General features: G+C 31.1%; 55 protein-coding genes (1 of these 55 running past the window's edge). 40 read left to right on the plus strand and 15 right to left on the minus strand.

Annotation, left to right across the window (positions count from 1 at the left end; all coding sequences use genetic code 11):
- From CC87_RS03460 to rlmB, 5 genes are all read left to right on the plus strand, one after another.
- Window positions 1-130: the 3' end of a phosphatidylserine decarboxylase gene (locus tag CC87_RS03460; RefSeq protein WP_038056168.1), read on the plus strand. The gene continues 515 nt to the left of window position 1, outside the view; only the last 130 of its 645 coding nucleotides appear in the window; its start codon lies beyond the left edge, outside the window; its stop codon occupies window positions 128-130.
- Entirely contained in the window at window positions 127-840 is a 714-nt protein-coding gene (pssA, locus tag CC87_RS03465; RefSeq protein ID WP_051920500.1) for a CDP-diacylglycerol--serine O-phosphatidyltransferase, read from the plus strand. The genes CC87_RS03460 and pssA overlap by 4 nt, the downstream gene beginning before the upstream one ends.
- 95 nt (window positions 841-935) lie before the next feature.
- Window positions 936-1217, plus strand: coding sequence for a DUF370 domain-containing protein (locus CC87_RS03470; RefSeq protein WP_038056169.1), 282 nt, complete (start codon window positions 936-938; stop codon window positions 1215-1217).
- Window positions 1207-1821: a guanylate kinase gene (gene gmk / locus CC87_RS03475; protein ID WP_038056172.1), complete on the plus strand. Its 615-nt coding sequence runs from the start codon at window positions 1207-1209 to the stop codon at window positions 1819-1821. The genes CC87_RS03470 and gmk overlap by 11 nt, the downstream gene beginning before the upstream one ends.
- Complete coding sequence (gene rlmB / locus CC87_RS03480) at window positions 1822-2568, plus strand: 23S rRNA (guanosine(2251)-2'-O)-methyltransferase RlmB (RefSeq protein ID WP_038056174.1); 747 nt, start codon at window positions 1822-1824, stop codon at window positions 2566-2568.
- A gap of 29 nt (window positions 2569-2597) precedes the next feature.
- On the opposite strand, the gene CC87_RS03485 is transcribed toward rlmB, so the two are convergent.
- Genes CC87_RS03485 through CC87_RS03495 form a run of 3 tightly spaced genes read right to left on the minus strand, consistent with a single transcriptional unit; the run spans window position 2598 to window position 4188 of the window.
- A complete protein-coding gene (locus tag CC87_RS03485) occupies window positions 2598-3059 on the minus strand; it encodes a hypothetical protein (RefSeq protein WP_038056176.1) in 462 nt (153 codons plus the stop codon).
- Window positions 3029-3664, minus strand: coding sequence for a histidinol phosphate phosphatase domain-containing protein (locus CC87_RS03490; RefSeq protein WP_038056178.1), 636 nt, complete (start codon window positions 3662-3664; stop codon window positions 3029-3031). The genes CC87_RS03485 and CC87_RS03490 overlap by 31 nt, the downstream gene beginning before the upstream one ends.
- 11 nt (window positions 3665-3675) lie before the next feature.
- Entirely contained in the window at window positions 3676-4188 is a 513-nt protein-coding gene (locus tag CC87_RS03495) for a bifunctional nuclease family protein (protein WP_038056180.1), read from the minus strand.
- A gap of 236 nt (window positions 4189-4424) precedes the next feature.
- Between CC87_RS03495 and CC87_RS03500 the strand changes: the two genes are divergently transcribed.
- The 11 genes from CC87_RS03500 to CC87_RS03550 all read left to right on the plus strand — a co-directional run bounded on the left by CC87_RS03500 (window position 4425) and on the right by CC87_RS03550 (window position 14511).
- Window positions 4425-5072, plus strand: a complete 648-nt coding sequence (locus CC87_RS03500; RefSeq protein WP_051920502.1) for a 4Fe-4S binding protein — start codon at window positions 4425-4427, stop codon at window positions 5070-5072.
- A 13-nt stretch (window positions 5073-5085) separates the two neighbouring features.
- Complete coding sequence (locus CC87_RS03505; protein ID WP_051920505.1) at window positions 5086-6636, plus strand: bifunctional aminoglycoside phosphotransferase/ATP-binding protein; 1551 nt, start codon at window positions 5086-5088, stop codon at window positions 6634-6636.
- A 101-nt stretch (window positions 6637-6737) separates the two neighbouring features.
- A complete protein-coding gene (gene groES, locus CC87_RS03510) occupies window positions 6738-7028 on the plus strand; it encodes a co-chaperone GroES (protein ID WP_038056181.1) in 291 nt (96 codons plus the stop codon).
- Window positions 7029-7081: 53 nt separating this feature from the next.
- Window positions 7082-8698, plus strand: a complete 1617-nt coding sequence (gene groL, locus CC87_RS03515; RefSeq protein ID WP_038056182.1) for a chaperonin GroEL — start codon at window positions 7082-7084, stop codon at window positions 8696-8698.
- Window positions 8699-8914: 216 nt separating this feature from the next.
- Window positions 8915-9373 (plus strand): lipopolysaccharide transport periplasmic protein LptA, encoded by a 459-nt coding sequence (lptA, locus tag CC87_RS03520; RefSeq protein ID WP_038056183.1) that lies wholly within the window; start codon window positions 8915-8917, stop codon window positions 9371-9373.
- A 2-nt stretch (window positions 9374-9375) separates the two neighbouring features.
- The gene (lptB, locus tag CC87_RS03525; RefSeq protein ID WP_211248389.1) at window positions 9376-10092 is read left to right on the plus strand and encodes an LPS export ABC transporter ATP-binding protein; all 717 of its coding nucleotides are present in this window, start codon (window positions 9376-9378) and stop codon (window positions 10090-10092) included.
- Between the two features lie 12 nt (window positions 10093-10104).
- Window positions 10105-11511: an RNA polymerase factor sigma-54 gene (gene rpoN, locus CC87_RS03530; RefSeq protein WP_038056185.1), complete on the plus strand. Its 1407-nt coding sequence runs from the start codon at window positions 10105-10107 to the stop codon at window positions 11509-11511.
- Between the two features lie 9 nt (window positions 11512-11520).
- Window positions 11521-12531 (plus strand): hypothetical protein, encoded by a 1011-nt coding sequence (locus tag CC87_RS03535; protein WP_038056187.1) that lies wholly within the window; start codon window positions 11521-11523, stop codon window positions 12529-12531.
- Window positions 12528-13274 carry a rhomboid family intramembrane serine protease gene (locus CC87_RS03540; protein WP_038056189.1) on the plus strand — a complete coding sequence of 249 codons (747 nt, stop codon included), beginning with the start codon at window positions 12528-12530 and terminating at the stop codon, window positions 13272-13274. The genes CC87_RS03535 and CC87_RS03540 overlap by 4 nt, the downstream gene beginning before the upstream one ends.
- Window positions 13275-13300: 26 nt before the next feature.
- Window positions 13301-14125 (plus strand): SDH family Clp fold serine proteinase, encoded by an 825-nt coding sequence (locus CC87_RS03545; protein ID WP_211248390.1) that lies wholly within the window; start codon window positions 13301-13303, stop codon window positions 14123-14125.
- Window positions 14126-14262: 137 nt separating this feature from the next.
- On the plus strand, window positions 14263-14511 hold the full coding sequence (locus CC87_RS03550; protein WP_038056191.1) for an FmdB family zinc ribbon protein: 249 nt from the start codon (window positions 14263-14265) through the stop codon (window positions 14509-14511).
- Between the two features lie 2 nt (window positions 14512-14513).
- Here CC87_RS03550 and CC87_RS03555 read toward each other — a convergent pair whose 3' ends face one another.
- Genes CC87_RS03555 through CC87_RS03565 form a run of 3 tightly spaced genes read right to left on the minus strand, consistent with a single transcriptional unit; the run spans window position 14514 to window position 16800 of the window.
- On the minus strand, window positions 14514-15140 hold the full coding sequence (locus tag CC87_RS03555; RefSeq protein ID WP_038056193.1) for a tetratricopeptide repeat protein: 627 nt from the start codon (window positions 15138-15140) through the stop codon (window positions 14514-14516).
- 15 nt (window positions 15141-15155) lie between these two features.
- Window positions 15156-16205: a DVU0298 family protein gene (locus CC87_RS03560; RefSeq protein WP_038056195.1), complete on the minus strand. Its 1050-nt coding sequence runs from the start codon at window positions 16203-16205 to the stop codon at window positions 15156-15158.
- Window positions 16192-16800, minus strand: coding sequence for a tetratricopeptide repeat protein (locus CC87_RS03565; RefSeq protein WP_038056197.1), 609 nt, complete (start codon window positions 16798-16800; stop codon window positions 16192-16194). Before CC87_RS03565 ends, CC87_RS03560 begins: the two co-directional genes overlap by 14 nt.
- A 41-nt stretch (window positions 16801-16841) precedes the next feature.
- On the opposite strand from CC87_RS03565, the gene mltG reads away from it, so the two are divergent.
- Window positions 16842-17966, plus strand: coding sequence for an endolytic transglycosylase MltG (gene mltG, locus CC87_RS03570; RefSeq protein ID WP_051920507.1), 1125 nt, complete (start codon window positions 16842-16844; stop codon window positions 17964-17966).
- On the opposite strand, the gene rsmA is transcribed toward mltG, so the two are convergent.
- Entirely contained in the window at window positions 17914-18657 is a 744-nt protein-coding gene (gene rsmA, locus CC87_RS03575) for a 16S rRNA (adenine(1518)-N(6)/adenine(1519)-N(6))-dimethyltransferase RsmA (RefSeq protein WP_038056199.1), read from the minus strand. The two genes, mltG and rsmA, sit on opposite strands and share 53 nt — an antisense overlap.
- A 115-nt stretch (window positions 18658-18772) precedes the next feature.
- Between rsmA and CC87_RS03580 the strand changes: the two genes are divergently transcribed.
- From CC87_RS03580 to hemL, 5 genes are read left to right on the plus strand one after another with little or no spacing between them, the layout of a single operon-like run.
- Window positions 18773-20023 carry a DUF1015 family protein gene (locus CC87_RS03580; protein WP_038056200.1) on the plus strand — a complete coding sequence of 417 codons (1251 nt, stop codon included), beginning with the start codon at window positions 18773-18775 and terminating at the stop codon, window positions 20021-20023.
- On the plus strand, window positions 20024-20554 hold the full coding sequence (locus tag CC87_RS03585; RefSeq protein ID WP_038056201.1) for a hypothetical protein: 531 nt from the start codon (window positions 20024-20026) through the stop codon (window positions 20552-20554). It begins immediately after the preceding gene.
- The gene (locus CC87_RS03590) at window positions 20551-21522 is read left to right on the plus strand and encodes an NAD-dependent epimerase/dehydratase family protein (protein WP_038056202.1); all 972 of its coding nucleotides are present in this window, start codon (window positions 20551-20553) and stop codon (window positions 21520-21522) included. Before CC87_RS03585 ends, CC87_RS03590 begins: the two co-directional genes overlap by 4 nt.
- Window positions 21523-22083, plus strand: a complete 561-nt coding sequence (locus tag CC87_RS03595; RefSeq protein WP_038056204.1) for a class II aldolase/adducin family protein — start codon at window positions 21523-21525, stop codon at window positions 22081-22083.
- Window positions 22080-23369 (plus strand): glutamate-1-semialdehyde 2,1-aminomutase, encoded by a 1290-nt coding sequence (gene hemL, locus CC87_RS03600; protein ID WP_038056207.1) that lies wholly within the window; start codon window positions 22080-22082, stop codon window positions 23367-23369. The genes CC87_RS03595 and hemL overlap by 4 nt, the downstream gene beginning before the upstream one ends.
- On the opposite strand, the gene queA is transcribed toward hemL, so the two are convergent.
- Together queA and lysA are read right to left on the minus strand one after the other, a co-directional pair.
- Entirely contained in the window at window positions 23366-24415 is a 1050-nt protein-coding gene (queA, locus tag CC87_RS03605; protein ID WP_051920509.1) for a tRNA preQ1(34) S-adenosylmethionine ribosyltransferase-isomerase QueA, read from the minus strand. The two genes, hemL and queA, sit on opposite strands and share 4 nt — an antisense overlap.
- Window positions 24416-24418: 3 nt before the next feature.
- Window positions 24419-25675 carry a diaminopimelate decarboxylase gene (gene lysA / locus CC87_RS03610; RefSeq protein WP_038056209.1) on the minus strand — a complete coding sequence of 419 codons (1257 nt, stop codon included), beginning with the start codon at window positions 25673-25675 and terminating at the stop codon, window positions 24419-24421.
- Window positions 25676-25825: 150 nt separating this feature from the next.
- Between lysA and CC87_RS03615 the strand changes: the two genes are divergently transcribed.
- From CC87_RS03615 to hypF, 8 genes are all read left to right on the plus strand, one after another.
- Entirely contained in the window at window positions 25826-26797 is a 972-nt protein-coding gene (locus CC87_RS03615; RefSeq protein ID WP_038056212.1) for a hypothetical protein, read from the plus strand.
- 33 nt (window positions 26798-26830) lie between these two features.
- Entirely contained in the window at window positions 26831-27829 is a 999-nt protein-coding gene (gene ilvC / locus CC87_RS03620; protein ID WP_038056214.1) for a ketol-acid reductoisomerase, read from the plus strand.
- A 187-nt stretch (window positions 27830-28016) separates the two neighbouring features.
- Window positions 28017-28889: a glucose-1-phosphate thymidylyltransferase RfbA gene (gene rfbA / locus CC87_RS03625; RefSeq protein ID WP_038056216.1), complete on the plus strand. Its 873-nt coding sequence runs from the start codon at window positions 28017-28019 to the stop codon at window positions 28887-28889.
- Window positions 28886-30085 (plus strand): L-2-hydroxyglutarate oxidase, encoded by a 1200-nt coding sequence (lhgO, locus tag CC87_RS03630; protein WP_038056218.1) that lies wholly within the window; start codon window positions 28886-28888, stop codon window positions 30083-30085. Before rfbA ends, lhgO begins: the two co-directional genes overlap by 4 nt.
- A gap of 16 nt (window positions 30086-30101) precedes the next feature.
- The gene (gene rfbC / locus CC87_RS03635; protein ID WP_038056328.1) at window positions 30102-30680 is read left to right on the plus strand and encodes a dTDP-4-dehydrorhamnose 3,5-epimerase; all 579 of its coding nucleotides are present in this window, start codon (window positions 30102-30104) and stop codon (window positions 30678-30680) included.
- On the plus strand, window positions 30680-31735 hold the full coding sequence (locus tag CC87_RS03640; protein WP_038056220.1) for an NAD-dependent epimerase/dehydratase family protein: 1056 nt from the start codon (window positions 30680-30682) through the stop codon (window positions 31733-31735). The genes rfbC and CC87_RS03640 overlap by 1 nt, the downstream gene beginning before the upstream one ends.
- Window position 31736: 1 nt before the next feature.
- Window positions 31737-32591: a dTDP-4-dehydrorhamnose reductase gene (gene rfbD, locus CC87_RS03645; protein ID WP_038056222.1), complete on the plus strand. Its 855-nt coding sequence runs from the start codon at window positions 31737-31739 to the stop codon at window positions 32589-32591.
- Window positions 32592-32623: 32 nt separating this feature from the next.
- Entirely contained in the window at window positions 32624-34897 is a 2274-nt protein-coding gene (gene hypF / locus CC87_RS03650) for a carbamoyltransferase HypF (protein ID WP_038056224.1), read from the plus strand.
- Window positions 34898-34928: 31 nt separating this feature from the next.
- On the opposite strand, the gene CC87_RS03655 is transcribed toward hypF, so the two are convergent.
- The 4 genes from CC87_RS03655 to CC87_RS03670 are packed head-to-tail and all read right to left on the minus strand — an operon-like array spanning window position 34929 to window position 39371.
- Window positions 34929-36476 (minus strand): hydantoinase B/oxoprolinase family protein, encoded by a 1548-nt coding sequence (locus CC87_RS03655; protein WP_038056226.1) that lies wholly within the window; start codon window positions 36474-36476, stop codon window positions 34929-34931.
- Window positions 36473-38422 carry a hydantoinase/oxoprolinase family protein gene (locus tag CC87_RS03660; protein ID WP_038056227.1) on the minus strand — a complete coding sequence of 650 codons (1950 nt, stop codon included), beginning with the start codon at window positions 38420-38422 and terminating at the stop codon, window positions 36473-36475. Before CC87_RS03660 ends, CC87_RS03655 begins: the two co-directional genes overlap by 4 nt.
- On the minus strand, window positions 38380-38850 hold the full coding sequence (locus CC87_RS03665; protein WP_038056229.1) for a DUF488 domain-containing protein: 471 nt from the start codon (window positions 38848-38850) through the stop codon (window positions 38380-38382). Before CC87_RS03665 ends, CC87_RS03660 begins: the two co-directional genes overlap by 43 nt.
- A gap of 5 nt (window positions 38851-38855) precedes the next feature.
- Entirely contained in the window at window positions 38856-39371 is a 516-nt protein-coding gene (locus tag CC87_RS03670; protein ID WP_051920511.1) for a flavin reductase family protein, read from the minus strand.
- Window positions 39372-39682: 311 nt separating this feature from the next.
- On the opposite strand from CC87_RS03670, the gene CC87_RS03675 reads away from it, so the two are divergent.
- The 4 genes from CC87_RS03675 to CC87_RS03690 are packed head-to-tail and all read left to right on the plus strand — an operon-like array spanning window position 39683 to window position 43741.
- The gene (locus CC87_RS03675) at window positions 39683-40972 is read left to right on the plus strand and encodes an ABC transporter substrate-binding protein (RefSeq protein WP_051920513.1); all 1290 of its coding nucleotides are present in this window, start codon (window positions 39683-39685) and stop codon (window positions 40970-40972) included.
- Window positions 40969-41850, plus strand: a complete 882-nt coding sequence (locus CC87_RS03680) for a carbohydrate ABC transporter permease (protein WP_038056231.1) — start codon at window positions 40969-40971, stop codon at window positions 41848-41850. The genes CC87_RS03675 and CC87_RS03680 overlap by 4 nt, the downstream gene beginning before the upstream one ends.
- Complete coding sequence (locus CC87_RS03685) at window positions 41847-42674, plus strand: carbohydrate ABC transporter permease (RefSeq protein WP_038056233.1); 828 nt, start codon at window positions 41847-41849, stop codon at window positions 42672-42674. The genes CC87_RS03680 and CC87_RS03685 overlap by 4 nt, the downstream gene beginning before the upstream one ends.
- Window positions 42671-43741, plus strand: coding sequence for an ABC transporter ATP-binding protein (locus CC87_RS03690; RefSeq protein ID WP_038056235.1), 1071 nt, complete (start codon window positions 42671-42673; stop codon window positions 43739-43741). The genes CC87_RS03685 and CC87_RS03690 overlap by 4 nt, the downstream gene beginning before the upstream one ends.
- Here CC87_RS03690 and CC87_RS03695 read toward each other — a convergent pair.
- Complete coding sequence (locus CC87_RS03695; RefSeq protein WP_038056237.1) at window positions 43738-44205, minus strand: putative metalloprotease CJM1_0395 family protein; 468 nt, start codon at window positions 44203-44205, stop codon at window positions 43738-43740. The two genes, CC87_RS03690 and CC87_RS03695, sit on opposite strands and share 4 nt — an antisense overlap.
- A 107-nt stretch (window positions 44206-44312) precedes the next feature.
- Here CC87_RS03695 and CC87_RS09000 point away from each other — a divergent pair, with 107 nt between their 5' ends.
- Entirely contained in the window at window positions 44313-44468 is a 156-nt protein-coding gene (locus tag CC87_RS09000; protein ID WP_156955571.1) for a hypothetical protein, read from the plus strand.
- Window positions 44469-44545: 77 nt separating this feature from the next.
- Here the strand turns inward: CC87_RS09000 and CC87_RS03700 are convergent, their stop codons facing one another.
- On the minus strand, window positions 44546-45745 hold the full coding sequence (locus CC87_RS03700) for a dicarboxylate/amino acid:cation symporter (protein ID WP_051920515.1): 1200 nt from the start codon (window positions 45743-45745) through the stop codon (window positions 44546-44548).
- Window positions 45746-45989: 244 nt separating this feature from the next.
- Here CC87_RS03700 and CC87_RS03705 point away from each other — a divergent pair, with 244 nt between their 5' ends.
- The 5 genes from CC87_RS03705 to CC87_RS03725 all read left to right on the plus strand — a co-directional run bounded on the left by CC87_RS03705 (window position 45990) and on the right by CC87_RS03725 (window position 50925).
- Window positions 45990-47705 (plus strand): carbon starvation CstA family protein, encoded by a 1716-nt coding sequence (locus CC87_RS03705; protein ID WP_038056239.1) that lies wholly within the window; start codon window positions 45990-45992, stop codon window positions 47703-47705.
- Window positions 47695-47976: a DUF7990 family protein gene (locus CC87_RS03710; RefSeq protein WP_038056241.1), complete on the plus strand. Its 282-nt coding sequence runs from the start codon at window positions 47695-47697 to the stop codon at window positions 47974-47976. Before CC87_RS03705 ends, CC87_RS03710 begins: the two co-directional genes overlap by 11 nt.
- Window positions 47976-48869, plus strand: coding sequence for an ArsA family ATPase (locus tag CC87_RS03715; RefSeq protein ID WP_051920517.1), 894 nt, complete (start codon window positions 47976-47978; stop codon window positions 48867-48869). The genes CC87_RS03710 and CC87_RS03715 overlap by 1 nt, the downstream gene beginning before the upstream one ends.
- Window positions 48870-49514 carry a hypothetical protein gene (locus CC87_RS03720; protein ID WP_038056243.1) on the plus strand — a complete coding sequence of 215 codons (645 nt, stop codon included), beginning with the start codon at window positions 48870-48872 and terminating at the stop codon, window positions 49512-49514. It begins immediately after the preceding gene.
- Window positions 49515-49932: 418 nt separating this feature from the next.
- Window positions 49933-50925, plus strand: a complete 993-nt coding sequence (locus tag CC87_RS03725; RefSeq protein ID WP_038056245.1) for a hypothetical protein — start codon at window positions 49933-49935, stop codon at window positions 50923-50925.
- The last annotated feature ends 60 nt before the right edge of the window (window positions 50926-50985 follow it).

Below are 50985 nucleotides of genomic sequence, written 5' to 3' on the forward strand. Positions count from 1 at the left end.
TATAAAATTCAGCTCAAGAGTAGAATTATTCTTCCCTGTAAAAGGTGCAGAAATTTATGTTAAAGAAGGGCACAAAGTTTTTGCAGGAGAAACTGTTTTAGGAAGATTACCTTTAAAGAAAAATCCATGATTTATCTTTTACCTAATATTTTTACTACTCTAAACATATTCTGTGGATATTTTTCTATTATTTCTACAATTAATGGAGATTTAGAAAAAGCAAGCTGGGCTATATTTTTGGCTATGGTTTTTGATATTTTTGATGGTCGTATTGCAAGATTTATTAAAAGAACTTCCAATTTTGGTTTGGAATATGATTCTCTATGTGATCTTGTATCTTTTGGGATAGCTCCATCTTTACTTATTTATCAATTTATTTTAAAGGATTTTGGGAAAGCAGGATGGTTAGCCTGCTTTCTTTATACAACCTGTGTAGCCTTAAGGTTAGCAAGATTTAATGTGAGGGCTTCCTCAGGATTAAGTTATTTTGAAGGGCTTCCTTCTCCAGCTGGTGCAGCTATTTTAGCTTCAGTAGTATTATTTTTTACTAAAACTTTTACAACCTTTTCTTATATTAATTGGATTGTTTTAATTTTAGTATATGTAGTTTCATATTTATTGGTTTCTCCGATACAGTATCCCAGTTTTAAAGAAATAAAAATAAAAAAGGCTCAAACTTTTTATTTTTTGGTGTTTTTTGTTATAGGATTTACTATAGTGGCTTCCCATCCTTCCACTACATTGTTAGTGATAATAACTTTTTATATTTTGTTAGGACCTTTTCTTTTTTTTAAAAATACAGGACTTAAGATTATTAAAAAGTTTAATAGAAAAAGTTAGAATTTTTGAGAAAAATTGACAAAATAAAAAATTGCTTTAAAATATTTATATTAAATTGGTTATAATTTGTTAAATTTCTTTAAAGGAGGAATAAAATGTCTTGCAGTTGTAAATTATTAAATATTGGTTTTGGTAATTTTGTAGTAGCAGACAGAATTATAGCTATTGTAAACCCCAATTCAGCTCCTATGAAGAGGCTTAAAGAAGAAGCTAAAGAAACAAAAAGATTAATTGATGCCACTCAAGGGCGTAAAACCAGATCTATTATAATAACAGATAGTAATCATGTTATTCTTTCTGCTATCCAGGCTGAAACTGTAGCTCAGAGATTAATGAGTGATACTTTAGAAAAGTTTGAAAAAGGTGATGAAGAATAATAATTTAATTATAATTGTTACAGGGCCTTCTGGAGTCGGTAAAAGCACACTTTTAAAAAATTTACCATCAGATAGGTTTTATTTTTCTGTTTCTCATACTACTCGTCCTCCAAGACCGGGGGAGGAACATGGGAAGCATTATTATTTTATAAGTAGAAAGGAATTTTTAGAAATGATAGAAAGAGATGAATTTTTAGAATGGGTAGAAGTTTTTGGCACATTTTATGGTACAGCCAAAAGTGAAATAGAAAGAGCTTTTTCTCAAAATAAACATTTAGTTTTAGATATAGAAGTCATAGGTGCTACAAGGCTTCGTTCTTATTTTGGTTCTCAAGCTATATTTATTTTTATTGCTCCTCCAGACTTAGAAGAACTTAAAGAACGTCTTATTAAAAGAGGAACAGAAACAGAAGAAACTCTTAAAGAACGTATAAAAAGAGCTAAAGAAGAACTTAAATTTGCCACTTGGTTTGATTATGTAATTATAAATGACGATTTAGAAAAAACTAAAAGGCAGTTTTTTTCTATTGTGGATTCAGAGCTTTGCAAACCATTTAGAAATGCTCAATGGAAAAATCTTTTAAATTCTTTTAACTTTATATAAATGGCTCGAATTATTTATGGTATAAATCCTGTCTTAGAAGCACTTAAATCACATCCTGAACTTATTGAAGAAATTTGGCTGGATAAAAAAACTTTATTAGGTAAAAAATATCAGATTTTAGAAAAGGCTAAAAAATTGGGTATTTCTGTAAAAATTATCTCCAAATCAGAATTTCGTCCTCCTAAATTAGGTCCTCATATCAATACCCAAGGGGTGGTAGCTTATTTGACTCATTTTAAATATGTAGATTTAGAGGATATTGTAAGAAATTGGGAAAAAAAGAAAGAAATACCTTTAATTTTGATTTTAGATGAGATAGAAGATCCTCAAAATGTAGGTTCTATTATAAGAAGTGCAGATGCCGGAGGAGTTCATGGTATTGTTATACCCAAAATAAGGAGTTGTGAAATAAATGAAACAGTTATAAAAGTTTCTTCAGGTTCTGCATTTAATATTCCTATAGCAAAGGTTACCAATCTTAAACATGCTATTTCATTTTTTAAAGAAAAAAATTTATGGATTTTAGGTCTCACTCATAAAACAGATCAAGTTTTATATCAATTAGATTTAAAAATTCCTTTAGCTTTAATTGTAGGCAATGAAAACAGGGGAATAAGAAAGACCATCTTAGAAAGCTGTGATTTTTTAGCAAAAATTCCTATGAAAGGGAAAATAGAAAGTCTAAATGTATCTATAGCTACTGCTGTTGCTATTTTTGAAGTTATTAGACAAAGAGAATTTTTTTAGCAGATTTACAATCTGCAGGTTTTTCCTTTTCAGCCCCCACTTAAATAAATAACAAGAATCTTTTTTTCTAAATCAGGTTTAAATTCTTTAGAAAATCCTGGACTGTAAGAAAGTATAACATCGTAAGTTGGTATAATGTCTTTTTCACCTTTTGTAATGTTAAAATTATAGAGATCTATAAGAGCAAAGGTTTTAAGGTTGGTTACAAGACCAAAATAAGGTAAAGGTTTAAAAAAGAGTCTTGCTAAAGCCAAGACACCTCTTTCAAAAAAACTTAATTTTTCCATAGGTTTGTAATCTACTAAAAAATAAACTTGATTGTTTTCTTTTATAATTAAAGAAATTTCTATAGTAAAATGCAAGTTATTATAAGAAAAAGAAATAATCTGATTTTCTAAGAAAGAATTTTCAGGATAACCTTTGGCTTTGAAGATTTCTTTTAAAAAAGAAACAGCTTTTTCTATAGAAAGCGTTTCTTTGCAATTTCCCATATTTTTTTTACTTCCTCTGATGTTAAGCCAGCACCTAAAGCAATTTTAAAAGCAAGATCCTTGGTAAGAAGATCAGAAGGACTATGAGCGTCTGAATTAATTACCAAGTTAGCTCCATATTTTTTGGCAAGATTTACCACATGTCCATTAGTAAAACTGTGTCCTTTTCTTCCTGAAATTTCCAAAAAGACACCTTTTTCTGCAGCTAATTTTACTTCTTCTTCTTTTATAAGACCAGGATGAGCTAAAATATCCGCTCCTCCCAAGATAGCAGAGAGATTGGTTCCTTCAGCTACAGGTTCTACTATAGTTTCACCATGAACCACTACAATTTCAGCCCCAGCTTTTCTACTTTCCTTAATAAGTTCTGGAATAAATTCTGGAGGAACATGAGTTAATTCTACTCCTGCTATAAGACGTGGGGTAAGTCCTTCAAAAGCTTTTTTTATTTTAAGAAGATTACCGATAATAAACTCAAAATTAGAATGATCAGCATGGTCTGTAATAGCAATAGCTGTGTAACCTAAAACCTTAACTCTTCTCCAAATTTCTGCTGGAATAAGTTCTCCATCGCTAAAAACTGAATGACAATGAAAATCAAACATTTATAAAATCCTTACATTTTGTATTTAAAATATTTAGGATCTAAATTTTCTAAAAGTTCTTTAAGTTTTTCTTTTTCCTGTTCAGTAGCTCCTACAATTTCTTTTTCTTTTTCAGCAGGTGTTTCTGAATAGAGTTGACTCTTCTTTAGAACTTCTTCATTAACAAAAATTTCTGCCCCTGTTCTTAAGGCTAAAGCCACTGCATCACTTGGTCTGGCGTCAATATCAATGGTTTTTCCTTCTATATTAATAGTAATAACAGCATAATAAGTATTATCTTTAAGATCCACGATTTCAATCTTAGGAATTTTTACTCCCAAAAAGTCAAAAATATTTTTCATTAAATCATGAGTAAGGGGTCTTGGAAACTGGATATTTTCTAATTTAGCAGCTATAGAAGTTGCTTCAAGAACACCTATCCAGATAGGAAGAATTCTATCCCCTTCAGCCTCCTTTAAAAGCATCACAGGGCTATTGGACATTGGATCCATAGCTATTCCATGTATAACCATTCTTATTTTCATCTAAAATCCCTCCTTTAATTTCCCTCCTTTTTATTTTAATTTTCTTATTTTAAATATGTTAAGTCCTAATCTAAAAATGTCAACATTAGAAAAAATAAGGATTTAAAAACTGCAAAGCTTTACACCTGAGATTTTTTTTGTTATAATTTTCTTATCTTGAAATTCATATAAAAATTAAAACTTAACATTTTATAAAAATGAATTTCCGAAATTATTCAAAAACAAATTATGTCAATATGAAAAAATTTTTTCAAGTTGATAAGGGTTTTGAGATTAAAGGATGTTTTGGTTTAAAAGGTTGTCCTAATGCAATTACTAAGTCAGAAAACTTAATAAAAAAATTCGAAGATATATTAATGAAAGAAAATATAACAGAGTTTTTAAAAACAAAAGTAAAAGGTCCGCTTAAAGTGCATCATAAGTTTAAAGTTGCTTTATCTGAGTGTCCTAACGGGTGTTCTCAGATCTATATTGCTGATTTTGCTTTACATGGTTTTTTGAAATTTGATGTAAAGGAAGAAATTTGTAACTTATGTGGAGCATGTATAGAGGTTTGTGAAGAAGAAGCTATAAAAATTGAAGAAAATAGATTAATTGTAGAAAATGAAAAATGTGTAGGTTGTGGAGCATGTGTAAGGGTTTGCCCTACAGGAGCTTTAAAGGAAAATTTCAAAGGATATAAAATTTATGTAGGAGGAAAGCTGGGAAGACATCCAAGATTAGCTACATTTTTAACAGTATTAGATAAAGAAGAAGATATTTTGAATATATTTAAAAAAGTTTTAAGGTTTTATAAAGATAAAAATATAAAAGGAGAGAGATTAGGGACTATAATAGAAAAAATGGGGTGGGAATCCTTTGTTAAGATTTTAGAAAACTATTAAAAGAGTTAGAAACATGAAAGAGTATTTATGGGATAAACTTATAAATTTGAATTCTTTTCCTTTTAAAATTGAAGATTTTAAAGTGGTGCAAACTCACATTTCATATGTATTTATTACAGATTTCTATGTTTATAAAATCAAAAAGCCTGTTAATTTTGGCTTTCTTGATTTTACAACCTTAGAGAAAAGAAAATATTTTTGTGAAAGAGAAGTAGAACTTAACAGAAGACTTTGTCCAGATCTTTATTTAGGAGTAGTTCCTGTTACTAAAAGTGATGGAATATATAAATTTGAAGGAGATGGAGAAATTGTAGAATATGCTGTAAAAATGAAAAAGCTTCCTGAAAACGGAATGATGTCTCCACTTTTAGAAGAGGGAAAGATTACAGAAAAACATATAGATTTAATAAATAATGTTTTAGTCCCTTTTTATAAAAAAGCAGAAACAGGAGAAAGAGTTAACATTTACGGAAGTATTGAAACTGTCAGTTATAATACTAATGAAAATTTTGAACAAACTAAAGATTTTGTTGGAATAGCTATTTCAGAAGATAAATATGAGTATATAGTTAATTACACTAAGCAATTTATTCAGAATAATAAAGAACTTTTTGAAAAAAGAATAAAAGAAGGGTATATAAGAGATGGGCATGGTGATCTTTATTCAGCTAACATTTGTTTTGATGATTTAAAAAGAGTTTATATTTTTGATTGCATAGAATTTAATGAAAGGTTTAGATGTGGAGATGTTTGTTCTGATATTGCTTTTCTTGCTATGGATTTAGATTATCATAGATTCAGAGATTTATCTAATTATTTTATAACAAACTATGTTGAACAAAGCGGAGACAGAGATTTATCAAAACTATTAAATTTTTATAAATGTTATAGAGCTTATGTAATAGGGAAAATTGGTTGTTTTACCTACGCTTCTTCTGAAGTTCCTGAAGAAAAAAGGAGAGAAGCTTTAGAATCTGCTAAGAGATATTTTGATTTGGCTTACTTATATGCTGGTGGTATTCCTAAAATAATTATATTTATTGGACTTTCAGGGACAGGAAAAAGTTATTTAGCTCAAAAACTCTTGCAAGAAAGACCAGCAGTTTATATAGCTTCTGATATTATTCGTAAAAAACTTGCTAATTTGGATCTTGATAAACATTATTATGCAGATTTTGAAAAAGGGATTTATACTCCTGAAATGACAGAAAAGACTTATAAAAAGATGATTGAAATTGCTAAAGAAGAAATATCTTATGGAAGAGATGTTATTTTAGATGCTACTTTTAGAAATAAAAAATATAGAAATTTAATCAAAAAAGAATTTAAAAATACAAGAACTAAATTATACTGGATATGGTGTCAGGCTGATGATGAGGTAATAAAGGAAAGAATATTTAAAAGAAAAGAAGAAAAGAGCTATTCAGATGCCCTTTGGGAGATCTATTTATCTCAAAAGAAGAAATTCAAAGAGCCTTTAGAGTGTGAAAATCTTTTAATTCTCAATACTTCAGAATCAGCAGAAATTCTTATAAATCAGATTTTAAAATTTTTAAAAAATTAAATCATTAACTCCTTGTCTTTTTAAAAGTAATGATTATTTTTTTTCCTAACTTAATTCAAGCAAATTAAATATAAATTAAATCAAAGGAGGGAGGTGGAGGTATGAAGATCAGACCTTTATATGATCGTATTTTAGTTCAGCGTATTGAAGAGGAACAGAGAACTGAGTCAGGAATTATTATCCCTGATACAGCTAAGGAAAAGCCCATTATGGGTAAAGTTGTAGCTGTAGGAGAGGGTAGGTTATTAGAAAATGGACAAAAACAGCCTTTAACTGTTAAAGAAGGAGATAAAATCCTTTTTAGCAAATATGCTGGTACTGAAATAAAAATTAAAGGGGAAGAATATCTTATTATGAGAGAAGATGATGTATTGGCTATTATTGAAGACTAATTTTTAGAAAATTTTAAAAAATAAAAAATAATTTTAAAAGGAGGTGGAAGGATATGGCTGCGAAGGAAATTATTTATGGGGCTAATACCAGAGAGAAGATTTTGAGCGGAGTTAATAAGTTGGCTGATGCTGTAAAAGTAACTCTGGGGCCTAAAGGAAGAAATGTAATTTTAGAAAGATCTTTTGGTTCTCCTTTAATTACAAAAGACGGTGTTACAGTTGCTAAGGAAATAGAATTAGAAGATAAATTTGAAAATATGGGTGCTCAGATGGTAAAAGAAGTTGCTTCTAAGACCAGTGATGTTGCTGGAGATGGAACAACTACAGCTACAGTGCTTGCTCAGGCTATTTTTCAGGAGGGAATTAAATTAGTAGCTGCTGGAATTAATCCCATGGCTATTAAACGTGGAATTGATAAAGCTGTAGACGCTGTTGTAAAAGAGCTTGAGAAAATTGCTCAGCCCTGCAAGTCTCGTCAGGAAATAGCTCAGGTAGCTACTATTTCTGCTAACAACGATGCCACTATTGGTAATCTTATTGCTGATGCTATGGATAAAGTAGGGAAAGAAGGTGTTATTACAGTTGAAGAATCTAAAGGTTTAGAAACATATTTAGAAGTAGTAGAAGGAATGCAGTTTGATCGTGGATATATTTCTCCTTATTTTGTAACTGATGCTGAAAAAATGGAATGTATTTTAGAAGATCCTTATATTTTAGTTTATGACAAAAAGATTAGTGCTATGAAAGATTTATTGCCACTTCTTGAGCAAATAGCTCGTGCTGGAAAACCACTTTTGATTATTGCTGAGGATGTAGAAGGAGAAGCTTTAGCTACTTTAGTAGTAAACAAACTTAGAGGCGTTTTAAATTGCTGCGCTGTAAAAGCTCCTGGTTTTGGTGAAAGAAGAAAAGCCATGCTCCAGGATATAGCAATACTTACTGGTGGAAGTTTTGTATCTGAAGAGCTTGGAATGAAGCTTGAGAATGTTCAGTTAAAAGATCTTGGAAAAGCAAGAAGAGTAGTAGTTACCAAGGAAACCACCACTATAATTGATGGTGCTGGTAAAAAAGAAGATATTGAAGCTCGTATTAAACAGATCCGTGCTCAGATTGAAGAAACAACTTCTGATTATGACAGAGAAAAACTTCAGGAAAGACTTGCTAAATTAGTAGGTGGAGTAGCTGTTATATATGTAGGAGCTGCTACTGAAACAGAAATGAAAGAAAAGAAAGCCAGAGTGGAAGATGCTCTTAATGCTACCAAAGCTGCTGTAGAAGAAGGAATTGTTCCTGGAGGTGGAACAGCTTATATTAGATGTTTACCAGTACTTGATGATCTAAAACTTGAAGAAGATGAAAAATATGGAGTAGAAATTATTAAAAAGGCTTTAGAAGCTCCTCTCCGTCAGATTGCTGCTAATGCCGGATATGAAGGATCTATCATTGTTGAAAAAGTAAAAAACGAAAAAGAAAATATAGGTTTTAATGCAGCTACAGGAGAATTTGAAGACTTGGTAAAAGCTGGAGTAATTGATCCTAAGAAAGTGAGCCGTTGTGCTTTACAAAATGCAGCTTCAGTAGCTGGATTACTCTTAACCACTGAAGCTATGGTAGCTGAAAAACCCAAAAAAGAAGAAAAAACACCTCCTATGCCAGGAGGAGAATTCTAAAATAAAAAAAGGGGGCTTTAAGCCCCCTTTTTTATTTTTCAAATTTAATTTATATTCGTAAAATCTCAAAAGAATTTTCAAATTTTTCTGTTTTTAATTATAATCTATCACTTGCAGTAAAAGCAATTCTTTGATAAGATTTAAAGCCTTGTTTAAATAATAAAGATGGTTTATATTTTTGATATATAACATTTTTAAAAACCAAAGGTTTAAAAGATGAAAAGAGCAGTTTTAACTTTTTTGATTATAATTATTTTTAACATTACTTTGGCTTTGGCTGCTTCAGAAATTAATATCACCTCTAATAAAATGGAGGTTTTTGAAAGCGAAGGATTAGCAGTTTTTACAGGAAAAGTTTTCGCTATTAAAAAAGACTTAAAAGTCTGGTGCGATAAAATGTATGTTTATTATGAGAATCAGAAAGGTAAAAAGGTAGTTAATAAGATAATAGCCTTAGGTAGAGTTGTTATAGAAAAGGGTAAGTGGAAAGCTTATGCAGATAAAGCGGTTTATTTCAAAAAACAGGAAAAACTGGTTTTAGAAGATAATCCTAAGGTATGGCGTGATAAAAATTTAATAGAAGGTGATATAGTAATAATTTATTTCAACGAAGATAAAAGTGAGGTTTTAGCAAAGGAACAGGGCAGAGTTAGAACAATGATTTATCTTAAATAGCCATGTTAAAAGCTGAAAATTTAAAAAAAATTTTTAAAAACAGAGAAATTGTTAAAGGTATTACTATAGAAGTAAATAAAGGAGAGATTATAGGACTTTTAGGCCCCAACGGAGCAGGGAAGACTACTTCCTTTTACATGATTGCTGGATTTTTAAAGCCTGATAATGGAAAAATCTGGTTTGGAAAAGAAGAAATTACAAATTTAGATGTTTCAGAAAGAGCACAAAAAGGTATTATCTATTTACCTCAAGAAACTTCTGTATTCAGGAAACTTACAGTTTTAGAAAATTTTAAAATAGTTATAGAAAAAATAGAAAAAAAGACCAAAGAACTGGAAGAAAAATTAGAATATTACATAGAACTATTCAATTTAAAGGAAATTTTAGATCAAAAAGCTTACACTTTATCAGGTGGACAGAAAAGAAAAGTGGAGATAGTAAGAGCTCTTCTGATAGAACCTCAGTTTATTCTTTTAGATGAACCTTTTGCAGGTATAGATCCTATTGGTATTTCTCAACTGAAAGAAATTTTTCAAACTCTTAAAAATAAAGGTATAGGACTTTTGATTTCTGATCATAATGTAAGAGATACTTTAAAAATATGTGATAGAGGTTATGTTATTGCCGAGGGTGAAATTATTGGAGAGGGAACCCCCCAACATATTTTAGAAAATACATTGGTCCAAGAAAAATACTTGGGTGAAAAGTTTGTAATATAGAGATATAAAAATATGATAGAACTAAAAAATCAATTAAAAATAACTCCTCAACTGATTTTAACCCCTCAATTAAAGCTTATTTTAAAAGTATTGCAATTAAATACCTTAGAATTAGAGGAATTTTTACAAGAGGAAGCTCAAATTAATCCTTTTTTAGAATTGGAATATAAAGATTTGCCAGAGAATATATTTTCAAAAAAATTAGATTTTAAGGAAGAGATTAGATTAAATGATGAAATAGATTTGAATAATGAAGAGTTTATAGAAAGATCTTTACATTTTTTTGAACCTCCTTCAGAAGAACCTCCTATTTGGGAGAAAACCTTAAAGGTAGAGGAAAAGCTCACAGATTATTTATTATGGCAAATTCGTCTTAAAGAGCTTTCCTCTAAGGATTATGAAATAGCTCAGCATATTATAGGCAATCTTGATGAAAAAGGATATTTAACTCTTACTTCTAAAGAAATAGCTCAGGAATTACATGTTTCGGAAGAAAAAGTAGAAAAGATTAGAAATATTGTAAAATTTTTGGACCCTGTGGGTGTAGCATCTTATAATCTAAAAGAATGTTTGCTTACTCAATTAGAGTTTCTTGGTTATTTTTCTGATTCACTGCCTTATATTTTGGTGAAACAACATTTAGAAGAAATTCCAAAAGGTGTAGAATATCTGAGTCAAAATTATGGATTTAGTCCAGAGGAGATAGAAAATGCTTTAGAGATTATTAGACAATTAGAGCCTTATCCAGCGCGCAATTATTTTTTAGAACCTACACTTTATATAGAACCTGATCTTATCTTTTATAAACAAGATAATAAATGGAAAGTAGAAGTGATTAAAGAGAAGAATTTTTCAATAAAATTGAATAGTTATTATAAAGATTATTTAAAAATAAAAAAGAAATCTGAAGAAACAAAGAAACTGAAACAATTTTTAAGGAAAAAATTAAGAGATGCAGAGAATTTACTAAAGGCTCTGGATAGCAGATATTCCAGTCTTTATAAAGTTGGAGAGGCTATTTTAAAACATCAATGTGAATTTTTAGAAAAAGGTATAAAACATCTTAAGCCTTTAACTTTGAAAATAATAGCAGAAGAAACAGGTTTACATGAATCAACTGTAAGCAGAATCATAGCTCATAAATATGTTCAAACACCTAATGGTGTTTATTCTTTGAAGTTTTTCTTTTCAACAGGTTATGAATCCTCTCAAGGTAATGTTTTATCTTCTAAGGCTGTAAAAGATTATATTAAAGAGATAATAGATAAAGAGGATCCTAAGAAACCTTTAAGTGATAATACCATAGCCAAAATTTTAAAAGAAAAATATGGAATAAAAATAGCTCGTAGAACAGTTACTAAATATAGAGAAGAAATGCAGATCCCTTCTATTAGAGAGAGAAAACTAAAAATCAAATAAGGAGTTTTTATGCCTTTTTTAGCCTTTGATTGTGAAGGACCTTTAACTCTTAATGATAATGCTTTTGAATATTGTAAAGCTATTATACCCAAAGGTGATTATTTTTTTAAACAAATTTCCCGTTTTGATGACTATTTAGCTGATATTAAGAAAAAAGAGGGATATAAAGCAGGAGATACTTTAAAACTTATTTTACCTTTTTTGAAACTATTTGGAGCTAATAATAAAAGTTTAAGAGAATTCTCTAAAAAAACTTTGATATTTCTACCTAAAATTCCTGAAAATTTACCCAAGCTTAATAAAATTTTGCCTACCTTTATAATTAGCACAAGCTATAAACCTTATTTGGAAGCTTTAGCAGAGGTTACAAATTTTCCCATGGATCATATTTTTTGTACTGAAATAGATTTTGATAAAGTTAAACTTTCTTCTGAAGAAGCTAAAATTTTAAAAAAGCTTTATGAGGAAATTATAAGTTTACCAGAGATAGATTTTCCAAAAGATGCCACTTTACCTTCTGATTTACCTTTAGATTTATTAAGTATTTTAGACCGTTTAGAGGAGATATTTTTTAATATAATATGGAATTTAGATATAGGAATTTTTTTAAGGGAGGTAAATCCTATAGGAGGCTCAGAAAAAGCAAAAGCCTGTGAGATGATCTCAAAAGAACTTTCTATTCCTTTTTCTGAAGGGTTTTATACAGGAGATAGTATTACAGATATGCAAGCTTTGAATTTAATTAAGGAAAATAAAGGAGTGGCATTGTCTTTTAATGGAAATAGATATGCTCTAAGAAGCGCAGAATTTTATGCTCTTTCAAGAGAAGGATCTTTATTTTTGGATCTGGCAAAGATATTTTTAGAGAAAGGAAAAGAGGGATTAGAAAAATATGAAAATTTTGAGGAATACGAATTTGGTAAAATTCCAGAGGATCTAAAAGTATTTGAAAAATTGGTGGAAAAGAGTGAAAATTTCAGAAAGAAAGTAAGAGGAGAAATAATAGGAGGCCTTGGATGATACCACTACAGGATATTTTACCTCGTAGAAATCCTCCTATAATGACTTGGTTGTTAATTTTTGCTAATATAATAGTTTTTTTTTATGAACTTTCTCTTTCTTCTTTAGAAAGAGAATTTTTTTTTAGAACATGGGGTTTCATTCCAGCCAGATTTTTTAATCATTATTTTTCAGCTTTATTAGGAGATCCCTTTTATCAAAAATATCTTACTCTTTTTACTCATCTTTTTATTCATGGAGGTTGGCTTCATCTTATAGGAAATATGTGGACTTTATGGATTTTTGGAGATAATGTAGAGGATCGTTTGGGACCTTTTAGATTTCTCATATTTTATCTTTTTTGTGGAATTTTTGCTACTTTATTTCATGCTTTTATTTACAAAAACTCTGTTACACCTTTAATAGGTGCTTCTGGAGCTATTTCTGGTGTAATGGGTGCCTATTTTATTATGTATCCCTTGGCAAGAATTGTAATTTTGGTGCCTATTTTCTTTTTTCCTTTATTTTTTGAGATCCCAGCATTTTTATACTTGGGATACTGGCTTTTAATACAGTTATATAGTGGACTTTTTGCTTTAGCTTTACCTGACAGTTTTGGAGGTATAGCTTGGTTTGCTCATTTGGGAGGTTTTATTTTCGGAGCTTTGGGATATAAATTTTTCTGCAAAAAAAAATGTAGATTTTACCAAGATGAATATGGTATTTTTGGTTCTTTCTTTGGAATAGATAGATGGAATAGATAAAAAGACTAAAAGGGGGAAAATAAAGTATGATAGGATGGGGAGATTTATTTTGGATTTTATTTTTAGCTATGGCAATGCAACCTTTTTTAAGACAGAAATTTTTAGAATTAGCCCGTCAAAAGGCTATAGAACAAATAGAAAAGAAAAGAGGCTCAAGGGTTATTTTATTGATTCATCGTCAGGAAACTATGAGTTTATTGGGTTTCCCAATTATGAAATTTATAGATATTAATGACTCTGAAGAGGTAATAAGAGCTATACATCTTACGGATAAAGATGTACCTATTGATATAATTTTACATACTCCAGGTGGATTAGTGTTAGCAGCTTTACAGATAGCCTTAGCCATAAAAAAACATCCTGCCAAAGTAACAGCTTTTATCCCTCATTATGCTATGAGCGGAGGGACTCTTATTGCTCTTGCCTGTGATGAGATTATCATGGATGAACATGCAGTTCTTGGACCTGTAGATCCTCAATTAGGACAATATCCTGCGGCTTCAATCTTAAGAGCTGTTAAAAGAAAATCTATAGAACATGTGGAGGATCAAACTTTAATATTAGCAGATGTAGCTGAAATGGCTTTAAAACAAATGAAAGAAAATCTTAAACTTATTCTGGATAATAAATATTCTCCAGAAAAAATTGAAGAATTGGCAGACATTTTATCTCAGGGACATTTTACACATGATTATCCTATTACTTATGAAGAAGCCAAAAAACTTGGTTTGCCTGTAAGTAAAGATATGCCTATAGAAATTTATCAATTAATGAAACTTTTTCCTCAGCCATTAAGACAAACTCCTTCTGTAGAATATATTCCTTTACCTAAGAAAGGAACAAATAAATAAATTACCTCTTTACACCTCGGAGGTGTAAAAGGTGTAATGGTAGTGTATACTTGACAGAATTTGAAAGTTTGAGTATATAATATTAAATTGTTTATATTTGATTTAGAAAATAAAATGCTTTGGAAAGGGGAGTAATTATGCCTATTTATGAATTTAAATGTCAGGATTGCGGAAAAGAATTTGAGGTTTATCTTAAAAATAAAGATGAAATATCCCAAGTAACCTGTCCTGATTGTAAAAGTAAAAATATAAATCGTCTTATGAGTGTGGTAAATGCTATTGTTAGTGATTCAGGAGGTTCTTCTGATAAGCCTAATTTAGTAGAAAGTCACAAATGTGAAACTGGCACTTGCGCGATAGGTGAACTTCCAGGTTATAGTAGATAAAATTAAATTTTTTCTTGCATTTCTTTTTCTAATTCTTTTAAGCCTTTTTTAACAATTTCAGATAATTCTCCTGCTCCCATACCTTTATATATTTTATAAGCTATTTCTAAAGCTTCTTTTGCTGTTTGATAATCTTTTTTATATCTTGATACTTCTCCTATTCCTACAAGGGCTCTGGCAGCTCTATGTGCATCATTATATTTTTCCCCTATCTCTAAAAGTCTATACAAATAAGGAAGCATTTTGTCATATTCTTTTTTTTCTTTGTATACAAATACTATCTTTTCAGCTATAATAGCAGTGCTAATTTCATCATCAAAATTTTCGCAAATATCCAAACAGGCTTTATAAACTTTCAAAGCTTTTTCTATATTACCTCTTGAGTGATATAAATCTCCTAAAAAGTCTAAAATATTGGCTATTTCTTTATAAGCAAGGTCTTTATAATTTTCAACTTTTTGGAAAAGGGCTAAAGCTTCTTCTAATAAGGTTATTGTGTCTACTATTTTTCCTTCTCTCCAGAATTTATAAGCCTTTAGACAAATTTCATAAGCTGGTTTTAACTCTTCTGGAATGTCAGGTTTTAGTGTAAAAAAATCCTTTTTATCTTCCAGAAGTTTTTTTTCCATTTTAGGTCTCCTAAATTAGAATTTTTTAAGTAGATCTTTTAAAAATACAGTTTCAAAATTATAAGTTTTGTAATTAAAAAGCTTGAAGCTCTTTTCTGGATCAATCTTATCAAAATAAGATTTTATCTCAGGGCTTTTAAGATTGTAGAATATTAGCAGAATAAGACCTTGAATTTCTGATGATGCACCTTCTAAGTAATTTAATAGTTTTAGATAGCTATGTTGTTTTAAAAGATGAGGACTTTTTTCAGAGATTCTATAAAGTGCATACAATACATAAGGTCTATATTCTGGAAATTCTATAAAAGCGAGCAGATTTTTTATAAAGAAAGAATATCTATCTTTGGTGTTTCTTATAATTTCTCCAGCAGCTTCTAAAGCTCCCCAGGCAGAAGAAGCAGAATCTGCTGCTGAATAAATAAGTCTTTTTAAAAGTTCTAAAACTTTTTCAGGACGAATTTTTACAAGTTTTTCAGAAACTAATCCTATAATAACTGAAACTTTTTTTCTAAAAACTGGGTCAGGATGATATAAAAATTTTTGTAGAACATTTAAATTAAGAGGTTCGGCTAAGATATAACTGAATAAAAGATTTAAATTATTCTGATTAATAAGCTCTTCTAATTCTTTTTTGCTGAGCTTTCTTTTTTCAACTTTAGGTAAATCTGGCTCTTCTTTTTGAAGAAGTTTTTTTATTTTAGGTTCTCGAGTTTCTCTTAGATCATCAGAAAGTTTAATAAAACAAAGAGCACTTCTGAAAAGTCTTTTACCGTAAGAAGATTCTGGTAAAATGGTATGAGTTTTTAAATCATAGTTTTCTATCCAGATTTCTTTATAATCTTCATCAGGTATTAAATCCCAAGCAAGTTCCCAATCACCTGCACAAGCAATCAAAAGGGCTTCTACAAAAGCAGCGCCGCGATTATGTCCTGTAACATCGCACACATAAACACTACCACATTCACATATACCAGCTTCCAAATCTGAAAATCCTATAGCTAAAAAGGTTGGTTTAGCTATAGGTTTTCCGCAAAAAGGACAGGTTGGTATCTTAGGAATCCTCATTTACCAACCTTTCAAACTCAGGATTTACAGAGTATCCTAAGGATTTAGCTTGAGCAATATTCTTTTTAGCCTCTTCTATATTTCCCAGATGATAATAAGCTACTGCTAAATTATTATAAATAGTTCCCATTTGAGGAGCAAGGCTTTTAGCTTTTTCTAAGGCTGAAATAGCTTCTTTATATTGTCCTTTTTCTATCAGAATTGTAGAAAGATTTACCCAAGCAGCAGGATCATCTTTTTTTAATTCTATAGCTTTTTTATAACACTTTTCTGCTTCTTCTAAATTACCTAATTGAAATTCAACAAGTCCAAGATTTATCCAGGCTTCTACAGATTTAGGATAAAATTTAAGGGTAAAAGTAAAAGCCTTTTTAGCTTCTTCAATTTCTCCTTCCTGAGCCAAGATAATTCCTAAGTTTATCATAGCTTCAAAATGGTAAGGATCAATCTTAAGCACGCGTTTGAAAGCCTCTTTAGCCTCTTGAAATTTTCCCAAATTAAAGTAAGCTATAGCTAACTTGTGTTGTGCAAATGGAGAATGGGGGTGTTCTTTGGCTTCTTTTTCTAAAGTTTTTAAAATTTCTTCTGTTATCATAAAAACCTCCTGTTAGATATTAATAAAAGATACCATTAAAAATGAAGTTCTCAAGTGCTGAAATTCAGAAAAAAAGACCAATAATTTTTTTATTGGTTCTTTTTTTTATTTTATGGATAATAGGTTTATATTTTGATGGATTGGGTCCTGTTTCTGAATTTAAAACTAATGAATTCAGAATTGTTGAAATAAAAAAAGGAGAGGGAGTTTGGAGTATAGCTAAAAAACTTAAAGAAAAAGGTGTAATTAAAAGTAGATGGGTATTTATTATAGAAGCTTTGAGAACAGGTTTTTATAATAAAATAAAGCCCGGAGAATATGCTTTTTATACTCACCAGAGCTTAGGAGAAATTTTGAGAATTCTTGTAGAAGGAAGGGTTTTGTCCCATAAAATAACTATTCCAGAAGGGCTTACTCTTTGGCAAATTGCAGAAATTTTGGATAGAAACAATATCTGTAAAAAAGAGGAATTTCTAAAATTGGCTCAAGATCCTCAGGTAGCTAAAAAATTTGGGTTACCTGGGCCGACTCTGGAAGGTTATTTGTATCCAGATACTTATTATTTTCATAAATATACACATCCTGGAGTAATTATTAAAACTATGGTAGATAATTTTTGGAAACACTGGGATAAGTATAAAGATATAGCAAATAAAAAAGGCATGTCTTTAAAAGAAGTGATAACTTTAGCCTCTATAGTAGAAAAAGAAGCAATATATTCTAAAGAAAAACCATTAATTGCAGCAGTTTATTTAAATAGACTCAAAAGAGGCATGCCTTTACAAGCAGATCCTACTATAAATTATGCTTTAAGAAATTTCAGAAGGCTTTATTACAAAGATTATTACAGTGTAAAAAGTCCTTATAACACCTATTTAAACTATGGTCTCCCTCCTACACCTATTTGCAGTCCTGGAGAGGATAGTATTAAGGCTGTATTATTTCCGGCTAAGGTTTCCTACCTTTATTTTGTAGCTAAAGGAGATGGGACCCATTATTTTTCAAGAACATACAGAGAGCATTTAAGAGCCATAAGACTGGTTAGAAGAATTCGCAAAAAACATAGAAGAGTTTATAAAAAATTTTCTGGCAATAATTCAAAAATTCTTAAAACTAAATCTTCTTTACTTTTTCAATCTCAGAATAAAGTGAGAGAAAATTTTTAAAATTCAACTCTTCAACCCTTTTATTGGGAGAGATTTCTAAATTCAATAATAATTTTTCATCAATTTTATGTTTAAGCATTTTTCTTTTCTGAGAAAAAAGACGAATTAGAAATTTTTTATAATTTTTTAAATCTGAAATTTCTTTAAAATCCTTTCTTGTCAATTTTATATAAGCAGAAACCACCTTGGGAGGAGGGACAAAGAATCTGGCAGGTATACTCATAAGATAATTTATTTCATAGAAAGTTTTTACAAAAATGGAAAGCCAGGATTTTTCCTTTATTAATCTTTCAGCAACTTCTTTTTGCACCATATAAAAAGCCTGTGGTATATACTCTTTATACATTACTGTATTTTCAATAATTAAACTGGCTACATTATAGGGGAGATTGCCAATTAATTTCAATTCCTTTTCTTTTAAGCTTGAAAAATCAAATTTAGTAGCATCAGCCTGAATTATAGTAACTCTTTCGTCTTTTATATTTTTTTTAAGTTTTTCTATCATTTCTTGATCTATTTCTATAAGATAAAGATTTTTTAAAGGAGTTTTTAATAATTCTTTAGTAAGATTCCCTGTACCAGGACCAATTTCAACTACTGTTTCTTCTGATTTTATTTCAGAAAATTCTACAAGTTTTTGTAGAATACCTGAAGCAATAAGCAAATGTTGACCAAATTTTTTCTTAAGCATGTGCTTATTTTATCTTTAATCCTCAAAATTGCTACTTACAATTGTAAAACCTGTTCCTTGCTAATATTTAATTTTTTGGTATGTTTAAGGGGAAAATTTTTTGAAGGAGTGAGATATGCCCAGAAGCCTTCCTTTTTGTGCCTGGAGATACAATACTATCAAAGTTAATATAGAAGATGTAATTGCTCCTCAGTACGATGTGGTTTCACAAGAAGAAGTTAATCATTTTAAAAACAAAAGTCCTTACAATATTTTTCATTTAGAATTACCAGAGAGTTATCAAAGAGCTAAGGAACTTCTTAATTCCTGGATAAAAGAGCAAATCCTTATAAAAAATCAAACCCCTGGGATTTATTTATATGAGTTAGAATTTACCTATCATGGAAAAAAATTTAATAGAAAAGGATTTATAAATCTAATAGAATTGAGTCCTTTTGAAGAAGGTAAAATTCTTCCTCATGAAAAGGTTTATAATAAAGTTACAGATGAGCGTTTGGAGTTGTTTAAAAATACTGGTTTTCAGTTTAGTCAGGTTTTTGGTCTTTATGAAGATCCAGAGCTTTTTACTTTAAAAAATTTAAAAAATAAGAAAAAATTAATATATAGCATAAATTATAAAGGAGAAAAACACAAGCTTTATAAAATCACTGATAAAGAGTTTGTAAAAAATTTAATAAAATTTTTAGAAGACAAAAGAATTTATATTGCTGATGGACATCACAGATATACTACAGCTTTGAGATATAAAGAATATATGGAAAATCTTTATGGTAAAAAGAATTATAAGGATTATAATTATATAGCAATGTATATTTGTCCTTTAGAAGATAAAAATTTGCTTATGCTTCCCACTCACAGAACTTATTTTCTTGAAGATCCAGAAGGATTTTTAAAAAAATTGAAAAATTTTGCCGAAGTTTTCAAAGAAATAAATTTTAAGCCTGAAAATTTTGATAATTATTTTAATAAAAAGGCGCAGGAATGGCTTATTTTTTTAAATAATAAAGCTTATTTTTTTTGTATAAAAAAAGAATTTTTAGAAAAAATAAAGACTGAAGACCCGATTTTATCAGAGGTTACTCTTTATAATTTTTTGAAAATTTTAGAATTAAGTACAGGTTTAAAGGAAGAACAATTAAAAGAAAAGGGTAGGGCTAAATTTGTTTGTGATATAAATGAGGTAATAAAAGAGGTGCAAAGAGGAGCTATTGGAATTATTTTTCCTGTAATCTCTCCTTTAGTGCTTAAAAAGGTAGCTCAGGCTAAAAAAAGAATGCCTCATAAATGTACCTACTTTTATCCTAAAATTTTAACAGGTATATTATTAAATGAAATAAGTGGAAAAGACTTAAAAATAGAACTTTAAATGGATAGTTTAACTTATTTTAAAAGCTGGCAAAATTTTTATAAACAGGAATTAAAAGAAAAGCTCTGGAAAGATAAATACATTATAGATAAATTAGAACCTCTTAAAAAAGCTATAGAAAAAAGCAGGCAGGCTTTTATAGAAAATGAGTCTTTTGCTTTTTGTGCTAAATGTGCCCAATCAGGAGAAAAATGCTGTCAAACAGGTTTAGAATGGAAATTAAGACCTTCAGAATTTTTGATAAATCTTATGTTAGCAGATTATCTTCAAACAGAAATAAAGTTTAATTTAGAAAGACCAGAGGATTGTTTATTTTTAGGAGAGAAGGGCTGTAATCTTATCCTTGCTCCTATCTTTTGTAGAAATTTCTTTTGTGATAAACTCTCCAATTTTTTAGGACATGAAAGACTTACTAAAATTCAACAGGCTATGGAAGATGAAGCAATTTTGAGTTTTGAACTTGCAGAATATATAAATAAGAAGTATGTTTTACCCTATGCAGAAAAAATAAGAAAGGAGAAAAGTAGATGAAATATTATTTAGTTACAGGAGCAGCAGGCTTTATAGGATGGAGAGTTAGTGAATTCCTTCTTAAAGAAGGGAAATCTGTTCTTGGTGTAGATAATTTAAATAACGCCTATGATGTTAAATTGAAAGAATGGAGACTTTCTCAATTAAAAAATTATGAAAATTTTAAATTTTATAAATTAGATCTTTCTAATTTTGAAGCAATAAGAATTCTTTTTGAAATTTATCCTATAAAAGCCATTATTCATCTTGCAGCCAGAGCTGGAGTTAGAGCAAGTTTAGAAAACCCCTGGGTTTATGTAGATAGTAATGTAACAGCTACTCTCAATCTTCTGGAACTTATGAAAGATTCTGGCGTAAAAAAGATGGTTCTTGCATCCACTTCTTCTGTTTATGCAGGGCATAAGCCTCCTTTTCACGAAGAATTAAAAGTAGATACTCCTTTATCTCCTTATGCTGCCACTAAAAAAAGCTCAGAACTTCTGGCTTATACTTATCACCATCTTTATGGACTTGATATTTCGGTTGTTAGATATTTCACAGTCTATGGACCAGCAGGACGTCCTGATATGAGCCCTTTTAGATTTATAAAATGGATTTATGAAGGGACTCCTATTAAAATTTATGGAGATGGCACTCAGGCAAGGGATTTCACCTATATAGATGATATTGCCAGAGGAACAATCCTTGCTTTAAAACCTCTGGGATATGAGATTATTAATCTCGGAGGAGGAAGAAATCCCATTTCTATAAATCAGATGATAGAAATTTTAGAAAAACTTCTCGGAAAAAAGGCTAAGAAAGAATTTTATCCTTTTCACAAAGCTGATGTTATGCTTACTTGGGCAGAGATTGAAAAGGCTAAAAAACTTCTTGGCTGGCAGCCAGAGATAGATCTGGAGGAAGGCTTAAGAAGAACTGTTGAATGGACTTTAGAAAATATAGATCTGGTAAGAGCTATAAAAGTTTAAATGGAAAAGAAAAAAGAACTTAGTTTTTATACTAAATATTTAGCAGAAAAAGGTCTTATAACGGGTTCAGAGGGGAATCTTTCTGTAAGAGATAAAGAAGGCTTCTGGATCACCCCTTCTGGGAAAATAAAAGAAATTTTGGAGCCAAAGGATCTTTGTTTTATCAATTGGCAAGGCGAATTTTTAAAGGGTAAACCCTCTTCAGAATGGGGCATGCATTATAAAATCTATTTAAAAAATCCTCAAGCAAAAGCTATTGTGCATGCTCATCCTGCCTATGTTTTGGCTTTAGATCTTTGTGGATTTGATTTCAGAGAATTTGATTTACCAGAGGCTAAAATTTTTCTAAAAGAGATAAAAGTTGTGCCTTTTTTTCTTCCAGGTTCTGAAGAACTCTGGGAAAAAGCTTCAGAATCAGCTTTGATTTCCAAAGTAATAGTTTTAAGCCAGCATGGGGCTTTAACCTGGGGGAGAAATTTAGAAGAAGCTGTAAATCTGCTTTTAATTTTAGAAAAACTGTGTAAAATAGAATATTTAAGAAGATTAGGAGGGCAGAGATGAGAATAAGATCTAAGGCTTTTTATGAAAAAGCTATAAAGGCTATCCCTGGAGGAGTAAATAGCCCTGTTAGAGCTTGTAAAGCTGTAAAATCTGATCCTGTTTTTTTTGAAAAGGGAGAAGGTGCTTATTTAATAGATGTAGATGGGAATAGGTATATAGATTATGTTTGTTCTTGGGGACCTCTTATTCTTGGACATGCTCATCCAGAGATTATTGCAAATGTTTATTTTGCCTCTAAAAAAGGAACCAGCTTTGGTGCTCCAACTTGGCAGGAAGTAGAGCTGGCAGAGTTTATAAAATCCTGTGTTCCTTCTATAGAAAAAGTTCGTCTTGTCAACTCTGGAACAGAAGCAACTATGAGCGCTATTCGTCTTGCAAGAGCTTACACTAAAAGAAAAAAAATCGTAAAATTTGAGGGATGTTATCATGGGCATGTAGATTCTCTTCTTGTAAAAGCAGGTTCAGGTCTTGCTACTTTTGGAATTCCTGCCAGCCCTGGTGTTCCTGAGGAACTTACAGCTCATACTTTAAATTTGCCTTATAATGATTTTGAAAAAGTGGAAGAAGCTTTTAAACAATATGGAGAAGAAATAGCTGCAGTTATAGTTGAGCCTGTGCCTGCTAATATGGGAGTCATTCCTCCTAAGGAAGGTTTTTTACAGTTTTTAAGAGAAATTACTCAAAAATATGGAGCTCTTCTTATTTTTGATGAGGTGATTACAGGTTTTAGACTTGGCTTATCAGGAGCTCAAGGGTTCTATGGAATAACACCTGATTTAACCTGTCTTGGTAAAATTATAGGAGGAGGGCTTCCTGTAGGAGCTTATGGAGGGAAGGCTGAAATTATGGATATGGTTGCACCAGAGGGTCCTGTTTATCAGGCAGGCACATTATCAGGAAATCCCATTGCAGTAGCAGCAGGACTTGCTACTTTAAAAGAACTTGCCAAACCCGGTACTTATGAAAAACTTGAAGCCTTAGCTTCAAAACTTGAAGAGGGTATAAAGGAAGCTTTAAAAGATCTGGATCTACCCTATAGAGTTCACAGAATTGCTTCTATGCTTACCTTATTCTTTACAGATAAAGAAGTTATTAATTTTGAAACTGCTTTAAGTTCTGATACAGAAAAATTTGCTATTTTCTGGCAAAAAATGCTTGAAAAAGGAATTTATTTACCTCCTTCTCAGTTTGAAGCCTGGTTTGTATCCTTGGCTCATGGAGAAGAAGAAATAGAGAATACTGTGGAAGCTGTTTACAAAGTTTTAAAGAAAATGCATAAAGATTAAATTATAAAAGTAGCATCTCCATAAGAATAAAAACGATAGTTCTTTTTTATGGCTTCTTGATAAGCTTTTAATATAAGAGATCTTCCAGCAAAGGCACAAACTAAGAGAAGTAACGAAGATTTTGGAAGATGGAAGTTGGTAACCATAGCAGAGACTATCTGAAATTTAAAACCAGGATAAATATAAAGATCACAAAGGCCTTTATAAGGAGTTAAGCCTTTTTTAGCTATAAATTCTAAGGTTCTTACTACAGTGGTTCCAACTGCAATAATCCTACGTTTTTCTGAAAGAGCTTTTTTAATTTCTTCTATTACATCTTCTTCTATTTCAATATATTCTGATTCAATTTGATGTTTTCTTATATCTTTTACTTTTATAGGAGCAAAAGTTCCATATCCTACATGTAAAGTAATGAATTTAATAACAATACCTTTTTCCTGTAAAGTTTTAAGTAAGTTTTCATCAAAATGAAACCCTGCAGTAGGAGCAGCAATAGAACCTTCTTTTTGAGCAAAAACTGTTTGATATCTTTCCAAATCTGTAATTTCTGGTTCTCTTTTTATATAAGGGGGAAGGGGAGCTTTTCCATATTTATAAATAAGATTTTCTAAAGGTTCTATCTGACTTTCAAGCTCTACAAAAAACCTTCCTCCCTCCAGTTTATCTAAAACTTTAATTTTTATATAATTTTCTATTAAAATTTCTGTTCCTTTTTTAATACGTTTTCCTTTGATCAAAGCAAAGGTTTGGAATTTAAATCCAGTGGGTTTTTTAAAAAGCAGAAGTTCAGCTTCCCCTCCTGTAGTTTTTCGTCCTTTAAGTCTTGCGGGGAAAACTTTGGTATTATTGAGAATTAATAAATCTCCTTTTTGAAAATATTTTTCTATTTCTGAAAATTTTTCATGGAAATACAATTTTCCTGGTTTTTTTTCTATTACCAAAAGTTTAGATTCTGTACGTTTTTTAGCAGGATAATAAGCAATAAGATGCTCTGGAAGCTGGTAATTATAGTATTCTATATCAAATTTTTCAGGAATGGTAGACATAGATTAAAGATATGGAGCTGGAATACTTTCCAAAGCAATGAGATCTTCTATAGTTTCTCTTCTTCGTACTACAAAATATTTATTTCCATCTACCAGAATTTCTGGACATCTTGGTCTGGAGTTATAATTAGAGCTCATTACAAAACCATAAGCACCTGCACTCATAACAGCGAGAAGATCTCCTCTTTTAACTCTGGGAAGTTTTCTTTCTTTTGCCAAGAAATCACTGCTCTCACAAATAGGACCTACTACATCTACAACTTCTTCTTCAGCAAAGGTTTCTTCCACAGGAATTATTTTATGATAAGCTTGATAAAAAGCGGGCCTTATAAGATCATTCATTCCAGCATCTACAATAACAAATTTTTTAGATATGTTTTCTTTAGTATAAAGGACCTTAGTAACTAAAATTCCTGCATTTCCTACAATTACTCTACCAGGTTCCAAAATTATAGTAGCTTTAAGATCCTTAGCTTCCTGAATAATGGCTTCAGCATATTCCTGAGGCAAAGGAGGTTCCTCTTCGTTATAAATTATACCTAATCCTCCACCAAGATCCAGGTATTTGGGTTCAAGCCCGAGATTTATTAATTCTTCCCAGATTTTTTTCAGTCTATATAAAGCATCTTTAAAAGGAGCAATAGAGGTTATTTGAGATCCGATATGAGCATCTAAACCTACAGGTTTTAAATAGGGATTTTCTTTAGCTTTTTTATAGATGGGTATTACTAATTCTTCTGGAATGCCAAATTTGTTCTTTTTTAGACCTGTAGAAATATAAGGATGAGTTTGGGGATCTACATCAGGATTTACTCTTAACGCAAAAGGAGCAGGTTTATTAAGTTTTTTAGCAACTTCTGCAAGGGCTTCAAGCTCTTCCAGACTTTCCACATTAAACATTAGTATTCCAGCAGATAGAGCCATTTCCATTTCTTCAAGAGTTTTTCCTACTCCAGAAAAAGCTATCTTTTCAGGAGGGATACCTGCTTTTAAAGCCCTTTTTAACTCCCCTCCTGAAACTATATCAGCTCCAGCTCCAAGGTGTTTTAGTACAGAAAGTACGGCTATATTAGAGTTTGCTTTCACAGAATAGCAAATAATATGATCTATTGATTTAAAGGAGCTATCAAATACTTTAAAATGTCTGCGAATGGTTTTGGCAGAATAGATATAAGCGGGGGTACCAACTTCTTTTACAATTTTTTTTATAGGAACTTCTTCACAATAGAGCTCTCCATTCTTGTATCCAAAATAATGCATTTTCAACCTCTAAAAAATTTTTTTAATAATACCACACCTTTTTCCCTTTTGTCAACCTAAAAATTACCACTTCGTAAGTGGTAATTTTTAAAATGGTTCTAAATTAGAAAATAGTTTGGGGTTATTGTAATTTGTGCTATAATTTAAAATATGGACAGATTAGTCACTGTGGCTTTTTCTCCTCATAGAGTAGAAACTCTTCCTTTTGCTGAAAAACTTATGTCTCAACACGATATTATTATTCTGGAAGAACCACCAAATAAACTTTTTCAAAATTTTTTAAAAGAAGAAATTAGCATAGAAGAATACCTTAAAAATACTGATTTCTGGTTTCCCACCTTTATAAAGGAAAGCCTTAAAATTCTTCGTGGTTTATATAAAAAAGGTAAAAAAATCTTTCAGGTAGAACCATATTTAGAAAAAGTAGCTTTTATTCAAAAAGAATTAGAAAATGGTAATAATATAGAAAAAATAATAAATACTCCAGAGTTAAAAGAAATTTATCAGGTAGAAAATAAAGCTATAGGAAAACTTCTGGAATATTACAAAGTTTCGTTAAAAGATAGCTTTGAGAATATTATAGAAGCAGTTAAAACTTTTTCCAAAGCTGATGCTGAAAGATTTCGTTTAAGAGATTATTTAAGAGCTCAGGCTATTATTAAACTTCTTCCTGAAAAAGGAAAAGTTTACATAGAAGCAGGTACTATCCATGTTTATTTTAAAAAGCTTCTTCATATCCATTTAGGAAAAACCTGGAGAATTTCTCATAAATATCTTTTAGAGAAAGTTTTAAAATCTCTTATAGGAAAAGCCTGGGTTTTTCCTCCAGGAGAGCTTTTAACACTCAGATATATCTTAAAAAGAAAGGAAAATAAAGAAAAAGAAAATCTTCTTGCTGCAAGATCTTTAATATATATAAAAATAATACCCAAGGAAGAACTTCTTCCCACTCCTGAAGAACCTTTTCCTCATCTTAAAAAAGAATTAAAAGCTATTCAAATGGTAGATAAGCTTTCTTTTCAAGATTGTGCTAAACTTTACAAAGAATTGTTTTTTATAAAAAATAATGAAGAATCAGAAAAAATTGTAGAAAAATATTTAAAAAGCAATATAATTAAATAAATTTACTTAAAAATTCCTTATAGGAGGTTAGTGATGAAGGTTTACAGAGATGCTGATGCAGATTTATCTGTTTTAAAAGATAAGGTGGTTGCAGTTTTAGGTTATGGAAGTCAGGGACATGCTCATGCTTTAAATCTTAGAGATTCTGGTTTAAATGTAATTGTTGGCGTTAGAGAAGGAGGAAGAGGCTGGGAAAAAGCTAAAGAACATGGTTTTGAGCCCCTTACTGTAAAAGAAGCCTGTGAAAAAGCAGATATTATAATGATTCTCCTTCCAGATCAAACCCAACCAGAGGTTTACAAAACTGAAATAGCTCCTGCTCTTAAACCTGGGAAAATGCTTCTTTTTGCTCATGGGTTTAATATTCATTTTAATCAGATTGTTCCTCCTAAGGATGTAGATGTTGCTATGGTTGCTCCTAAAGGACCTGGACATCTTGTAAGAAGAGAGTTTGAAAGAGGTGCAGGCGTGCCTTGTTTAGTAGCTATTCATCAGGATGCTACAGGAGAAGCCTTTGCTAAAGCACTTGCTTATGCCAAAGGAATAGGAGGAACCAGAGCAGGAGTAATAGAAACTACTTTTAAAGAAGAAACTGAAACAGACCTTTTTGGAGAACAGGTAGTTCTTTGTGGAGGTGTTTCTGCACTTATTAAAGCTGGATTTGAAACTTTAGTAGAAGCAGGTTATCAGCCAGAAATAGCCTATTTTGAATGCTTACACGAGTTAAAGCTTATAGTTGATCTTATTTATGAAGGTGGGCTTGCTTTTATGAGATATTCTATAAGCGATACCGCAGAATATGGAGATTTAACCAGAGGTCTCAGAATTATTAATGACCAGGTAAGAGCAGAAATGAAAAAGATTTTAAAAGAAATTCAAACCGGTGAATTTGCCAGAGAATGGATTTTAGAAAATCAAGCAGGAAGACCTGTTTTAAACGCTTTAAGAAGAAAAGAGAGAGAGCATCTTATTGAAGAAGTTGGTAAAAAATTAAGAGCTATGATGCCCTGGATTAAAAAACCCGAAGAATAAACCTCAAAAGATATGGCTCTGGAAGTTTTTCCCAGAGCCATATCTTTTATATTAAATTTCTTTTTTAAATTACTTAAAAGCCGATAATTACCATTTATTGCTTGAAGTTTAAATCCATAACTTCTTGCATTTTCAGAGATATAATTTAGGATTATTATAAGATAGAATAATAAACGGAAGTTGGGTTATGAAAGCCGTAATACTTGCAGGTGGTAGTGGAACAAGACTTTATCCAGTTACAGTGGCAATAAACAAGCATTTTTTGCCAATTTATAACAAACCTATGATTTATTATCCTCTCTCTCTGATAATGCTTCTTGGGATAAGAGATATTCTCTTAATTATAAATCCTGAAGACTTGGTAATTTTCCAAAAACTTTTTAAAGATGGTTCACATCTTGGAATAAATATTAAGTATAAAATTCAGGAAAGACCAAATGGATTAGCTGAGGGATTAATTCTGGCTGAAGATTTTATTGGTAATGATAATATCTGCTATATGCTGGGGGATAACATCTTTTTTGGTCATGATCTGGTGAAGATAATGAATGAAGCAAGGTATGAGATTGAGAAAAGTGGTGGTGCCTATGTTTTTGGTTACTATGTAAAAGACCCTGAGAGATTTGGAGTTGTGGAGTTTGATGATAAGGGAAATGTTATTTCTCTTGAAGAGAAGCCTAAAAAGCCAAAGTCAAACTATGCTGTAGTAGGGATGTATTTTTACGACAATGAGGCAGTTCAGATTGCTAAAAATGTAAAGCCATCAGAGAGAGGGGAGCTTGAGATCACTTCTGTTAATGAGGAATATTTACGCCGCGGTAGGCTTAAGGTAAAGCTTCTTGGTAGAGGCTTTGCCTGGTTTGATGCTGGAACGCATGATAGTTTTCTTGAAGCAGGGGAGTTTGTGGCAACGATTGAGAAAAAGACTGGACTTATGATAGGGTGTATAGAGGAGATAGCCTATAGAAATGGCTGGATAGATAAAGAAAAGCTCCTTGAGCTTGCAAAGCCTCTTGCTAAAACAGAATATGGGAAGTATTTGATAGAACTTGCAAAATGAAAGAAAAAGAGTTTGATTTTGTAATTATTGGAGCAGGTATCATAGGATTAACCTTAGCTAAAAATTTAAAAAAAAAGTATCCTGATGCAAAAATAGCAATAATAGAGAAAGAAATTGGGATAGGAGCTCACACAAGTGGCAGGAATAGCGGAGTTTTACATGCAGGTTTTTATTATACAGCAGATTCTTTAAAAGCCAGATTTACCAAAAATGGATGTTTATTTTGGAGAGAATATTGTGAAAGGTATGGCTTAAAAATTAATAAGTGTGGGAAGGTAGTAGTATGTAAAAATGAAAATGAGCTTGAAACGCTTTTTGAACTTAAGAGAAGAGGAGATAGAAATGGTGTCCCTCTTGAAGTAATAGAGGAAAAAGAGCTTGAGAAGTTTGAACCAAATGCCAGGACGTATAAAAAAGCCCTTTGGTCTCCACTTACAGCAACAGTAGATCCTGTGGAAATTCTTTCGCATTTAAAATTTAATCTTGAAAAAGCAGGAATTAAATTTTTTTTAAACACTCCTTATCAAAGAAGAATTGATGAGAAAAAAATTGGAGCAGGAGAGTTTGTTTTTCAGTATGAAAAGCTAATAAATACTGCTGGACTTTACGCAGATAAGATAGCAAAAGAGTTTGGTTTTTCAAAAGATTATGTAATAATTCCTTTTAAAGGAATATATCTGGAATATACTGGAAGTGATAAACCTATAAAAAGAAATATCTATCCAGTGCCAAATATAAAAAATCCTTTTTTAGGTGTGCATTATACTATAAAAGTTGATGGAAAGATTAAAATTGGCCCCACAGCAACACCAGCTTTTTGGAGGGAGAATTATAAAGGATTTGATAAATTTAATATTAAAGAGCTTCTGGAAATAATTAAATGGGAAGCCATTCTTTTTATTACTAATTCTTTTGGATTTAGAAACCTGGCATTTGAAGAAATTAAGAAGTATAGAAAAAGCTATTTGATAAATGAAGCCATCAAATTAGTGAAAAAAATAGATAAGAGGAAATTTACAAAGTGGGGAATACCAGGGATCAGGGCTCAGCTTTTGAATGTAAAGACAAAAGAGCTTGTGCAGGATTTTATAGTGGAAAAAGATAAAAATTCTGTGCATATTTTAAATGCAGTTTCGCCTGCTTTTACAGCGGCTTATCCTTTTACAAAATGGATAGTAGAGAATTTTATTGAATGAAAAGGGAGGTATAGAGATGGGAAAATTTAGGAAAATTGAGACCGAGCTTGAAGGGGTTTACATTTTAGAACCAACTGTGTTTGAAGACCATAGGGGATTTTTTATGGAGAGCTATAACAAGCGGGATTTTGAGGAGATTGGGCTTTTTTTTGATTTTGTGCAGGATAATCATTCTTTGAGTGTGCAGGCAGGAGTTTTGAGAGGGCTTCATTTTCAATTGAATCCAAAAGCTCAAACTAAGGTGGTAAGGTGTTTAAAAGGAGTGATTTATGATGTGGTAGTGGATATAAGAAAGGGGAGTCCTACTTTTGGGAAGTGGATAGGTGTGATTTTAAGCGAGTATAATAAGAGGCAGATAGTTGTGCCAAAAGGATTTGCCCATGGGATATTAACCCTTGTTCCAAATACCGAAATTTTATACAAAGTGGATGAATATTATTCTCCAGAACATGACAGGGCTATTAGGTGGAATGACCCGGAATTAAAGATTAACTGGCCTATAAAGGAGCCAATTCTTTCAGAAAAAGATAAAAACGCACCGTTTTTAAGGGAGATAATAGATGAGATTAATTTTGTGTATGAAGGGGGTAAATAATGGAGAAAGTGTTAGTAACAGGAGCAGGAGGGTACATAGGTTCTGTTTTAGTGCCAAAGCTTTTGGAAAGAGGCTATAAGGTAAAAGCAGTGGATAGATTTTTCTTTGGGATGGAAAAATTAAAGCCTCATCCCAATTTAGAACTAATAAAAGAAGACACAAGAGTTATGCCAGAAGAAATTTTTAAAGGGATAGATTACATAGTTGATTTAGTGGCTATTTCTAATGATCCCACGGGGGAGAGATTTAATGAGGCAACTTGGCAAATTAATCATTATTCAAGAGTAAGAACTGCAAAACTTGGGAAGAAGTTTGGTGTAAAAAAGTATATTTTTCCATCAAGCTGCAGTATATATGGCTTTCAGGAAGATATAGTGGATGAGAATTCTCCTGTAAATCCTTTAACAACTTATGCAAAAGCAAACTTTCAAGCAGAAAAAGATATTATTCCTTTAGCTGATAAAAATTTTACTGTGGTTGTTCTTAGATTTTCTACTGTGTTTGGATATAGTCCAAGGATGAGATTTGACCTTGCTATAAATGGAATGACTTACGGAGCATGGAAAACAGGAAGGCTTCCATTGATGCGAGATGGAAGTCAATACAGACCATTTGTACATATAGAAGATGTGTCAGAGGCAGTTATAAAATTTTTAGAATTTTCAGATGAAACAAAAATAAATGGAGAAATTTTTAATGTAGGTGGAGATGAATTAAACTATCAAATAGGCGAGCTCGGGAAAATAGTTGCTGAGTTGGTGGAAAAAGAGACAGGTAAAAGCGTAGATATAGAGTGGTACGGAGACCCCGATAAAAGGAGTTATAGAGTATCTTTTAAAAAGATAAAAAATGTAATTAACTGGACACCAAAAAGAAAAGCAGAAGATGGAGTAAAAGAGATTATTCAAAAACTTGAATCTGGCGAAATTGATAAAACAATTCAAACTATAACACTTGATTGGTATACGGAACTTGAAAAATGGTATAACCTGATAAAAGAGCTTGAAATGTATGGGGGGATATTAAATATAAAGTTTGAAAAGGGAGATCTTTAAGATGAAAATAATAATTACAGGAGCGAAAGGTCAACTTGCAAAAGAATTTTTAAGAAAACTGGAAGAGATGGAAAAAGATTTTGTAGCTTTTTCAAAACAAGAATTGGATATATCCAACTTTGAGAAAGTTATTGAAGCTTTCAAGGAAATAAAACCTTCTATTGTTATAAATTGTGCAGCTTATAATCTGGTTGACAGGGCAGAAAGCTTTCCTTTTGAGGCTATAAAAGTTAATTCTTTAGGAGTAGCTAATTTAATTTTTGCATGTAACAATTATAAAGCTAAGCTTGTTCACTTTTCAACAGATTATGTGTTTGATGGTTCAAAAGAAGGACTTTACACCGAAGAAGATAAGCCTAACCCTTTAAACGAATATGGTAAAAGTAAACTTTTTGGGGAACATTTTATTCAGGAGCAAATGGAAGAGTATCTTATATTCCGTTTAAGCTGGGTTTACGGTGAAGGCAAACAGAACTTCCTTTACAAGCTAACAGAGTGGGCAAAATCTCAGAACTACCTTAGAATTGCCTGCGATGAGTTTTCAGTTCCCACATCTACGAGAACAATAGTTGAAGTGACTTTAAAGGCTCTTGAAGCTGAGTTAACTGGGCTTTATCACCTTGTAAACTCTGGATATTGCTCTCGTTATGAGTGGGCAAAGGAATTTTTCAGGATTAAAAGAATAAAGAAGTTTATTTATCCTGCTTATCAGGCGGATTTTAATCTTCCTGCGAGAAGGCCGAAATTTTCCGCAATGAGCAATGCAAAGATATGTAAAGAGCTTGGTATAGAAATAAAAGAATGGAAAGAAGAACTTGAGGATGTAATAAAAAAGGGCTTCTTGAGATTACAATAGGCTCAGGTTGTAAAAGGTGTAATCTAAAAAGGATGCTAAAGCACTTTCTCATAAGGATCAATGGAATTGTTCAGGGAGTTGGTTTTCGTCCTTTTATCTATCGGTTAGCCTTTGAACACAACATAAAAGGATATGTACTAAATGATACAGAAGGAGTTACCATAGAAGCAGAGGCTGAAGAGGAAAATTTAAACAAATTTGTAAAGGCAATAAAAGAAGAGTTTCCTCCTCTTGCTATTATTCAGGAGATAAAGATTGAAGAAAGACCCTTACAGGGTTATACCAGATTTTGGATAGAAAAAAGTAGGAAAACTGACAAAAAAACAACCTTCCTTCCTCCTGACACAAACCTTTGCAAAGAGTGTCTAAAAGAGCTTTTTGATCCAAATGACAGGCGATATCATTATCCTTTTATAGTCTGCACTCATTGCGGACCACGATTCAGTATTGTTAAAGATATTCCCTATGATAGGGAAAACACTTCTATGGCTCCTTTTCCCATGTGTTCAGAGTGTAAGAAAGAGTATGAAGATCCTTTTAATCGTCGTTTTCACACTCAGCCCACAGCCTGTCCAGCTTGTGGTCCCCATCTTTTTTTATATAAAAATGATAAAACATTAATTTCTGAAGATACTGATGAAATCGTGCAAAAGACTTATGAACTTCTTAAAGCAGGTTGTATTGTAGCTATAAAAGGTGTGGGAGGTTTTCATTTAGCCTGTGATGCTACAAATGACGAAGCTGTTTTTAGACTCAGGGAGAGAAAAAGAAGACCTTTTAAACCCTTTGCTTTAATGACAGGAAGTATTGAAAAAATAGAAGAATTTTTATATGTTTCACCTAAGGAAAAGGAACTTCTTCTTTCAAAAGAGAGACCTATTGTTATTTTAAAAGAGAAAAAAAAGCTTGTAAGCCGTTATATAGCTCCTTACCTTACCTATATCGGTATTATGCTTCCTTATACTCCTTTCCAGTATATGCTTTTTTCTCTGGATAAAGATTTGATTCTGGTTATGACAAGTGGAAATCTCTCTGATGAGCCTATATGTTTTAAAGATGAGGAGGCTTTTGAGAGACTTAAAGATATTGCTGATTATTTTGTAACCTATAATAGGGAAATTGTAGCTCATAGTGATGATAGTGTAATGTTTGTTTTAGATGAAACACCTTTTTTTATTCGTCGTTCTAAGGGTTTTGTTCCTGCTCCTTTTTTAATGAAAAAAAAGACCCCTGTGCATTTATTTGCTTCTGGTGCAGATCTTAAAAATTCCTTTGCTATTGCTAAGGATAACATTGTTATTTTGAGCCAGTATCTTGGGGATTTAGAATCCTTTATTACTCAAAAAGTTTATAAAGAGGCGGTAGCACATTTTTTAAAGGTTTTTGATGTTCATCCAGAGGTTTTTATTTCGGATATGCATCCTAATTATTTCACTACTTATCTTGCTGATGAGCTTGCAGAAGATAAAAGACGCTTAAAGGTTCAACACCACCATGCTCATATAGTTTCGGTTATGGCTGAGCACAATTTAAAAGAGCCTGTAATTGGCATTGCTTTTGATGGAACAGGTTTTGGGATAGATCGCAAAATTTGGGGAAGTGAGTTTTTAATTGCTGATAGAAAAGGATTTAAAAGGGTTGCGCATTTTTCCTATTTTATGCTTCCTGGTGGAGAAAAGGCTATAAAAGAAGTATGGCGTATAGGCCTTTCTCTTCTTTATCAGGCAGGAATTTCTCTGGATTATTTATTACTTAAGGAAAAATACCCTGTAGATATAATTTTACAAATGCTACAGAAGAGATTAAACTCTCCTGAAGCTTGTAGTATTGGAAGGATTTTTGATGGAGTATCTGCTATTCTTGGAATTGCCGAGGTTATTAGCACAGAGGCAGAAGCAGCTCAAAAACTTGAAGAGGAATCCCTAAAAACACAAAAATTTCAGAAAATAGAAGTGCCCTTTGAAGAAAAAGGGGAAGAGATAATAATTTCTACAGAGGAGCTTATAAAGAAATTAATAGAACTAAAAGATAAAGATGTTCCCACTTCTGAAATTGCTCTTTCCTTTCATCAGGCTTTAATAGAAGTTAGTTTCAAAGTGGTGGAAAGACTAAAAGAAATCTACGGAATTAAAAAAGTAATATTAAGTGGAGGGGCTTTTCAAAATAGAGTGCTTTTAAAAGGGTTGTGGGAGAAGTTTAAAAAAGCTGGTTTTGAGGTCTTTTTACCTCAGAAAGTGCCTTTAAATGATGGAGGTATAGCCTTAGGGCAAATTATTGTTGGACAGGAGAAAATTTCAAATGAATAAGATATTTATATTATGAAAATTTGTGGCGTATTTACAGGTTTTTCCCCAATCCTCCGCCTCCAGGAGTTAATATGAGAAGCTTATCCCCTAAGGAAACCTTGAGATTTACTTTTCCAGCTAATTGCATCTTTTCACCGCTTTTTTTTATAAACCAGTTTTCACCTTTACTTCCTGCTTCACCTTCTTGCAATCCATAAGGAGCATATTTTCTTCTTTCTGTTAAAAGGGTAACAGTTACATCGCAAAGGAATTTATATTCCCTTATCAAGCCCTCTCCCCCTTTATATTTCCCTTTTCCTCCTGAGCCTTTCCGTAGCGAATATCTTTCTATTAGCATAGGATATTCATGTTCCAGAGCTTCAATTGGAGTATTTAAAGTGTTGGTCATGTGGGTATGTACTCCGCTAAGACCATCTTTTCCTGGTCTTGCTCCCATACCTCCGCCAATAGTTTCATAATAAGCAAAATTGTCATTTCCTATAGCTATATTATTCATAGAACCACAGCTTGCAGCAGGAATTAATTCTGGTAAAGCTTGCGAAAGAGCACCTAAAAGAGTATCTACTATTCTTTGAGAAGTTTCTACATTTCCAGCAGCAACAGCAGCAGGATAAACTGCATCTACAATGGTTCCTTTTTCTGTTAAAATTTCTATAGGTCTAAAACACCCTTGATTAAAAGGATATTCTCCAAGAGTGTTTAAAAGGCATAAAAAAACATAATAAACTGCAGCCTGTGTAACAGCTCTTGGTGCATTTACACAACCTTTAACCTGAGAAGCACTTTTCCTAAAATCAACTACAACTTTTTTATTTCTAAAACTCACTTTTACATGAATAGGAATATCTTCTATTCCGCATCCATCATCATCCAGGTAATCTGTAAACTCATAAGAACCCTTTGGAACTTTTTCAAGAAGGTTTTCCATAGCTTTTTGAGAATAATTTTTAAGAGCTTCAGCCATATTAAAAAGCTTTTCTAAACCATATTTTTGATGCATTTCCTGAAGTCTTTTTTCTCCTCTTATTAAAGAAGCTATTTGAGCTTTAAAATCTCCCTGTCTTTCCTGAGGATTGCGAAGTTTTTTAAGTAAATTATTAAAAAAACTCTCCTCCAAGTTTTCTTCTTTAAAAAGATAGGTTGGTTCAATTCTTATTCCTTCTTCATCAATATGAGTTGATACAGCCATTGATCCTGCAAATTTTCCACCTATATCAGCATGATGGGCTCTGGTGATAAGAAAAAAAGCAAGCTTGTTTTCCAGAAAAACAGGTTTAATAAGGGTAATATCAGGAAGATGCGTCCCTCCACAAAAAGGATCATTGGTAATAATAATATCTCCAGGCTTCCAGTCGAATCTGGGAAGAACCTCTTTCATAGTTTCAGGCATAGCTCCAAGATGCACAGGAATATGAGAAGCCTGAGCCACAAGTTCTCCTTTGAAATCAAAAATGGCACAGGAAAAATCGCATCTTTCTCTGATATTAGGAGAAAAAGAGGAACGCCTCAAGACAATTCCCATTTCTTCTGCTACTGCTGAAAAAAGCTTGTTAAAAATTTCAAGTTCAATAGCCCTCATAATATTTCCAGCACCAAAGTATAATTTTCTTTTACCTTTACTATAAATTCAGGTTCAACCCAAACTGTAGTAAAATTTTCTAAAATTATAGCAGGTCCTTTAAAGCTATCTCCTATTTTTAAGCTATTCCAGTCTATCACTGGCACTTCTATAAAACCTTTTTCAGTAAATACCTTAGTCTGCTTGAGATGATATTTTTCTTCTCCTTTTTCTATCTTCCAAGAATTTTCAGCATATTTTCCTCTGATTCTCACTCTTAGAGTAATAACTTCAACGGGAAAATCCTTAGAAAGATAACCAAACTGCTTAAGATGCTCTTTTTCAAAAAGGTCTATATAGTTTTCAGTAAAAGGTATAGTTAATTCAAAGCCCTGTCCTTTATATCTCATATCAAGAAAAATTTCCGTATCAAAATCCTGCGGATCAAAACCAATATTTTTAATATAACTTTGTGCTTCTGCAGTTAAAATTTTTATAAAATCATGGAGTTTTTTCTTTTTTTCTGCTTTAATCCAGATAGTGCGGGAGAAATCTTTTATAGGAGGAGAAACAAGTAGTCCAAAAGCTGAAAAACTTCCTGCAAGCTTGGGTATGATTACTTTTTTAATACCCAGTTCCTTAGCTAATGTGCTGGCATGAAGTCCTCCTGCTCCTCCAAAACAAAATAAAGCAAATTCCTGAGGATCATATCCTCTTTCTAAGGAAACTTTTCTTAAAGCTCTACACATATTGATATTAGCTACCTGAATAATTCCAAGAGCAGTTTCTTCAAGTCCAAGATTTAGTTTTTTAGCTAATTCAAAAATAGCTTTTTCAGATCTTTCTTTTTGAAGAGAAAAACGTCCACCCAGGAAAGCTTCAGGAAGTATTCTTCCAAGAATTAAATTAGCATCTGTAACAGTAGGTTTATTTCCCTTTCCATAGCAGGCTGGACCTGGATCTGCTCCTGCACTTTCAGGACCTACTTTTAAAGCACCACCTGTATCAATATAAGCAATAGAGCCTCCTCCAGCTCCAACAGTGTGTATATCAATAACAGGAATACTTAAAGGATATCCATCTATCATATATTCTTTGGTAAAAGGGATTTTATCATCCACCAGACAAACATCAGTGGAAGTGCCTCCCATATCAAAAGTAATAATTTTATTTTCTTCCAGATTTTTAGCCCAGATATAAGCTCCTGCTACTCCTCCAGCAGGTCCTGAAAGGATAGTATGACAGGCAAATCTGGAAGCTTCTTCTGCTGTAAGCCATCCTCCATTAGATTGCTGAATATAAATTTTTATATTTGAAAGTTTCTTCTTTAGCCTATTTAAATATCTTCCCATCACAGGGCTTAAATAGGCATTTATAGCGGTGGTAGAGGCTCTTTCATATTCCCTGAATTCAGGCAAAATTTCTGAAGAAATGCTAATAGGTAAATTAAGAGACAAAAAAGCCTTTTTTAAACGAATTTCATGCTCTGGATAAAGGTAAGAATGCAAGAGACATACAGCTACGGATTTTATATCCTTTTCTTTCAGCCAGTTTAAACATCTTTGTATTTCAGAATCTTTAAGAGGTTTTAAAATTTCTCCTTTAGCATTAATTCTTTCTTCTATTCCAAAACAATTTTCCTGAGAAACTATAGGAGCGGGTTTTTCTACAAAAAAGTCGTAAAGAGAAGGACGATTCTGTCTTCCTATAAAAATTATATCTTCAAAACCAGAAGTAGTTATAAAGGCAATTTTAGCTCCTTTTCTTTCTAAAAAGGCATTGGTTCCTACAGTGCTTCCGTGAATAAGAGTCTCTATTTTTAAAGATGGGTCTATTCTGGAAATACCTTCCAAGATAGCTAAGGATGGATCAGAAGGAGTAGAAAAGACTTTATCACTTTTAAGGATGTTATTTTCTAAATAAACTATATCTGTAAAAGTTCCACCTGTATCAATAGCAACTCGCATAGATTTTTACTCTTAGATTTCCAATTTTTATCTTTTTCAATTATATGTAAAACTTCTATTCCTTTTTCTTCTAAAATTTTTGCAATAAATCTTCTATGGCATTTCCAGGGAAATTTTTCTGCACATATAATACAGGTAAGTTTAATTTTGGCAAGATCTATCAGCTCCTGCAAAGCATTTTTAAATTCTTCTGTTTCCATATATTTTTCATATCCCTCTTTTCTATATCCTCCAAGTTTTTCAAAATGGAAATATTCTATCCCTTTTGTTTCTAAGAATTTTTTAAGGTTTTCTTTTTTTAAATGAGGAAATCTTTGAGATCCTGGCCATCTTCTTACATCTGCTACAGCTTCAATTTGATAAGATTTTAAAATTTCCAGAAATTCCTCTATACTCCGATTAGAAGTTCCCAGGGTATAAATCCGCATTTATATTATTTGAGAAACCGCAGTTTTTTAGAAGGAAAGGCAAAGGCTTTTCCACTTTTATGAAGAGGAACTTTCCAGAATTCTTTATATCCGTATTCATCAAAATTTTGGGCTTTCCAATGTTTTACCTCTCCTATGTAAAACATAACTTCTCCAATTTCTACATCTTTTATAACTTTACATTCTAAATTGGCTAAGGCTCCCTCTATAAGAGGAACACTTAAAGCTTTTCCAGATTTAAACTTTATATTAAAAGTTTCAGCTTTGTTAATTTCCTTTCCACTTGAGGTGCCAACTTTCCATATTAAATCTAAATCCTCAACTATGTTAACAGAAAATTGTTTGTATTTCTGAATCAACTCATAAGTATAATGCCCTTTATCACAGGCAAATCCAAGAGCAGAAATATCCTCAGCAATAGGGGTGATCCATGAACAAGCCATAAAATTGATTTCTTTATTAGTATCTCCACTTCCTATAATTGCAACAGGTCTGGGATGTAAGGTTCTATAAAATTTCATAAAAAACCTCCTCTATTAAGGATTTCATATAAAATATTTTAATAACTAATTTTAAAATTACTACCAAAAATTAATTGATAAATTTAATATAAAATAAACCTTGCCAAATTTTTTAATATTTAAAGGTCTAAACCCAAAGGTTGATAATTAAAGATTAATATTTAAAATTTTTTTAAATTAAACATAACTAAATAAGTTTGTATTTTTAAATTACAATATTTATAGGTTGTAATGAGAATACTCGAGAAATTTATCCTCAGCAAGCAGTATCTAAAGTTTTTAAAAATTTTATTAAGCTTAAGATAATTAAATTGAAAGGAAAAATTTTTAAAAAATTAATTCTTTTGATATTTCTTTTTCTTCTTTTAGGGTGTCAAGGTAAAAAGAAAAATGAAATAACTTTTATGGTAGGTGGAGCTCCTAATGAGGTTGCTTTCTGGAATAAACTTGCTAAAGAGTTTGAAAAAGAAACAGGTATTAAAGTTGAAATTTTAAAACAACCTGCAGATACAGAACAAAGAAGACAAGGTTTAGTAATAGCTTTAACTTCTAAAAATAAAGATCCAGATGTCTTTTTAATGGATGTGGTCTGGATTCCTCAATTTGCAGCTTCCCATTGGTTAGAACCTTTAAATTCTTATTTAAAAAGAGACTCCCAGATTTTAAAAGGATTTTTTAAAAATGTAATTAAAACTGTAGATGTATATCACCAAAATATTATAGCTCTTCCTGTTTACATAGACGGTGGGATTTTATATTATAGGAAAGATCTTCTTCAAAAAGCTGGATTTAAAAATCCCCCTCAAACCTGGGAAGATTTAGTTGATTACTCTTTGAAAATTCAAAGAATTATTAAAAAAGAAAATCCAGATTTTTATGGTTTTGTGTGGCAGGGAGCTCAGTATGAGGGCTTGGTTTGTAATTTTTTAGAAATAGCCACTTCTAATAAGGGAGGAATTTTTTTTAAAAATGGTAGAATTATTTTAAATATTCCTCAAAATATAAAAGCTCTGGAATTTATGAAAGATCTTATTCATAAGTATAAAATTTCTCCCCCTAATACTTTTACTGAGATGAAAGAAGAGGAAACAAGAATATTTTTTCAAAAAGGAAATGCTTTGTTTGAAAGAAACTGGCCTTATGCCTGGATGCTCCACCAAGCCCAAAATTCTCCTGTTAAAAATAAAATAGATATTACGGAACTACCTCATTTTAAAGGTGGTAAAAGTACCTCAGCACTTGGAGGCTGGCATATAGGAATTTCAAAATATTCTGATAATAAAAAAGCAAGTTGGAAATTTGTAAAATTTGTTACTTCTTATAAAGTTCAAAAAGAATTAGCCTTAAATTTAGGCTGGAATCCTGCCAGAACTGATGTTTATAAGGATAAAGAGATTTTAAAAACTTTACCACATTTTAAAAAACTTAGGGTTATTTTTAATAATCTTGTACCAAGACCAAAAGTCCCTTATTATCCTTTAATTTCAGAGACTTTACAAAGATATATAAATGGAGCACTGGCAGGTAAAATAGAACCTGCTAAAGCCTTGGCTCAGGCAGAAAAAGAAATTAATCTTATAGTAAACAGATATGAAAAATGAAAACATATTATAAAAGCGAAATTAAAACAGCTTTAATATTTTTAACTCCTCTTGCAATTTTTATTCTACTTTTTGTTTTTATTCCTATAATAGCAACTTTTATAAATAGCTTTTTTAAAGATATTACTTTTTTAAATAAAAAATTTATCTTTCTTCAAAACTACTTTTATCTTTTTAAAGACGCTGGTTTCTGGCAATCTTTAAGATTTACATTGCTTTTTATTATAGTATCAGTACCAGCTGAAATTATTTTAGGACTTATTTTTGCTTTAATTTTAAATTATAATATTCCTTATAGAGGTTTTATAAGAGTTTGTGTGCTTTTACCTTGGGTAATTCCTGCGGTAGTTTCTGCCAGATTGTGGGAGTTAATCTATAATTACAGCTATGGATTAGCCAATTTTTTGTTTTTAAAAACTGGATTAATAAACGAGCCTGTTAACTGGCTTGAAACTGGTTTTTCTGCTTTTTTTGCTCTTATAGTTGCTGATGTATGGAAGACCACCCCTTTTGTAGCTATCATCTTACTTGCAGGGCTTCAAGCTATACCACAAGAAATCTATTTTCAGGCTATGATAGACCGAGCTAATGTCTGGCAAAGATTTTCAAAAATAACTCTACCGCTTTTAAAACCTATTCTTATTATTGCTTTGCTTTTTAGAACCATTGATGCTATACGTATTTTTGATCTGGTTTATGTGCTTACCAAAGGAGGACCTGGAGGATCCACTACTTCCCTTTCTCTTTATGCTTATAAATACTTTCTATCTGGAGACTTTGGATACGCTTCTTCTATCTCTATTATTCTTTTTCTTATTTCCTTTATTATATCCTTACTTTACATAAAATTTGGGAAATTTGAACAGGAAATTTTATGAGAGAAGAAAAATTTGTTAAATTTTTATTTGTTATTACTGCTGTTTCAATTCTATCTTTTTGTCTTATGCCTTTTTTCTATATGCTTGTGATAAGTTTTAGCACCAGCTGGGATATTACTTCTTTAGATAAAATTAGATTTTCTTTTTCAAATTATATAGAAATTTTAAAAGATCCATCGTTACATTGTTTAGATTACATTAAAAATAGCTTAATAATTTCAGCAGTAAGTTCTTTCATATCTGTTTTTATTGCTTCTCTTGGAGCTTATGCCATTTCAAGATTGGATTTTCCTTTTAAATTTTTTCTTCTGCTTTTTATTCTTGCTTCTTCTATGTTCCCTCAAATAACCATTGTAGGATATCTCTTTAAATTTATGAATAAACTGCACCTTATAAACACTTATTTAGCTTTGATTTTTCCTTATATAGCCTGGACTTTGCCTTTGTCTCTTTGGATTATGGTAAGCTATTTTTCAAAAATTCCAAAGGAACTTGATAAAGCTGCTCTAATAGACGGATGTAATTGGTTTCAGATTTTTATAAAAATTATTTTACCTTTATCCAAGCCAGGTTTTATATCTGCAGGTTTACTTTCTTTTTTATTTGCTTTTAATGAATTTTTATTTGCTTTAATGCTTACTATTGATTATCACGCCAGAACTGTTCCTGTAGGAGTAGCCTTATTTCAAGGGCTTCATGGAGAATTACCTTGGGGAAGTATAATGGCTTTTTCTATACTATCTTTAATTCCTGTGATTTTAATTACGCTTATTTTCCAGAGATATATTATTCAGGGGCTAACCAGAGGAGGACTTAAAGAATGAAAATAAAATTAATAAATCTCTCCAAAACTTTTATCTCTCCTCGCAGAAGAGTTAAAGCTGTGAATAACATAAATCTTGAGATTGGGAAAGGAGAGTTCTTTGTAATTTTGGGTCCAAGTGGATGTGGAAAATCCACTCTTTTAAATCTTATAGCAGGATTGGAAAAACCAAGCTCAGGAGAAATATATTTTGGAGAAAAACTGGTAGCTTCTAAAGAAAAAAAGATTTTTATCCCTCCTAAGGATAGGAATGTAGCTATGGTTTTTCAGAGTTACGCACTTTATCCTCATTTAAATGTTTTTGAAAATATAGCCTTTCCTCTGAGGATTCAAAAATTGGACAAACATAGTATAAAAAAGGAAGTGGAAAAAATTGCAGAAATGCTTGAGATAAAAGACCTTTTATTTGCCAGACCTTCAGAACTTAGCGGAGGTCAGAAGCAAAGGGTTGCTATTGCCAGAGCTCTGGTAAGAAAACCTTCTGTTTTGCTTTTGGATGAGCCTCTTTCAAATCTTGATGCTCAACTAAGAATAAACGCCAGAGCTGAAATAAAATTCCTTCAAAAAGAGCTTAAAATAACCACTATTTATGTAACTCATGATCAAATAGAGGCTATGAGTTTGGGAGATAGAATTGCTGTAATGAATAAAGGGAAAATAGAACAAATTGGTTCTCCAGAGGATTTATATAAAAATCCTAAAAATTTATTTGTAGCAAAATTCATAGGGACTATTCCTATAAATTTGATAGAAACAGAAATTTTAGAAGAAGATAAAAAATTATATAGTTTGCTTGGAGATTTAAAAATAAAAATTCCTGATGATAAAAAGGAATTTATAAAAGAAGGTAAAATTATTATTGGAATAAGATCAGAACATCTAAAAATAAATCCAAAATCTGCAGATTACAACATTTTAGCCAGAGTGAAAGTAATTGAACCTCTGGGAAGAGAATATTTAATTCATATAGAATATAAAAATTATACTTTTAAAGTGTTATCATTAGAGAAAATTTCAGAAAAAGAAATAATAGTAGGGTTTAATCAACAGGATCTGTATTTTTTCTAAACTTTTACTGAAAGAAGAGGTTTTTCCTGTCCTTGAGATTTTTCTTGTTCTTTAAGTTTAGCCAGCTCCTGGCGAGCTTTCATTTCTTTGATAGTAGCTATTTGAGCTACTCGTATATCCTGAGGAGAGGGGTCTGCAGGTGCTAAAGCTGCTGCTCTTACTATTTCCATTTTTCTAATAGTATCTTCAGGATCAGGTTCTTCTGATGTATCTATACTTACTTCTCCTCCTGTAATATAAAATTTACCGTCAGGACCGCGAGTATAGGTATAATGGACAGCTCCAGTATATCTACCTCCTACTGCTTTGTGTGCCATTTCATGAGCAATAACCTGTTTCTCTTTAAGCCTTAATTTTTGTATAATAAGACGAATTTTTTGCTCTTCTAATTTTTGCGTAATATCCTGAAAATTTTTTTGAAAATTATTTATTATATTTGATCCAACTCCACCTATTTTTATCATTTCATTATATAATTATAATAAAATAACTAAAAATTGAATAGTTTAATAGTTTAATTTTTAATTTAAAGAAAAAACTTTAACAAAATTATTTAAAAAATTTTACAAAAATGGTTTATTATAAAAAAGATACGACTGTTATAGCTGTTTATGGAACTCTTAGGAAAGGAGCTTATAATTATAAATTTTTGAAAAAAGTTAATCCCAGATTTATAGGCAAAGGAAAAGACAAAATAAATATCCTAAATTTGACAAAAATGGCTTAATTGTTCAGAGCGGAGACTATTTAGAAATTGAAAAAAAATTATTAGATAAATAGTTATACTGAATAGAAATAGAAAAATTAAACAATTGAGTGGGCCCTCTCTTTATTTAGCCAATGGTCTATAATTTTGGCTCCTACTAAATCTCCCCAGACATTTATACTGGTTCGCAGCATATCCAAAAATCTATCCACTGCTAAAATCAATCCTAAACCCTCAAGAGGAAGTCCTACTGATTGAAAAACTAAGGTCAGGGTGACCAGTCCTGCACTTGGGATACCTGCTGCTCCTACTGAGGCTAAAACCGCAGTTATAAAAATCAAAAACTGCTGAAAAAAGGTAAGTTTTAATCCATAAGAATAAGCAATAAACATAGCAGCTACAGCTTCATAAAGAGCTGTTCCATCCATATTAATAGTGGATCCAAGAGGTAAAACAAAACCAGCTATCTCTGATCTTATTTTTGCTTTTTCTTCAGCCACTTCAATAGTTACAGGAAGAGTAGCTGAACTTGAGGCTGTAGAAAAAGCTAATAGAGGTGCTTCTCGGATACAAAGAAAGTATTGCCAGGGATTGGTTTGAGTAAATAGGTAAAGAATAAATGGTAAGATTATCAAACCATGGATAGCTAACCCTAAGATCACGGTTCCAGCATATTTCCAGAGAGAAAGAAGAAGAGCAAAGCCTTCTTTAGCCACTAAAGAGCCTACCAAGAAAAAGACCCCTACTGGTGTTAATTGAATAATACCACGAGTAAGAATAAGAAGAGATTCATTTAAAGCTTCAAAAAATGAATTTAGTGGTTGAGCTTTTTTTCCTATTTTTAAAGCTGCTAAGCCTAAAACTATAGCAAAGAAAATAATAGGAATAACTTCGTTAGAGGCAAAACTTTTTACAATATTTTCTGGAAATAATCCAAGCACAAGATCTTCAAGAGAAATGGTTTTTAATTTAGGTATTTCATGAATTTTTATTTCAGCTGAAGGTTTAATAATGTTTACTATGAAAAGCCCAAGCAAAACAGAAAGAGAAGTGGTGCTTAAGTAATATATAACAGTTCTTATACCTACCCGTTCCAGAGTTTTAAAGCTCTTTAAGTTTAAAAGACTTGTAAATACTGAAGTAAATATCAAAGGGGTTACTACCATTTTTAATAATTTTAAAAAAACTTTTCCAATAACTGAAAACTTTAAAATTATAGAAGGAAAAGATATTCCTATCAGAACAGCTAAAAAGATAGCTATTAAAGTTTGATTCTCAATGCGTTTTAAAAAATTCACCTTTTAAATAAAACTTTTTATTAATATAATATTTATTATATCAATGTTTATATCAATGTTGTATTTAATCTTTCTATTTTATCCATTTCTATTTATTTTACCAATCTTTTGTTAATTTTTTCTGTTTTCAAAAATATATTTATTATTAGAAATTTGAAAGCTATATTGCTTAATAAAAAATTAGAAATATATTATTTTTTTAAATTAAATTATAACAGAAACAATCCTTAACAGGAGGTTTAATGTGCCGATAAGTATTGTGGTTATTGCTGGTCTCCTACTTTATACATTTTTCTATTTGATTTGTGGAAGGTATCTTGCTAAGAATATTGTAAAAGTAAGTGACAAGCCTACACCAGCTTATAGACTTTATGATGGTATTGATTATGTTCCTGCTAATAAATATGTGCTTTTTGGTCACCATTTTGCTTCAATTGCAGGTGCAGCTCCTATTGTTGGCCCAGCAATAGGAATAGCCTGGGGATGGGGAGCAGCTCTTTTATGGATCTGGTTAGGTAATATTTTTATTGGTGCTGTGCATGACTATTTATCTTTGATGAGTTCAGTTCGTTATGATGGTCACTCTGTCCATTGGATCGCTGGAAAAGTAATAAAACAAAGGACCCGTTATGTATTTGCAATATTTATACTTTTTGCTCTTATATTGGTTGTAGCTGCTTTTGGAGCAGTATTAGGTAAACTTTTTGTTCATCAACCCGCAATTCCTACAGCCTGCCTTATTCAAACTATAGGTGCTGTTGTTTTAGGAATTATGTTGTATAAATTAAGAATCCCCCTTTCTGTTGGGACAATCTTTGCAATAATTTGTTTGATACTTTCTGTTATTATAGGTAAATACTATCCTATAAAAGCTCCCTATAGTGTATGGATGATAATTTTTCTTTTATACATTGTTATTGCAGCTTCTTTACCTGTGCAGTTCCTTCTTCAACCAAGAGATTATATGAATGCCTGGCTTCTTGTAGCTGGTCTTGTTTTGGGAGGAATATCTCTAATATTTACTACAGCTAAAATTTCTTTTCCTGCTTTTACAAGTTTCAGCCCGATTATTGTAGCAGGGCAACCCACTCCTTTTTGGCCTGTTATTGTGCTTATTATAGCATGTGGATCACTTTCTGGTTTTCATTCCCTTGTAGCCTCAGGAACAACCTCAAAACAACTTTCTAAAGAAATAGAAGGACTTTTTATTGGCTATGGTGGGATGCTTGCTGAGGGTTTAGTTTCTACAATTGTTGTAACTTCTATAGCAACTTATGGATTTTCTGTGCTTAGTCCGGAACAAGTAGCACTTTTAAAAACAGATTTTGCTACAAATATAATAAAAATTGAAAAAAATATAGGAGGCCCTATTGCCTTTTTTTCTAAATCTTATGGAACAGCTGTTAATGCAGTATTTGGACTTTCTAAGGAACTTATAATCATTCTTGCTTCCATGTGGGTAGCAGCTTTTGCCTTAACCACTCTTGATACCACCAATAGACTTGCAAGATACACCCTTACAGAACTGGCTGAACCATTAGAAAAGGTTTCTTTTTCTATTTCTCAAATTTTAACAAATAGATGGATTGCTTCTCTTATTCCTGCCATTATAGGAATTTGGTTTGCCTGGAGTGGTGCTTGGACTGTTATATGGCCTGCTTTTGGAGGAGCAAATCAAATGCTTGCTTCTATTGCTCTTCTTACAGCAGCTGCCTGGGTGGTAAAAATTCAAAAGACAAAAGGAACTATGGTGATAATACCTGCTATGTTCCTTTGGATAACTGTAACATGTGCCCTTATATGGTTTCTTATAAAAGCAGTACCTACCTATATGCACAAAAGCCATGTTATGGCTTATATTCTTGGAATAGTGATGGTTATTATGTTAATTCTTAATTTTATTTTAATATTTGATTATCTTACAACCAAAGAAAAGAAAGTAGAATCACATGAATTTTGACGAAGTTATAAAAATTCTTAAACAAATTTTTAGTGGAATAAAAGAAGGAGTAAAAGAAAAAAGTATAGATCATATAGAGACAGAGCTAAAAGACCTTGAGGGAGCTTTTGGAATGATACTTTTTGCCTCTCTTATGGGATTTCCTTCTTTTTCACCTTTTATAAGTATTTCTCTTTTACCTTATTCAGAAAAAGAAATAATTACTATGTTATCAAGATCAAAATTTTTTGATGATTTTGCAGCTTTCTGGTTTGATCTGGCAGATATATAATGAAGAAAATTTTCATATTCTTAGGTAAAGGCGGAGTTGGTAAAACTACAATTTCTGCATCTTTAGCCTTCTGGTTGGCTGAAGAAGGAAAGGATGTTTTCTGGTTTTCTGTTGATCCTGCCCATAATATTGGTGATATAGTCAAAAAAGAAAAGCTCTCCAAAAAAACAAAAATTTATAAAAATTTATGGGTTCAGGAAATAGATATTGAGAATTTTCTTAAAAAGTATTTAGAAAAAAATGCTAAAAAAATGAAACAGCTTTATAAACAGCTTCAAGTTACTCAAATGGAAAAGATCTTTGATATAATGAAACTTTCTCCTGGAATAGAAGAAAGTGCTATACTTTATGCTATTCATGAGATAATAGAAAAACAGGAGCATGATTATATCATCATTGATACTCCTCCTACAGGTTTTACATTAAGAATTCTTGCACTTCCTCAAGTAAATTTGAAATGGCTTACAGCTTTAAAAGAGTGGAGATTAAAAATACTGGATAAAAGAAAAATCATAGCTGATATTAGAAAAGAAAAAATACCTGAAATTAAAGAAGACAAAATTTTAAAAGAACTGGAAATGCATCTCAAACTTATGCAGGATATGAATGAACTATTTAAGGATAAAAATACCAAATTTATTCTTATTTTAAATCAGGATAAACTTTCATTAAAAGAAAGCGAAAGAATAAAATCAAAATTGAAATTACTGAAATTTAATTTAGAGCTGGTTCTGATAAATAAAGCAGGAATAGCAGAGGTTGAGGAGAAATTGTTTAAGGAATCTTTTTCTGAATCTAAAATTGTCTTTTTGCCTTTTATTAAAAATCGGTTCCAACTGGAAAAGGAAGATTTTTTAGAACTTGCAAGATATTGGGTAAAAGAGGTAATATAAGTGAATTTATTCTGGATACTTCTAATAATAACTATTTTTCTCATTAGTAGTTTTTACTGGGGCGTAAGAAAAAACACTAAATTAGCTAAATTAGTAGCTGAGAAACTTGAAAAAACATTAAAACCATTAGATCAAACATATACCTGGTTAGGAGGTTCTATAGGGTTTGCTGGAGAATATAAAGTAGAAAATTTTAAAAAAGTTTATGTAAACTTAAGGCTCATTCCAAGGCAATCAGCCCTGTGGCTTCCAATTTCTTTGATTTTGGGGAGAAGGGATTCTCTTCAGCTTCTTTTTTATCTTAACTTCCCGGTAAAGCAGGAGTTTCATATAATTAAAAAAGCTCTTTTTATGCCTAAAATATATAACATAAAAAAGCTTAAAAAAATAGAAGAAGGCGATTTTGTATATTTTTATGAAAAAGATCCAGAGCAGAGGAAAATATTTGAGCATATATGTAAGGAATTAAAACCAATTTTTAGACATATAGCTTTAACTTGTGAAAATCATATTTTTTATATTGAATTTACAGGTAATTTACAGAATGAAAAAATATGGAAAGGTTTAGAAAGATTAATTAAAGAAATTCCTTTACTTCTATGCGTTATTCCTTTTATTTTTGTTTTTTCATTTTGTATTATTTAGACTTTAGTTTTATAAAAAATTTTTGTGATAATTTTTAAAGTAAAAAGTTTTTTATTATTTTTGATATGTTTTTGAGAACTGAAAAAAATTAAATTTTAAAATTAAAAGGATAAACATTTTGGCTTAAAGATTGTAGAGTTTAAAGATAAAGAAGCATTTGTAAAAACTGCTACTTAGGAAATATATTGAAGCGGATTTAATAAGTCTATAAAGAGGAAAGCTTTGGGAATTTTTATTACTAATAGCCCGGAAGAGAATTTAAAAAAACGTTTAAAAACTCTTATTAGCCAGAGCGGAGAGCTGAAGTTTCTAGTACGGAATTTATAATTTTTGAGCTTAGCAATAAAAAGTAACTTAAGTTATTATTTTTATAAAAAATGAATAAAATTTTATAGATAAAAAAGAAGAAATAACTCAAATGATAATATGTCAAGAAGAGTATAGGAAAGCAAGAGAATTTTTAATAAAAAATTCGACATCTCTAATAAATATTAAACTTTATTTTGAAAGTATCGAAAAATGCTTGCCACAAATCATTACTTATCCTAAATCGTATTTAGGATCTCTTTTTAAAGAAGCAATTAATGAAATAAAAAACTTAGATCCTGAAAAGGTATATTTATTTGTTTTTGAAAAGTTGGAACATATATCTAAATATTTTGAATCCCGCCAAACAGTTGAAATTTGCTCTTATTTATTTCGAATAAGAAATTTTAATAATTTTTTAAAATTTTATGAGTACCAGTCCAATTCTTTAAAAGAAAAACAAAAAGAAATTTTTCTAAAAAATTTTTTTGTATTAAAGTTTTATTTTTTTATATTAAATTTACTTTGCGAACATGTAAGTCGGTCTTTCATCAGAAACCAATTTAAAAAGTTAGTTAAATATTCATATTCACAAGGTTCATTTTTAGAAAATTTTTTTTCTAAATTTTTACCAATTAGCTTTATAATAAAAAGATGGGAGAATACAAGAGATCTTTTTTGGAAGTGGAAAAATAATCCTTATTTTAGTTTGTTTAAAAAAATTGAAGTTTTTAAAAGTATTGAACTATGTGGAATTTCTATTGATAGAATTTCAACTAAAGATGAGGAACTATTAGTAAAAATGTTGATAGAATTTCTTAAAGAAAATTCTAGTAAATTTACCGAAGAAGATAAAAAAGAATTTAGGGAGAAAATTTTTAAAGAACCTATTGAAGAGGTAAAGAAACTTTACAAAAAATCATACAAAAACTTCTGGGAAGATTCAGAAGAAGCAAATAATCTTGAACAACTTGCTTTTTTATTAAATGAAGTAGAGTATATAAATAAAATAGTAAAAAATCTTATTTCTTTTGAAATTCCTGAAAAGCAATGGAAAAAAATTAAAGAAGGGCAGTTGTCAAGAGAATTGTGTTTGGAATTTTAAATGAAACATTTGTTTCAATTCATAAGAACAATGTCTTACCCCTGGTAAAGGTTTTCTCCA

Origin of the sequence: Thermodesulfobacterium hydrogeniphilum, from assembly GCF_000746255.1 — a bacterium.
Classification (GTDB): Bacteria; Desulfobacterota; Thermodesulfobacteria; order Thermodesulfobacteriales; family Thermodesulfobacteriaceae; genus Thermodesulfobacterium; species Thermodesulfobacterium hydrogeniphilum.

Coding starts and splice junctions, on each gene's coding strand:
- pssA (WP_051920500.1), top strand. CDS start 127: ATGATTTATCTTTTACCTAATATTTTTACTACTCTAAACATATTCTGT.
- CC87_RS03470 (WP_038056169.1), top strand. CDS start 936: ATGTCTTGCAGTTGTAAATTATTAAATATTGGTTTTGGTAATTTTGTA.
- gmk (WP_038056172.1), top strand. CDS start 1,207: ATGAAGAATAATAATTTAATTATAATTGTTACAGGGCCTTCTGGAGTC.
- rlmB (WP_038056174.1), top strand. CDS start 1,822: ATGGCTCGAATTATTTATGGTATAAATCCTGTCTTAGAAGCACTTAAA.
- CC87_RS03485 (WP_038056176.1), bottom strand. CDS start 3,059: ATGGGAAATTGCAAAGAAACGCTTTCTATAGAAAAAGCTGTTTCTTTT.
- CC87_RS03490 (WP_038056178.1), bottom strand. CDS start 3,664: ATGTTTGATTTTCATTGTCATTCAGTTTTTAGCGATGGAGAACTTATT.
- CC87_RS03495 (WP_038056180.1), bottom strand. CDS start 4,188: ATGAAAATAAGAATGGTTATACATGGAATAGCTATGGATCCAATGTCC.
- CC87_RS03500 (WP_051920502.1), top strand. CDS start 4,425: ATGAAAAAATTTTTTCAAGTTGATAAGGGTTTTGAGATTAAAGGATGT.
- CC87_RS03505 (WP_051920505.1), top strand. CDS start 5,086: ATGAAAGAGTATTTATGGGATAAACTTATAAATTTGAATTCTTTTCCT.
- groES (WP_038056181.1), top strand. CDS start 6,738: ATGAAGATCAGACCTTTATATGATCGTATTTTAGTTCAGCGTATTGAA.
- groL (WP_038056182.1), top strand. CDS start 7,082: ATGGCTGCGAAGGAAATTATTTATGGGGCTAATACCAGAGAGAAGATT.
- lptA (WP_038056183.1), top strand. CDS start 8,915: ATGAAAAGAGCAGTTTTAACTTTTTTGATTATAATTATTTTTAACATT.
- lptB (WP_211248389.1), top strand. CDS start 9,376: ATGTTAAAAGCTGAAAATTTAAAAAAAATTTTTAAAAACAGAGAAATT.
- rpoN (WP_038056185.1), top strand. CDS start 10,105: ATGATAGAACTAAAAAATCAATTAAAAATAACTCCTCAACTGATTTTA.
- CC87_RS03535 (WP_038056187.1), top strand. CDS start 11,521: ATGCCTTTTTTAGCCTTTGATTGTGAAGGACCTTTAACTCTTAATGAT.
- CC87_RS03540 (WP_038056189.1), top strand. CDS start 12,528: ATGATACCACTACAGGATATTTTACCTCGTAGAAATCCTCCTATAATG.
- CC87_RS03545 (WP_211248390.1), top strand. CDS start 13,301: ATGATAGGATGGGGAGATTTATTTTGGATTTTATTTTTAGCTATGGCA.
- CC87_RS03550 (WP_038056191.1), top strand. CDS start 14,263: ATGCCTATTTATGAATTTAAATGTCAGGATTGCGGAAAAGAATTTGAG.
- CC87_RS03555 (WP_038056193.1), bottom strand. CDS start 15,140: ATGGAAAAAAAACTTCTGGAAGATAAAAAGGATTTTTTTACACTAAAA.
- CC87_RS03560 (WP_038056195.1), bottom strand. CDS start 16,205: ATGAGGATTCCTAAGATACCAACCTGTCCTTTTTGCGGAAAACCTATA.
- CC87_RS03565 (WP_038056197.1), bottom strand. CDS start 16,800: ATGATAACAGAAGAAATTTTAAAAACTTTAGAAAAAGAAGCCAAAGAA.
- mltG (WP_051920507.1), top strand. CDS start 16,842: ATGAAGTTCTCAAGTGCTGAAATTCAGAAAAAAAGACCAATAATTTTT.
- rsmA (WP_038056199.1), bottom strand. CDS start 18,657: ATGCTTAAGAAAAAATTTGGTCAACATTTGCTTATTGCTTCAGGTATT.
- CC87_RS03580 (WP_038056200.1), top strand. CDS start 18,773: ATGCCCAGAAGCCTTCCTTTTTGTGCCTGGAGATACAATACTATCAAA.
- CC87_RS03585 (WP_038056201.1), top strand. CDS start 20,024: ATGGATAGTTTAACTTATTTTAAAAGCTGGCAAAATTTTTATAAACAG.
- CC87_RS03590 (WP_038056202.1), top strand. CDS start 20,551: ATGAAATATTATTTAGTTACAGGAGCAGCAGGCTTTATAGGATGGAGA.
- CC87_RS03595 (WP_038056204.1), top strand. CDS start 21,523: ATGGAAAAGAAAAAAGAACTTAGTTTTTATACTAAATATTTAGCAGAA.
- hemL (WP_038056207.1), top strand. CDS start 22,080: ATGAGAATAAGATCTAAGGCTTTTTATGAAAAAGCTATAAAGGCTATC.
- queA (WP_051920509.1), bottom strand. CDS start 24,415: ATGTCTACCATTCCTGAAAAATTTGATATAGAATACTATAATTACCAG.
- lysA (WP_038056209.1), bottom strand. CDS start 25,675: ATGCATTATTTTGGATACAAGAATGGAGAGCTCTATTGTGAAGAAGTT.
- CC87_RS03615 (WP_038056212.1), top strand. CDS start 25,826: ATGGACAGATTAGTCACTGTGGCTTTTTCTCCTCATAGAGTAGAAACT.
- ilvC (WP_038056214.1), top strand. CDS start 26,831: ATGAAGGTTTACAGAGATGCTGATGCAGATTTATCTGTTTTAAAAGAT.
- rfbA (WP_038056216.1), top strand. CDS start 28,017: ATGAAAGCCGTAATACTTGCAGGTGGTAGTGGAACAAGACTTTATCCA.
- lhgO (WP_038056218.1), top strand. CDS start 28,886: ATGAAAGAAAAAGAGTTTGATTTTGTAATTATTGGAGCAGGTATCATA.
- rfbC (WP_038056328.1), top strand. CDS start 30,102: ATGGGAAAATTTAGGAAAATTGAGACCGAGCTTGAAGGGGTTTACATT.
- CC87_RS03640 (WP_038056220.1), top strand. CDS start 30,680: ATGGAGAAAGTGTTAGTAACAGGAGCAGGAGGGTACATAGGTTCTGTT.
- rfbD (WP_038056222.1), top strand. CDS start 31,737: ATGAAAATAATAATTACAGGAGCGAAAGGTCAACTTGCAAAAGAATTT.
- hypF (WP_038056224.1), top strand. CDS start 32,624: ATGCTAAAGCACTTTCTCATAAGGATCAATGGAATTGTTCAGGGAGTT.
- CC87_RS03655 (WP_038056226.1), bottom strand. CDS start 36,476: ATGAGGGCTATTGAACTTGAAATTTTTAACAAGCTTTTTTCAGCAGTA.
- CC87_RS03660 (WP_038056227.1), bottom strand. CDS start 38,422: ATGCGAGTTGCTATTGATACAGGTGGAACTTTTACAGATATAGTTTAT.
- CC87_RS03665 (WP_038056229.1), bottom strand. CDS start 38,850: ATGCGGATTTATACCCTGGGAACTTCTAATCGGAGTATAGAGGAATTT.
- CC87_RS03670 (WP_051920511.1), bottom strand. CDS start 39,371: ATGAAATTTTATAGAACCTTACATCCCAGACCTGTTGCAATTATAGGA.
- CC87_RS03680 (WP_038056231.1), top strand. CDS start 40,969: ATGAAAACATATTATAAAAGCGAAATTAAAACAGCTTTAATATTTTTA.
- CC87_RS03685 (WP_038056233.1), top strand. CDS start 41,847: ATGAGAGAAGAAAAATTTGTTAAATTTTTATTTGTTATTACTGCTGTT.
- CC87_RS03690 (WP_038056235.1), top strand. CDS start 42,671: ATGAAAATAAAATTAATAAATCTCTCCAAAACTTTTATCTCTCCTCGC.
- CC87_RS03695 (WP_038056237.1), bottom strand. CDS start 44,205: ATGATAAAAATAGGTGGAGTTGGATCAAATATAATAAATAATTTTCAA.
- CC87_RS09000 (WP_156955571.1), top strand. CDS start 44,313: ATGGTTTATTATAAAAAAGATACGACTGTTATAGCTGTTTATGGAACT.
- CC87_RS03710 (WP_038056241.1), top strand. CDS start 47,695: ATGAATTTTGACGAAGTTATAAAAATTCTTAAACAAATTTTTAGTGGA.
- CC87_RS03715 (WP_051920517.1), top strand. CDS start 47,976: ATGAAGAAAATTTTCATATTCTTAGGTAAAGGCGGAGTTGGTAAAACT.
- CC87_RS03725 (WP_038056245.1), top strand. CDS start 49,933: ATGATAATATGTCAAGAAGAGTATAGGAAAGCAAGAGAATTTTTAATA.